60 protein-coding genes, 1 tRNA gene and 1 pseudogene are annotated in these 56,067 nt (G+C 66.5%); 24 read left to right on the top strand and 38 right to left on the bottom strand.

What is annotated here, in order from left to right:
* Positions 1-33: 33 nt before the first annotated feature.
* Entirely contained in the window at positions 34-336 is a 303-nt protein-coding gene (locus tag A5663_RS01525) for a 2Fe-2S iron-sulfur cluster-binding protein (protein ID WP_068143181.1), read from the top strand.
* On the opposite strand, the gene A5663_RS01520 is transcribed toward A5663_RS01525, so the two are convergent.
* The 4 genes from A5663_RS01520 to A5663_RS01505 all read right to left on the bottom strand — a co-directional run bounded on the left by A5663_RS01520 (position 324) and on the right by A5663_RS01505 (position 4,436).
* A complete protein-coding gene (locus A5663_RS01520) occupies positions 324-1,379 on the bottom strand; it encodes a CaiB/BaiF CoA-transferase family protein (RefSeq protein WP_068143179.1) in 1,056 nt (351 codons plus the stop codon). The two genes, A5663_RS01525 and A5663_RS01520, sit on opposite strands and share 13 nt — an antisense overlap.
* Before the next feature lie 28 nt (positions 1,380-1,407).
* Positions 1,408-2,364, bottom strand: coding sequence for an LLM class F420-dependent oxidoreductase (locus A5663_RS01515; RefSeq protein ID WP_068143178.1), 957 nt, complete (start codon positions 2,362-2,364; stop codon positions 1,408-1,410).
* A gap of 93 nt (positions 2,365-2,457) precedes the next feature.
* Complete coding sequence (locus tag A5663_RS01510; protein WP_068143176.1) at positions 2,458-2,859, bottom strand: cobalamin B12-binding domain-containing protein; 402 nt, start codon at positions 2,857-2,859, stop codon at positions 2,458-2,460.
* On the bottom strand, positions 2,859-4,436 hold the full coding sequence (locus A5663_RS01505) for a methylmalonyl-CoA mutase family protein (RefSeq protein ID WP_068143174.1): 1,578 nt from the start codon (positions 4,434-4,436) through the stop codon (positions 2,859-2,861). Before A5663_RS01505 ends, A5663_RS01510 begins: the two co-directional genes overlap by 1 nt.
* A gap of 211 nt (positions 4,437-4,647) precedes the next feature.
* Between A5663_RS01505 and A5663_RS01500 the strand changes: the two genes are divergently transcribed.
* The 4 genes from A5663_RS01500 to A5663_RS01485 are packed head-to-tail and all read left to right on the top strand — an operon-like array spanning position 4,648 to position 8,734.
* Positions 4,648-5,472 (top strand): NAD(P)-dependent oxidoreductase, encoded by an 825-nt coding sequence (locus A5663_RS01500; RefSeq protein ID WP_068143172.1) that lies wholly within the window; start codon positions 4,648-4,650, stop codon positions 5,470-5,472.
* Positions 5,469-6,959: a class I adenylate-forming enzyme family protein gene (locus A5663_RS01495; RefSeq protein WP_068143169.1), complete on the top strand. Its 1,491-nt coding sequence runs from the start codon at positions 5,469-5,471 to the stop codon at positions 6,957-6,959. Before A5663_RS01500 ends, A5663_RS01495 begins: the two co-directional genes overlap by 4 nt.
* Before the next feature lie 13 nt (positions 6,960-6,972).
* Entirely contained in the window at positions 6,973-7,275 is a 303-nt protein-coding gene (locus tag A5663_RS01490; RefSeq protein WP_068143167.1) for a hypothetical protein, read from the top strand.
* A gap of 13 nt (positions 7,276-7,288) precedes the next feature.
* A complete protein-coding gene (locus A5663_RS01485; RefSeq protein WP_068143163.1) occupies positions 7,289-8,734 on the top strand; it encodes an adenylate/guanylate cyclase domain-containing protein in 1,446 nt (481 codons plus the stop codon).
* Here the strand turns inward: A5663_RS01485 and A5663_RS01480 are convergent.
* From A5663_RS01480 to A5663_RS01440, 10 genes are all read right to left on the bottom strand, one after another.
* A complete protein-coding gene (locus A5663_RS01480; RefSeq protein WP_068143162.1) occupies positions 8,702-9,304 on the bottom strand; it encodes an isomerase in 603 nt (200 codons plus the stop codon). The genes A5663_RS01485 and A5663_RS01480 overlap by 33 nt on opposite strands.
* The gene (locus A5663_RS01475; protein ID WP_068143159.1) at positions 9,304-10,530 is read right to left on the bottom strand and encodes a cytochrome P450; all 1,227 of its coding nucleotides are present in this window, start codon (positions 10,528-10,530) and stop codon (positions 9,304-9,306) included. The genes A5663_RS01480 and A5663_RS01475 overlap by 1 nt, the downstream gene beginning before the upstream one ends.
* Before the next feature lie 63 nt (positions 10,531-10,593).
* Positions 10,594-11,010, bottom strand: a complete 417-nt coding sequence (locus tag A5663_RS01470; protein ID WP_068143157.1) for a hypothetical protein — start codon at positions 11,008-11,010, stop codon at positions 10,594-10,596.
* Positions 11,011-11,092: 82 nt separating this feature from the next.
* Positions 11,093-11,512 (bottom strand): hypothetical protein, encoded by a 420-nt coding sequence (locus A5663_RS01465; protein WP_068143155.1) that lies wholly within the window; start codon positions 11,510-11,512, stop codon positions 11,093-11,095.
* 21 nt (positions 11,513-11,533) lie between these two features.
* A complete protein-coding gene (locus tag A5663_RS01460; RefSeq protein ID WP_197503259.1) occupies positions 11,534-12,250 on the bottom strand; it encodes a hypothetical protein in 717 nt (238 codons plus the stop codon).
* Positions 12,247-12,375, bottom strand: coding sequence for a hypothetical protein (locus A5663_RS23715; RefSeq protein WP_255396107.1), 129 nt, complete (start codon positions 12,373-12,375; stop codon positions 12,247-12,249). The genes A5663_RS01460 and A5663_RS23715 overlap by 4 nt, the downstream gene beginning before the upstream one ends.
* A gap of 16 nt (positions 12,376-12,391) precedes the next feature.
* Complete coding sequence (locus A5663_RS01455) at positions 12,392-13,213, bottom strand: CbbQ/NirQ/NorQ/GpvN family protein (RefSeq protein ID WP_231976647.1); 822 nt, start codon at positions 13,211-13,213, stop codon at positions 12,392-12,394.
* Positions 13,210-14,712, bottom strand: a complete 1,503-nt coding sequence (locus A5663_RS01450) for a nitric oxide reductase activation protein NorD (RefSeq protein ID WP_369816574.1) — start codon at positions 14,710-14,712, stop codon at positions 13,210-13,212. Before A5663_RS01450 ends, A5663_RS01455 begins: the two co-directional genes overlap by 4 nt.
* Before the next feature lie 286 nt (positions 14,713-14,998).
* Positions 14,999-15,694: a hypothetical protein gene (locus A5663_RS01445; RefSeq protein ID WP_068143149.1), complete on the bottom strand. Its 696-nt coding sequence runs from the start codon at positions 15,692-15,694 to the stop codon at positions 14,999-15,001.
* Positions 15,695-15,742: 48 nt separating this feature from the next.
* A complete protein-coding gene (locus A5663_RS01440; RefSeq protein WP_068143147.1) occupies positions 15,743-16,342 on the bottom strand; it encodes a TetR/AcrR family transcriptional regulator in 600 nt (199 codons plus the stop codon).
* 110 nt (positions 16,343-16,452) lie between these two features.
* Between A5663_RS01440 and A5663_RS01435 the strand changes: the two genes are divergently transcribed.
* From A5663_RS01435 to A5663_RS01425, 3 genes are read left to right on the top strand one after another with little or no spacing between them, the layout of a single operon-like run.
* Positions 16,453-17,001: an emopamil-binding family protein gene (locus A5663_RS01435; RefSeq protein WP_068143144.1), complete on the top strand. Its 549-nt coding sequence runs from the start codon at positions 16,453-16,455 to the stop codon at positions 16,999-17,001.
* Between the two features lie 38 nt (positions 17,002-17,039).
* A complete protein-coding gene (locus A5663_RS01430; protein ID WP_197503258.1) occupies positions 17,040-17,825 on the top strand; it encodes an SDR family oxidoreductase in 786 nt (261 codons plus the stop codon).
* Positions 17,822-18,898, top strand: coding sequence for a dihydrodipicolinate reductase (locus A5663_RS01425; protein WP_068143140.1), 1,077 nt, complete (start codon positions 17,822-17,824; stop codon positions 18,896-18,898). The genes A5663_RS01430 and A5663_RS01425 overlap by 4 nt, the downstream gene beginning before the upstream one ends.
* Before the next feature lie 13 nt (positions 18,899-18,911).
* On the opposite strand, the gene A5663_RS01420 is transcribed toward A5663_RS01425, so the two are convergent.
* Complete coding sequence (locus tag A5663_RS01420; protein ID WP_068143137.1) at positions 18,912-20,174, bottom strand: amidohydrolase family protein; 1,263 nt, start codon at positions 20,172-20,174, stop codon at positions 18,912-18,914.
* A gap of 24 nt (positions 20,175-20,198) precedes the next feature.
* Between A5663_RS01420 and A5663_RS01415 the strand changes: the two genes are divergently transcribed.
* Positions 20,199-21,062 carry a helix-turn-helix transcriptional regulator gene (locus A5663_RS01415; protein ID WP_068143136.1) on the top strand — a complete coding sequence of 288 codons (864 nt, stop codon included), beginning with the start codon at positions 20,199-20,201 and terminating at the stop codon, positions 21,060-21,062.
* A 24-nt stretch (positions 21,063-21,086) separates the two neighbouring features.
* On the opposite strand, the gene A5663_RS01410 is transcribed toward A5663_RS01415, so the two are convergent.
* The gene (locus A5663_RS01410; RefSeq protein WP_369816573.1) at positions 21,087-21,707 is read right to left on the bottom strand and encodes a TetR/AcrR family transcriptional regulator; all 621 of its coding nucleotides are present in this window, start codon (positions 21,705-21,707) and stop codon (positions 21,087-21,089) included.
* A gap of 132 nt (positions 21,708-21,839) precedes the next feature.
* On the opposite strand from A5663_RS01410, the gene A5663_RS22435 reads away from it, so the two are divergent.
* The 3 genes from A5663_RS22435 (at position 21,840) to A5663_RS01400 (ending at position 22,933) form a co-directional block, all read left to right on the top strand.
* Complete coding sequence (locus tag A5663_RS22435) at positions 21,840-22,088, top strand: WhiB family transcriptional regulator (protein ID WP_231976649.1); 249 nt, start codon at positions 21,840-21,842, stop codon at positions 22,086-22,088.
* A gap of 88 nt (positions 22,089-22,176) precedes the next feature.
* Entirely contained in the window at positions 22,177-22,395 is a 219-nt protein-coding gene (locus A5663_RS01405; protein ID WP_068143131.1) for a hypothetical protein, read from the top strand.
* Between the two features lie 46 nt (positions 22,396-22,441).
* Positions 22,442-22,933, top strand: a complete 492-nt coding sequence (locus A5663_RS01400) for an SRPBCC family protein (protein ID WP_068143130.1) — start codon at positions 22,442-22,444, stop codon at positions 22,931-22,933.
* A 5-nt stretch (positions 22,934-22,938) separates the two neighbouring features.
* Here A5663_RS01400 and A5663_RS01395 read toward each other — a convergent pair.
* Positions 22,939-23,022, bottom strand: a tRNA-Leu gene (locus tag A5663_RS01395).
* A gap of 104 nt (positions 23,023-23,126) precedes the next feature.
* On the opposite strand from A5663_RS01395, the gene A5663_RS01390 reads away from it, so the two are divergent.
* Both A5663_RS01390 and A5663_RS01385 read left to right on the top strand, forming a co-directional pair.
* Entirely contained in the window at positions 23,127-23,507 is a 381-nt protein-coding gene (locus tag A5663_RS01390) for a hypothetical protein (RefSeq protein WP_068143128.1), read from the top strand.
* Entirely contained in the window at positions 23,504-23,836 is a 333-nt protein-coding gene (locus A5663_RS01385; RefSeq protein WP_068143126.1) for a DUF3817 domain-containing protein, read from the top strand. The genes A5663_RS01390 and A5663_RS01385 overlap by 4 nt, the downstream gene beginning before the upstream one ends.
* Here the strand turns inward: A5663_RS01385 and A5663_RS01380 are convergent.
* From A5663_RS01380 to clpS, 12 genes are all read right to left on the bottom strand, one after another.
* On the bottom strand, positions 23,814-25,265 hold the full coding sequence (locus A5663_RS01380) for an MFS transporter (protein WP_255396106.1): 1,452 nt from the start codon (positions 25,263-25,265) through the stop codon (positions 23,814-23,816). The two genes, A5663_RS01385 and A5663_RS01380, sit on opposite strands and share 23 nt — an antisense overlap.
* On the bottom strand, positions 25,262-25,870 hold the full coding sequence (gene rdgB, locus A5663_RS01375; RefSeq protein ID WP_068143194.1) for an RdgB/HAM1 family non-canonical purine NTP pyrophosphatase: 609 nt from the start codon (positions 25,868-25,870) through the stop codon (positions 25,262-25,264). The genes A5663_RS01380 and rdgB overlap by 4 nt, the downstream gene beginning before the upstream one ends.
* The gene (gene rph / locus A5663_RS01370) at positions 25,867-26,649 is read right to left on the bottom strand and encodes a ribonuclease PH (protein ID WP_068143124.1); all 783 of its coding nucleotides are present in this window, start codon (positions 26,647-26,649) and stop codon (positions 25,867-25,869) included. Before rph ends, rdgB begins: the two co-directional genes overlap by 4 nt.
* 44 nt (positions 26,650-26,693) lie before the next feature.
* Complete coding sequence (locus tag A5663_RS01365) at positions 26,694-27,470, bottom strand: cyclic nucleotide-degrading phosphodiesterase (protein WP_068143121.1); 777 nt, start codon at positions 27,468-27,470, stop codon at positions 26,694-26,696.
* Positions 27,471-27,538: 68 nt separating this feature from the next.
* Positions 27,539-28,363, bottom strand: coding sequence for a glutamate racemase (gene murI, locus A5663_RS01360; protein ID WP_068143119.1), 825 nt, complete (start codon positions 28,361-28,363; stop codon positions 27,539-27,541).
* Positions 28,360-29,043 (bottom strand): rhomboid family intramembrane serine protease, encoded by a 684-nt coding sequence (locus A5663_RS01355; protein ID WP_068143118.1) that lies wholly within the window; start codon positions 29,041-29,043, stop codon positions 28,360-28,362. Before A5663_RS01355 ends, murI begins: the two co-directional genes overlap by 4 nt.
* Positions 29,034-29,996: a cysteine synthase gene (locus tag A5663_RS01350; protein ID WP_068143116.1), complete on the bottom strand. Its 963-nt coding sequence runs from the start codon at positions 29,994-29,996 to the stop codon at positions 29,034-29,036. The genes A5663_RS01355 and A5663_RS01350 overlap by 10 nt, the downstream gene beginning before the upstream one ends.
* 2 nt (positions 29,997-29,998) lie before the next feature.
* The gene (locus tag A5663_RS01345; RefSeq protein WP_068143115.1) at positions 29,999-30,280 is read right to left on the bottom strand and encodes a MoaD/ThiS family protein; all 282 of its coding nucleotides are present in this window, start codon (positions 30,278-30,280) and stop codon (positions 29,999-30,001) included.
* Positions 30,281-30,294: 14 nt separating this feature from the next.
* On the bottom strand, positions 30,295-30,714 hold the full coding sequence (locus A5663_RS01340) for a Mov34/MPN/PAD-1 family protein (RefSeq protein ID WP_068143114.1): 420 nt from the start codon (positions 30,712-30,714) through the stop codon (positions 30,295-30,297).
* A gap of 53 nt (positions 30,715-30,767) precedes the next feature.
* Entirely contained in the window at positions 30,768-31,787 is a 1,020-nt protein-coding gene (locus A5663_RS01335; protein WP_068143112.1) for a P1 family peptidase, read from the bottom strand.
* On the bottom strand, positions 31,784-32,368 hold the full coding sequence (locus A5663_RS01330; protein ID WP_068143111.1) for a DUF2017 domain-containing protein: 585 nt from the start codon (positions 32,366-32,368) through the stop codon (positions 31,784-31,786). The genes A5663_RS01335 and A5663_RS01330 overlap by 4 nt, the downstream gene beginning before the upstream one ends.
* A gap of 7 nt (positions 32,369-32,375) precedes the next feature.
* The gene (gene clpS / locus A5663_RS01325; RefSeq protein ID WP_068143109.1) at positions 32,376-32,690 is read right to left on the bottom strand and encodes an ATP-dependent Clp protease adapter ClpS; all 315 of its coding nucleotides are present in this window, start codon (positions 32,688-32,690) and stop codon (positions 32,376-32,378) included.
* Between the two features lie 102 nt (positions 32,691-32,792).
* Between clpS and A5663_RS01320 the strand changes: the two genes are divergently transcribed.
* From A5663_RS01320 to A5663_RS01310, 3 genes are all read left to right on the top strand, one after another.
* Complete coding sequence (locus tag A5663_RS01320) at positions 32,793-34,046, top strand: nicotinate phosphoribosyltransferase (protein ID WP_231976648.1); 1,254 nt, start codon at positions 32,793-32,795, stop codon at positions 34,044-34,046.
* Between the two features lie 18 nt (positions 34,047-34,064).
* On the top strand, positions 34,065-36,053 hold the full coding sequence (locus tag A5663_RS01315; RefSeq protein ID WP_068143104.1) for an ATP-dependent DNA helicase: 1,989 nt from the start codon (positions 34,065-34,067) through the stop codon (positions 36,051-36,053).
* 70 nt (positions 36,054-36,123) lie between these two features.
* Positions 36,124-37,563: a neutral zinc metallopeptidase gene (locus tag A5663_RS01310; protein WP_068143102.1), complete on the top strand. Its 1,440-nt coding sequence runs from the start codon at positions 36,124-36,126 to the stop codon at positions 37,561-37,563.
* A 1-nt stretch (position 37,564) separates the two neighbouring features.
* Here A5663_RS01310 and A5663_RS01305 read toward each other — a convergent pair whose 3' ends face one another.
* Positions 37,565-38,254 carry an MspA family porin gene (locus A5663_RS01305; protein WP_068143191.1) on the bottom strand — a complete coding sequence of 230 codons (690 nt, stop codon included), beginning with the start codon at positions 38,252-38,254 and terminating at the stop codon, positions 37,565-37,567.
* Between the two features lie 125 nt (positions 38,255-38,379).
* Entirely contained in the window at positions 38,380-41,004 is a 2,625-nt protein-coding gene (gene glgP, locus A5663_RS01300) for an alpha-glucan family phosphorylase (RefSeq protein ID WP_068143100.1), read from the bottom strand.
* Between the two features lie 195 nt (positions 41,005-41,199).
* Here glgP and A5663_RS01295 point away from each other — a divergent pair, with 195 nt between their 5' ends.
* On the top strand, positions 41,200-43,287 hold the full coding sequence (locus A5663_RS01295; protein ID WP_068143099.1) for an alpha-1,4-glucan--maltose-1-phosphate maltosyltransferase: 2,088 nt from the start codon (positions 41,200-41,202) through the stop codon (positions 43,285-43,287).
* A gap of 4 nt (positions 43,288-43,291) precedes the next feature.
* Entirely contained in the window at positions 43,292-45,505 is a 2,214-nt protein-coding gene (gene glgB, locus A5663_RS01290; protein ID WP_068143098.1) for a 1,4-alpha-glucan branching protein GlgB, read from the top strand.
* A gap of 23 nt (positions 45,506-45,528) precedes the next feature.
* Here the strand turns inward: glgB and A5663_RS01285 are convergent, their stop codons facing one another.
* From A5663_RS01285 to A5663_RS01275, 3 genes are read right to left on the bottom strand one after another with little or no spacing between them, the layout of a single operon-like run.
* Complete coding sequence (locus tag A5663_RS01285; protein ID WP_197503257.1) at positions 45,529-46,419, bottom strand: tetratricopeptide repeat protein; 891 nt, start codon at positions 46,417-46,419, stop codon at positions 45,529-45,531.
* A gap of 13 nt (positions 46,420-46,432) precedes the next feature.
* Positions 46,433-46,816: a DUF3817 domain-containing protein gene (locus A5663_RS01280; RefSeq protein ID WP_068143096.1), complete on the bottom strand. Its 384-nt coding sequence runs from the start codon at positions 46,814-46,816 to the stop codon at positions 46,433-46,435.
* A 44-nt stretch (positions 46,817-46,860) separates the two neighbouring features.
* Positions 46,861-48,042: an acetyl-CoA C-acetyltransferase gene (locus tag A5663_RS01275; protein WP_068143095.1), complete on the bottom strand. Its 1,182-nt coding sequence runs from the start codon at positions 48,040-48,042 to the stop codon at positions 46,861-46,863.
* Positions 48,043-48,125: 83 nt separating this feature from the next.
* Between A5663_RS01275 and mce the strand changes: the two genes are divergently transcribed.
* The gene (gene mce / locus A5663_RS01270) at positions 48,126-48,599 is read left to right on the top strand and encodes a methylmalonyl-CoA epimerase (protein WP_068143094.1); all 474 of its coding nucleotides are present in this window, start codon (positions 48,126-48,128) and stop codon (positions 48,597-48,599) included.
* A 7-nt stretch (positions 48,600-48,606) separates the two neighbouring features.
* Here the strand turns inward: mce and A5663_RS01265 are convergent, their stop codons facing one another.
* Both A5663_RS01265 and nucS read right to left on the bottom strand, forming a co-directional pair.
* Positions 48,607-48,891 (bottom strand): hypothetical protein, encoded by a 285-nt coding sequence (locus A5663_RS01265; protein ID WP_068143093.1) that lies wholly within the window; start codon positions 48,889-48,891, stop codon positions 48,607-48,609.
* On the bottom strand, positions 48,891-49,562 hold the full coding sequence (gene nucS, locus A5663_RS01260; RefSeq protein WP_068143092.1) for an endonuclease NucS: 672 nt from the start codon (positions 49,560-49,562) through the stop codon (positions 48,891-48,893). Before nucS ends, A5663_RS01265 begins: the two co-directional genes overlap by 1 nt.
* Positions 49,563-49,607: 45 nt before the next feature.
* On the opposite strand from nucS, the gene A5663_RS01255 reads away from it, so the two are divergent.
* Positions 49,608-51,212: an adenylate/guanylate cyclase domain-containing protein gene (locus A5663_RS01255; RefSeq protein WP_068143091.1), complete on the top strand. Its 1,605-nt coding sequence runs from the start codon at positions 49,608-49,610 to the stop codon at positions 51,210-51,212.
* Here A5663_RS01255 and glsA read toward each other — a convergent pair.
* Positions 51,201-52,493 (bottom strand): glutaminase A, encoded by a 1,293-nt coding sequence (gene glsA, locus A5663_RS01250; RefSeq protein WP_068143090.1) that lies wholly within the window; start codon positions 52,491-52,493, stop codon positions 51,201-51,203. The genes A5663_RS01255 and glsA overlap by 12 nt on opposite strands.
* Positions 52,494-52,684: 191 nt before the next feature.
* On the opposite strand from glsA, the pseudogene wrbA reads away from it, so the two are divergent.
* A pseudogene (gene wrbA / locus A5663_RS01245) lies at positions 52,685-53,285 on the top strand (NAD(P)H:quinone oxidoreductase).
* Here the strand turns inward: wrbA and A5663_RS01240 are convergent.
* Positions 53,282-53,788, bottom strand: coding sequence for a hypothetical protein (locus tag A5663_RS01240; protein WP_068143089.1), 507 nt, complete (start codon positions 53,786-53,788; stop codon positions 53,282-53,284). The pseudogene wrbA and the gene A5663_RS01240 overlap by 4 nt on opposite strands.
* A gap of 157 nt (positions 53,789-53,945) precedes the next feature.
* Between A5663_RS01240 and A5663_RS01235 the strand changes: the two genes are divergently transcribed.
* Complete coding sequence (locus tag A5663_RS01235; RefSeq protein ID WP_197503256.1) at positions 53,946-55,430, top strand: DNA-3-methyladenine glycosylase 2 family protein; 1,485 nt, start codon at positions 53,946-53,948, stop codon at positions 55,428-55,430.
* Positions 55,430-55,933 carry a methylated-DNA--[protein]-cysteine S-methyltransferase gene (locus tag A5663_RS01230; protein ID WP_068143087.1) on the top strand — a complete coding sequence of 168 codons (504 nt, stop codon included), beginning with the start codon at positions 55,430-55,432 and terminating at the stop codon, positions 55,931-55,933. Before A5663_RS01235 ends, A5663_RS01230 begins: the two co-directional genes overlap by 1 nt.
* Positions 55,934-56,067 lie beyond the last annotated feature (134 nt).

The raw sequence follows: 56,067 nt of genomic DNA, 5'->3' as shown, positions 1-56,067 counted from the left end.
CCAGCTAGAATCGACGGTTCAGGAGAGGTTTTGATGACGGCTGATCCGATACCTGACCAGGCTGGACAGGTGACGATCGTGCTCGACCGCAAGAAGGTCTCGGTGCGGCAGGTCGCCAACGAGACGCTGCTGGAGAGCGCCCGCCGCGCGGGGTTGTCGCCGCCCTTCTCCTGCGAAGCGGGCAACTGCGGCACGTGCATGGGCAAGCTCATCGAGGGCCGGGCGACGATGCGCGTCAACGACGCTCTCGACGCCGACGAGGTCGACGAGGGATACATCCTCACCTGCCAGGCGGTTCCGGAAACCGACAATGTCAGCGTGACCTACGACGACTGAGTCGCGGTGTCGCCGTGCTCGTCGACCCGCGGCGCCGGCCGGTACTCGGGTTCGTAGCCGACGATCTGAATCGGGCTGCGCACCAACCGAAACCCGCCGGAGCTGACGATCGCTTCAGGCGTCTGCTCTAACGCCTCCGGCAGCGTGCGCACCGCAGCGACCGGGATCCCGAGCGGCCGCAGTCGCGACTCCCAACCGGCCGCGGTGTCGGTGGCCAACGCGGCCGCCACGACCGCCAGCACCTCGTCGCGCTTGCTCGCTCGTTCGGCCATCGTCGGAAAGCCGTCGATGCCCGCTTCAGCCGAGAACGCCTGCCAGAACGCGTCATGTGTGATGAACAGCGCCAGATACCCGTCGGACGTTGCAAACAGTTGCGCCGGAACGTAATACGAATGCGCCCCGAACGGGTACCGCAGCGGCGCCGCACCGTCGTTCAGATAAGCCGATGCGCGGTAGTTCAATTGCGAGAGCATCACGTCGCGCAGACACACGTCGACCTGACCACCCCGGCCGGACACGATCTGGGCCAGCAGCCCGAGCGCCGCGGCCAGGCCCGTCGAGTTGTCGGCAGACGAGTACCCCGGCAGGGTCGGTGGTTCGTCGGGATGCCCCGTCATCGCCGCGACGCCGGTGGCGGCCTGGATGACGTAGTCGAAGGCAGGGTCGTCGCCGCCTTCGAGCCCGAAGCCGGTCATGGCGACGCAGACGATCCGCTCGTTGAACTGTCGAAGCGATTCGTAGGTCAGGCCGAGCTTCTTGATCGCCGACGGCTTCATGTTCACCAGCAGCGCATGCGAATCGGCGACGAGTTCGCCCAGCCGCTGCCTCCCGGCGTCCGAGCGCAGGTCGAGCACGACGCTCTTCTTGTTCCGGTTCAAACTGGCGAAGTAACTGTCGCTGACCTGTCGCGAGATCTCACCGCCCGGCGGCTCGACCTTGATGACTTCCGCCCCGAGGTCGGCCAGCAACATGGTCGCGTACGGACCGGCCAGCATGACGCCGACCTCGACAATCCGGATGCCGGCCAACGGGCCTTCGGTCACCGGTGCCCTCGGCTCTTCGCGCAAGCGCTCATCGCACGGCCTTGGCCAACTCCGCGATCACCTCGCGCGTCCGGTATTTGGAGGCGATGAGCTCGTCGCGGTTGTCCCCGATCGGCAACAGCCGAACCGACAGGTCGGTGACGCCCGCATCGGCGAACTGCTTGAAGCGCGCCAGTATTGACTCCTCGTCGCCGGCGGCGCACAGGTCGCCGACGTCGCGGGCATCACCACGGTCGAGCAACCGCTGGTAGTTCGGCGACGTCTCGGCCTCTGCGAGGATTCGGTTTGCCCGCTCCTTGGCCGTCTCGATCTCCGAGTTCGCACACAGGCAAACGGGAATCCCGGCGACGATGCGCGGAGCGGGCCGGCCGGCTTCCGCAGCGGCCTTGTTGATCTTGGGCGCGATGTGCTCGCCGATCGCCTTCTCGTCGGCCATCCACAGGACTGTGCCGTCGGCGCGCTCACCGGCGATCTGCAGCATGACCGGCCCGAGCGCTGCGACCAGCACCGGTAACGGTGAATTCGCGCCCAGCACAGTCGGATTGTGCACGGTGAAGGTGCCGTTCTCGACGTCGACGTCCCCCGGCCCCGCGAGCGCGGCATTGAGCACCTCCAGGTAGTCGCGCGTGTACGCGGCCGGCTTCTCGTACGGGATGCCGAGCATGTCGCGCACGATCCAGTGGTGTGACGGGCCCACGCCCAGGGCCAGCCGCCCACCGGCCATCGCGTGCACCGAGAGCGCCTGGCGCGCGAGCGCGATCGGGTGCTGGGCCTGCAGCGGGACCACCGCCGTGCCCAACTCGATCCGGGAGGTGTGCGCCGCCATCAGCGCAACCATCGTCAGGCAGTCGAAGTCGTTGGGCACCTGGGGCATCCACGCTGTGTCCATGCCCGCGGACTCGGCCCATTCGATATCGGAGACCAGCTTGTCGACCTTGCGGGCCATATCGCCACGCTCGGCGCCGATCATCACGCCAAGCCGCATGTCAGTCCGCCCTTCGAATGATCAGCGCCGAACGTGCGGTGACGGCGAGGAATGAGCCGCAATCTCGCAATGAGCGCACGCTCGACGAGCAGGTCACTGTTCACCCACCGTCAGCTTGCGCACCTCGTCGACGAGCGTCTCGAGCGGGGTGCCGGTCGGGAACACGGCGGCCGCTCCCGCCGACAGCAGCTTGGGCACGTCACCCTGCGGAATGGTGCCGCCCACGACGACCGCGATGTCGCCGGCGTCGGCGGCACGCAGGGCTTCCACGGTGCGGGTGGTGAGCGCCACGTGTGCGCCCGACAATATCGAGAGCCCCACCAGGGCAACATCTTCCTGCAGTGCGATCGACACGATGTCCTCGATGCGTTGCCGGATACCGGTGTAGATCACCTCGAAGCCGGCGTCACGAAGCGTACGAGCGACGATCTTCGCGCCGCGGTCGTGGCCGTCGAGGCCGGGTTTGGCGACGAGAACTCGCACCGGACCCGCCATCAGAACACCACCGGCTGCTGGAACTCGCCCCAGACGGCCTTGAGCGTCGAAACCATCTCGCCCACCGTGCAATACGCTCCCGCGCAGTCGATCAGCTTGTGCATCAGGTTGTCGTCACCTTCCGCAGCGCGCGCGAGCGCCGCCAACGACTCCTTGACGGCGAGGGCATCGCGTTCCGCCTTGACCTTCGAGAGCCGCTTGAGTTGCAGGTCGCGGCCTTCGGCGTCGAGTTCGTATGTCGCGATCTCGGGCGCGGGCTCGTCGGAGACGAACTTGTTGACGCCAACCACCGGTCGTTCACCCGACTCGATCTCCTGATGGATCTTGAACGCCTCGTCGGCGATGAGGCCCTGCAGATAGCCGTCCTCGATCGCGCGCACCATCCCGCCATGCTGCTCCAAGTCATGCATGATCTCGATGATCTTCTGCTCGGTGGCATCGGTGAGCGCCTCGACGAAGTACGAGCCGCCGAGCGGATCGGCGACCTTGGTCACCCCCGTCTCATAGGCGAGGATCTGCTGGGTCCGCAGCGCCAGCGTCGCGGACTCCTCGCTGGGCAGCGCGAACGGCTCGTCCCACGCGGCGGTGAACATCGACTGCACGCCGCCGAGGACCGCCGCCATCGCCTCGTAGGCCACCCGCACGAGATTGTTCTGCGCCTGTGGCGCATACAGCGACGCACCGCCGGCCACGCAGCCGAACCGGAACATCGACGCCTTGTCCGACGATGCGCCATAGCGTTCGCGCACGATCGTCGCCCACCGCCGCCGCCCGGCGCGGTACTTGGCGATCTCTTCGAAGAAGTCGCCGTGGGTGTAGAAGAAGAACGAGATCTGCGGCGCGAACTGGTCGATGGTCATGCGTCCGCGCTCGACGACGGTGTCGCAATAGGTGACGCCGTCGGCCAAGGTGAACGCCATCTCCTGGACCGCGTTCGCGCCGGCATCGCGAAAGTGCGCGCCCGCCACGGAGATCGCGTTGAACTTGGGCACCTCGGCCGCGCAGAACTCGATCGTGTCGGCGATCAGGCGCAGCGACGGTTCCGGCGGCCAAATCCACGTGCCGCGCGACGCGTACTCCTTGAGGATGTCGTTCTGGATGGTGCCGGTCAGCTTCTCGCGCGGCACGCCCTTCTTCTCGGCGGCCGCGACATAGAACGCGAGCAGAATCGCCGCGGTGCCGTTGATGGTGAAACTCGTGCTGATCTTGTCCAGCGGGATGCCGTCGAAGAGAATCTCCGCGTCGGCCAGGGTGTCGACCGCGACGCCGACACGGCCCACCTCTTCGCCGTATTCGGGATCGTCGGAGTCATAGCCGCACTGCGTGGGCAGATCCAGGGCCACCGACAGGCCGGTGCCGCCCTGGTCGAGCAGGTAGCGGTAGCGGCGGTTCGACTCCTCGGCCGTGCCGAAGCCCGAATACTGACGAAACGTCCAGGTCTTACCGCGATAGCCGGTTGCGAAGTTCCCGCGGGTGAACGGGTAGGTGCCCGGCGCAGGCGGATCTGTCGCCCGTTCCGCCGGTCCGTAGACCGGCTCGAGCGGTATCCCCGACGGGGTCTGTACTGGCTCGCTCATCACTCGATAACGTACTTGCAAAAAATGAGAATGCCAATACCGCCCGCCGGAAACGCGCACCGAGGAAGGCTCACAACCTGCGGCTCAGCGCCTACGAACACGCGGTACACAGCGATTATGGCACTTCCGTAAAATGAGAATGGCAATACCGCCGCTCGAGATCGTCGGCTAGCATCAGGGGACGACGCAGGTCGTCTGGCTAAGGAGGTCCATGTCCGCCCTCAGTGACCGCACGCTCGTCGTGTCCGGCGGCAGTCGCGGCATCGGTCTGGCGATCGCGCTCGCAGCGGCCCGCGATGGCGCCAACGTCGTCCTGCTGGCCAAGACAGCCGAACCACACCCGAAGCTGCCGGGCACCGTGCACACCGCCGTCGCGGAAGTCGAGGCCGCCGGCGGAAAGGGCGTGGCGGTGGTGGGCGACGTCCGCAAGGAAGAGGACGTGCAGCGCGCGATCGAGGCCGCCGTCGAGCACTTCGGCGGCGTCGACATCGTCGTCAACAACGCCAGCGCCATCGCCACCGAGCCGACCGAGCAACTGGCCGCCAAGAAATTTGACCTGATGATGGACATCAACGTCCGCGGCACCTTCCTGCTCACCAAGGCCGCGCTGCCGTTCCTGCGCAAGAGTCCCGCCGCACACGTGATCACGCTGGCGCCGCCGCTGAACATGAACCCGCACTGGCTCGGCGCCCATCCGTCCTACACCCTGTCCAAGTACGGGATGACACTGCTTTCGGTGGGGTGGGCCGCCGAATATGGCGACTCAGGGATCGGGTTCAGCTGCTTGTGGCCACAGACCTACATCGCCACCTCCGCGGTCGCCAACGCCCCCGGTTTCCAGGAGAACCTGGAGCGCTCGCGCGATCCGCGGATCATGGGCGACGCGGCCGCCGTGATCCTCTCGCGGCCGACGGCCGACGTGAACGGCAGATGTTTCATCGACGCCGAGCTGCTCGCCGAGTCGGGGGTCACCGACCTCTCCCGCTACGGCGGTGGAGACGACCCCATCCTTGATATCTTCGTCGACAGATCATGAGCATCTCCCTGCTGCTCGAGATGGCCTCGTCGAGCAATCCGGACCGGACCGCAGTGGTCTCCGGCGAAATGCGCTTGACCACACAGGATCTGAGCGCGCTCGCGGACGGCGGGGCCGGTGTCATCGCGGCATCCGGTGCGTCACATGTGGCCTATGTGGGCACCGGCGGCGTGATGTTGCCGCTGCTGCTGTTCTCATCGGCCAGGGCGGGCGTGCCGGTCACCCCGCTGAACTACCGGCTCAGCGCGGAGGGTCTACGTGAGCTGATCGACCGCCTGCCGGCCCCGCTGATCGTGGCCGACGCCGAGTACTGCGGCGTCGTCGCCGGCGCAGGCAAGCAAGTCATCGAGTCCGACGAGTTCGTGGCGAGCGCACGCACCGCCGAACCGGCAGCGGAGTTTCCCGACCCCGAGGACGTCGGTGTCGTGCTCTTCACTTCGGGAACCACGTCGCGGCCCAAAGCCGTTGAGTTGACTCACAACAACCTGACGAGCTATATCACCGGAACCGTCGAGTTCGACTCCGCGGGCCCCGACGACGCCGCGCTGATCTGCGTACCGCCGTATCACATCGCCGGGGTGAGTGCCGCGTTGTCCAATCTCTACGCGGGCCGCAAGATGGTGTACCTGCGCCAGTTCGACCCGCAGGAGTGGGTGCGGCTGGCACGCGCCGAGGGTGTCACCACGGCGACCGTGGTGCCCACCATGCTGGACCGGATCGTCTCGGTCCTCGAAAGGGATGCAGTCGAGTTGCCCACCCTGCGCAACCTCGCCTACGGCGGATCGAAGGTCGCACTGCCCTTGGTGCGCAAAGCGCTTGGACTGCTGCCCGATGTCGGTTTCGTCAACGCATACGGACTCACCGAGACCAGTTCGACGATTGCCGTCCTCACCCCCGATGACCATCGGGTCGCCCTCGCGGCGGCTGACGACGCGGTCGCCAAGCGTCTCGGCTCGGTGGGCCAGCCCGTTCCTGGGATCGAGGTGCAGATCCGCAACGCCGACGGCGACGTGCTCGGCCCGGGTGAAGCCGGTGAGCTGTTCGTTCGCGGCGACCAGGTCTCGGGCCGCTACGCCGAGATCGGCTCTGTGCTCGAGGCCGGCGGGTGGTTTCCCACCAAGGACATCGCGATGCTCGACGCTGACGGATATCTGTTCATCGGCGGCCGCTCCGACGACACGATCATCCGCGGTGGCGAGAACATCGCGCCGGCCGAGATCGAGGATGTCCTGGTCGAGCACCCGTCGGTGCGCGACTGCGCGGTGGTCGGACCCGAGGATCCGGAATGGGGACAGATCATCGTCGCGGTGGTGGTCCCCGCCGACAGCACCACACCGGACGCCGACGAGTTGCGCGAGCACGTACGACGTCAGCTGCGTGGGTCGCGCACCCCTGACCGAGTGGTTTTTCGCACCGAACTGCCGACGAACGCGACCGGAAAGGTGCTCCGCCGAGAACTGATCGCCGAGTTGACAGCCACCAGATAGCAAGGAGCACAGCATGATCAAGAACGGCACCAGACTGCAAAGCCAGGTCTGCGACACGCAGGTGATCGTCGTGCGCAGTGCAGACAGTCTCGATGACCTGCGAGCAGGTGGCGCCCCGATGGTGCCTCTGGACAGCGAGAAGGCAGCCGACCTCACGATCGACCCGGCCCTGTCCGACGGCAACGCGATGGGCAAACGCTACGTCGACGAGAACGGCGCGGAGGTTCTGGTCACCAAGGCCGGCGCGGGCACGTTGAGCGTCGGCGACACTCCCCTCTCGCTCAAAGAAGCCAAGCCGCTGCCGGCGAGCGACTGATACTTTCGGCTGTGTGAGGCAACGCGGCCTGCTCTTTCGATACGCGGCCGGCCTCGCGTCCGCCTACGTCCTGACTGTCGCCGAGGTCATCGCGATCGTCGTGTCGATGACCGGCTGGTCGGGGTTGACCATCGAGACCATTCTGGTCTCGGCAGTCCTGATCGTGGTCGGGACCGCGATCGTCGGCCTCGGGGCCGTTGCCATCGTCCGGCCGTCGCTGCGGTGGCTCGGTTCCCGCGAGCCGACCGACGCCGAGCGCCAGGAAACACTGAAGATCCTGCGGCGCCAGGCAGCGATCACGGTCGCTCCCTGGTTGCTCACCGGGGCCGTGTTGATCTTCTGGGATTTCCATGCCGGACGCGAAGCTCAGGCGGTCATCGGATCAGCCATGCTCTTCGGCACCATCGCCACGGTGTGCACCGGATTCCTGTTCACCTTGCGCACTCTGCGGCCCGTCATGGCCGGGGTGACAACGGATTTCACCCGCCTCACCGCACCAGGGGTACGCGCTCGCCTGCTGCTCATGTGGACGACATGCACCGGCTTGCCCGGACTGGCGATCGCGGTGCTTCTCATCATGCGCGCACGGGGTTGGATCATCGACAGGACCGCCCCGATCGAGTTGGCTCTGTTCGTGCTCGCCCTCGTGGCCGTGGTGCTCGGCTTGCGAGCCATGATCCTCGTGTCGATGTCGATTTCCGACCCCGTCCACGAGGTGATCGACGGTATGGCGAAGGTCGAGCGAGGACAGATCGACGCTCGAGTGGAGGTCTACGAGTGGTCGGAGATCGGGCTACTGCAAAAGGGTTTCAACAGCATGGTCACCGGTTTGCGGGAGCGCGACCGGCTGCGTGACTTGTTCGGCCGCCATGTCGGAGAAGAGGTGGTGCGTCGAGCGGTCGAGGAGAACGAGTCGCTCTCGGGTGACGAACGCGACGTCGCGGTGCTGTTCATCGATCTGGTCGGGTCGACGAGCCTCGCCGCATCCCACGAACCCCATGAGGTGGCAGACCTGCTCAACGACTTCTTCCGCATCGTCGTCGCGGCCGTGGACGCACGGCACGGCCTGATCAACAAGTTCCAGGGCGACGCGGCGCTCGCCGTGTTCGGCGCGCCACTGAGCGTTGAAGATCCGGCGACCGCGGCGCTGGTCACTGGCCGGAAACTGGTCGCCGACTTACAGCGCCTGCGACTCGATTTCGGCATCGGAGTCTCGGCCGGACCGGTGTTCGCGGGCAACATCGGCGCAGAGAACCGATACGAGTACACCGTCGTCGGAGACGCCGTCAACGAGGCCGCGCGGTTGGCCGATCGCGCCAAAGAATTCGAACCACGGGTGCTGTGCTCGGGAGCCGCACTCGAGCGGGCCGGCGAGGCAGAACGACGCTGTTGGGAGGCCACGGGTTCGGAGGTTCTGCGGGGCCGCTCAGTACCGACGGAGCTCTGGGCGCCGTGCTGAACCGGGGGTGCGCGACCGCCGACGGATCAGCCGGGCGAACTCGACTGCCGAGCGGCGGACCGACTCGAACTCCAGCGACACCAGCAGCGTGTCGACCATGGCGAACGGCAGGGTCGTCACGACGGCACCACGCCCGTACTCGATGTGCCAGGACCCGGGGTGGATCGTCATTCCCCTCGCCTGCCCTTTGTCGGTGCACGTCTGCTCGCCGGGAAGCAGCGTCGTCGCCGTGATGTCGTCGGACTCGAGGTCATAGAAGTCGATCCGTCCCGCCATCAGGAACTTGTGGATCTGCACACGTTTGTAACGACCCGAAAAGCCCTGTGTGCCAGTGGGGCTGCCAAAGATGACGATGTACTCGCGGGGGCTGAAGTAGAGGAACCGGACTTTGCCGAGTATTCCGCCCGCCCTGCTGCCGACCCAGCGACCCGGTTGCGGGTCGATCAGGTCGGGGTACTCGTCGGCGAGTAGTTCGATGGCGCGCGCGACGAGTTCGCCGCCGTCGAGCGGCAAGCCGACCACCTGCTTGGCGACCCTGTGCAGGCTCTCGGGATCGATCTTGTACGCCATCAGCCGAACTCAATCGGCAGGCTGGTGGGACCGCTCATCCCCAGCAGTGGTCGCCACGGAGTCGGACCGGTAACCCGCGGATTGGACATCCGTACCGCGAGGATCTTCAGCGCCTCGGCCAGTTCCCGCCTGGCCAGGTTCGCGCCCAGGCAGTAGTGGGCGCCGCCACCGAAGGTGAGGATCGGCGGCGGATCACCGCGGGTGATGTCAAACCGGGTGGGATCTCCGTAGATGACCGGATCGCGGTTGGCGGCGTACGTGTTGACAATGATGAACGTCCCTGCGGGAACGGTGTATTCACCGATCGTGGCGTCGTCGATGGCGCACCGAACCGTGCTGCACATCGACGGAGAATGCCGCATGGTTTCCTCGACGGCACGCATCGCGAGTTCGGGTCGGTCCCGCAGCAGCGCCCACTGGTCGGGGTGCTCGCACAACACCTGCATGGAGGCGGCGAGCTGACTCCTCGTTGTGTCGGTGCCGGCGATCAGGATGCTGAAGGCGAGCATGCGCAGCTCGCCGGCGTTCAACCGGTCACCGTCGTGCTCGGCGCGGATGAGTTCGGAGAGAAGGTCTTCGGTGAGGTCATGGCGTCGACGGGTGATCATTTCGTCGATGTAGTCGTCGAATTCATCCCACGCCTTCAGCACGACTGGTTCTTCCTCGGCGAGATTGCAGTCGAAACTGACGATCTTGAAGATGTCCTCCGCCCACTGCGAGAACTGTTGCCAGTCTTCGCGTGGAGCACCGAGCAGCGCACAGATGACGGGAATGGGATAGGGCCGTGCAATGTCGTCGACGAACTCGCACCGCTCTTGGCCGGCTACGCGATCGATGAGTTCGTTGACCACCGTGTGGATGGTGGGATCCATGCGCGCTGTTCCTCGGGGCGTGAACGCCTTTGACACCAGGCCGCGCAGTCGACGGTGCTCCTCGCCCTCCATGTTCAAGATGCTGCGCGTCACCCTGTCCCACAGTCGACCCGACGTGATGCCGTGCGCGGACAGATGGATCCCCGGTGGGATGCCGAATCGCGCGTCGCGAAGGACAGTCCGCGCCAGGTTGTAGGACAGCACCTCCGGTCCGATCGGTCCGAGCGCGATAGGCGCCTCCTGTTGTGCTGCCCGAAACTCGGGATAGATCTCTTGAGGTGCCGCCGTGACGTCATAGGACAGCGTCGGAAGCCCCGCGTCGAAAACGCTCGGCTTGGCCGTTTCAAGCGTCATGATGGCGCTTTCGCCGGCATTCGCAGCGGGAGAACGTGATTGGCAGGGTAGTCACTTCGGTCATCAGACGTTTGTCGACAGGAAGGTCAGTGGAAGGCCGAAGACCGACAACTCGACCTCGTCGAGGTAGGAGCCCTCACCGGAGAAGCTCTGCCGGAATCGGGTTGTCGATCCGTACCGCTCGGTCATTGCCTCGGCCGCCGACGCCTGCGGAACCCGCAGCACGACCGTGTACACGCCGTCACCGTTGCGGGCGAGGAAGTCGGCCACCGAGGTCGCCACCTCGGCGGTCGAACCTGGAATGGGGCTGATCAACTCCAGTCCGCCGTCCCAGTCGAGATGCACGGTCACGCCGAGTTCGCTCAGATCAGTGGTGTCGAAGCGAAACCCGAGTTCGCCGAACATCTTTGCGGCCGTCGCCTGGCGGTCGCGCGCCACCGCGAAAACGACGTGATGCAACCGCGAACGTTCCTCCGTCATGCGCGCACCAGACCGCGGGGCTGCACGAGACCGAGGTCGTGGCGCAGGTCCCAGTTCTGTGCATGCTCCTCGAGCGACTCGGTCACGGAGACAGTGCACTTTGTTGCTCGACGGCCTGACGCGCTTCCCGCTCCTGATGGATGCGGACCAACTCGCGGAAGCCGATCCGGTGATACTTCGGTACCGGTTGAACGCCCCATTCGTCTTGAGCGGTGTCCTTGCCCTCCGCGCCCTCGGGAGCACCCAATGCGGGGTACGGCACCTTGCATTCCAGCGTGTCGTCGGAGTAGCGGACCTTGAGCAGTTCACTGCAGATCTCGGTGAGGCTCAACGTCGGGTAGCCGTAGTACACCGCCATGAACGGCAGCGTGAACGCCCCCTCGATCACCAGCGCGACCAGACACACCAACACGGCACGTTTGATCCACTTGTGCATGTTGGCGTAATACGGCGTGGTGCCTGGGGGAAGGTCGTCGGTCGTCTTCTCTTCGGTGGTGGTCATCGTCAGGCTCCTTAACGGCGTTCAGTCGGAGAAGATTTCGCGGTTGACCGTATGTATATACGGGATGGCCAGGAACGGTGTGATGTAGAAGATGTCGTAGAGCCACCATCCGATGACCGGGAAGACGACCCCTGCGAAGCGCACATCGGCGTACATCGTCATGTTGAACACGTACAGGCACCAGATCAGCACACCCATCCAGCAGGTGACGATCATCCACTGATGACCCCAACGCTTCATCTGCAAAAAACCGATCGCCGCGGCACAACGCATCGCGAAGACGGTCAGGATCATCCCGAACACCATCGACTTCTCGCCCGGGCCGGCCGCGCCGCCCACCCAGAATTCGTTGTAGTGCCAGAAGTAGCCGGCGTCGAACATCGCGCCCCAGCCGACCATCAGCACGCGGTTGATCAAGGTGTGGTTGGCGACGAGGTCCAGTGCCCAACCGAGGCTGTTGAGCATTCCGTCGATCAGCACGAGATATCCGATCAGCGTGACGATCATCGGCCGCATCGACAAACCGGCGCGCGCCGCCTGCCGCTGCAGCCATACTCCGCGTAGGAAGAGCGGTAGGCCGATGATGCCCGGGGCCCACATCCCCATCAGCGCAGCGCCCGCGATCATCCACTTGTCCGCCCGGCGCTGCGCGAGACGCGACTCCTCGTGGTGCTCCTCGAGGCCCACGGTGTGGCCGAGGGGCTCCTTGCCCTGGCGGTTCAGCAGAGGCAGATTCACAATTCCCACCAGCCGCGGGCGAAGGACATGTAGAGCTGGATCCCGAACATCGCGAGCAGATACCCGTAGATGACGATCTGCAGAATGATGAGCGCCTTCTTGCGATTTCGCTCTTTCTGATCCATGGTTTCGGACTCCTTCCTAACCGGAGGTGCTCGGGCTCTCGGCGACCAGGGTGGCCGCGGCGACTTCACGCAAACCGTCGGTGATCGCACCGTCGGTGGACAGTGGCGCGAGGATGCAGGCCTCGGCTGCCTCCAATTCGGTTGCGCCCGCGACGATCAGTTGCGCTGCGCTCACCAGCACACGCGTGGACGGCGGTTCGAAGTGGAAGGCCTCGTCGGCGGCCCGAATCGCGTTGGCACACTGCACAAGCCGGATCGCGGTCGCGCTCGCGACACCCGCTTCGGCGACGATCACCTCGGCCTCCCGGTCGGGCGGCAGATACCTCATCGGAAGTGTCACGAAACGCTGGCGGAAGGACGGTTTGAGTTCCTTCAACGAGCTGCGGTAGGCGGGGTTGTACGAGCAGACCAGCATGAAGGTTTTCGGCGCCCGGACCACCTCGCCGGCCCGGTCCAGAAACAACGCGCGACGGTGGTCGGTCAGCGAATGGAGGATGGCCAGCGAGTCGTGACGCGCCTCCACCACCTCGTCGAGATAGCAGATGGCACCTGTCTTCACGGCACGGGTGAGCGGTCCGTCCGTCCACACGACGTCGCCACCGGTGACCATGAACCGGCCGACCAGATCGGAACTCGTGAGGTCGTCGTGGCAACTGATCGTCACGACGGGCCGTTGCAGAAGGACGCCCATGTGCTCGACGAGGCGGGTCTTTCCACAACCCGTGGGTCCGGTCAGCATCACGGGGAGGCGCTGCTGATATGCCTGTTCGAACAACCGGACCTCATTGGCGTTCGAATAGTAATCAGTGCCGACCATTCGCTCGCGAGCGTCGCTCATGCGGCCACCAACTCTCGGTGCACGTGGGCAAGCACTCGCGGAAGCTCCTCTACTCGTCGGATGCGTTGTGAGCGGCGGGGACCGAAGACCTCGGGCAAGGGGTCGACGCGGGTCGGTCCGACGCCGACGTAATAGATGCTCACGCCGGCGTCGTTGGCCTCCTCGACGGCGTGCGCTGCGTCGGCCCAGGCATAGCGGCCTTCGTAACCCTCGTCGGAGATCAGCCCGTCGCCGATCACGATGAGCAGCCGGCGCTCGGAAGGCTGCGCGAGCAGCCGACTTGTCAGATGGCGCAACGGCGCCCCCAGCCGGGTGTATCCCCCGGTCGACAGGCCGAGGCGCCCTGGTGGGACGAACCGCCGGTCCTCGAAATCCTTGATGCAGCTGACCTCGACACGGTGGCGGGTGTTCCCGGTGAACACGAAGATGCCGTGACGTTCGCGCGCCAGCGTCATCGCCCGCGAAAGTGCGTCGGCACAGGCCAATTCAAGTTTGAAGATCCGGCCACCGTGCACACCCAGCGACGAGCTGCCGTCGAGTAGCAGAGCGGTGGTGACGTCGCGGTTGCTCGGCAGGAGCTCGCGGAAGATGCGCGGCTCGATCGCTTCGCCGGTGGTCAGGTCGATGTAATGGTTGACGTACTGTTCGACGTCCAGATCGGAGCCGTCTTCCAGCCGGCTTTTCATCGCACGGTGGGTGTGTTCCTCGAACCACCTCCGCAACTCGCCGGAAGCCGACACCGGGTCACCGGTATGGGAGGCGTGCGCCTTCTCGAGCACCGCGACGTGATCGCGCATGAAACTCTTCGTCCACGCGTTCCATTCCGGATACGGGATGCCGGGCCGGTGGTCCGGTGTGACGTCGAGATCATTGTCCTGCGGCCGGCTCGGCGGCGGCAGATTGGGATTGCGGATACCGCCGTCGCCCCCGACAGGGATGGAATAGGGCCGCGGTAGCCGCTTCTGCGTAGACGTCCATGGCATCCTGCCGAGGGTGCGTCGCAACTTGTCGGACAAGCCTTGCGGCACCGTATAGGCCAGCGGAAGCCGGCCGAACAGCGGATGGAGGTCCAGCGGCTGTCCGGTGCGTGCCAACGCGATCGCCTGGTCGAGCATCGCCGTTGCGTCGAGTCTGCCGTCGAGAATATCGACGTTCCCAAGCACACGCCGGACTTCCGGCAACAGGCCGGGCCAGCGATCGGAAAGCCAGCCCAAGGCCACGCGCGCCTCGACTGCCGTCAGCGCACACAGTTCACGGGCCGACAATTCGTTGAGCCGGTACGCGAGGATCCTGTCCTTCGATGGCGAGCATTGCAGCGCCACCCCGCAGGTGAGCGTTCTGCGCGTCCAGTCGCTGCCCGTCGGGTACGGCACATGGACGAAGTCCAGTCCCGCGTTCAGGCTGAAAGCGCGGTGCTGACCGGTCACGAGGCGAACGCCTTGGCGCCGTTGTCCGCTCAGCGCGACGGCCGTCACCGCGCAACTGCGCTCTACCGCCATCGCGTGCTCATCGGACAACTCGGCCACGACCTGAATCCAAGCCGCTCAGAAGGTTCCGATGTTGGAGAACATCCAGTACCAGAACCAGATGATCAGGGCAGTGCCGCCCCACGCGGCGACGTACCGGAGAATCTCCCAAACCCAGTCCACTACTGCAGCCCCTCTGTCGATCGGCGATCCGTTCGGATTGCGAGTCCGCCCACGGCCGACGCGACGGGTTCGGCACTCTGCCCCGTCATGGTCTGCCCTTTGTAACGCAAACACTGACTCAAGTCAACGACTTCAGTCAGTCAGAGAAGATCTCCCGGTTCACCGTGTGCAGATACGGGATCGCCAGGAACGGGGTGATGTAGAAGATGTCGTACAGCCACCAGCCGACGACGGGGAAGATGGTGCCCGCATAGCGCACATCGGCGTACATCGTCATGTTGAACACATAGAGGCACCAGATCAGCACACCCATCCAGCAGGTGACGATCATCCACTGGTGACCCCACCGCTTCATCTGCAGGAAACCGATCCCGGCGGCGATGCGCATGGTGAAGACGGTCAGAATCATCCCGACTTCCATCGCCTTTTCCCCCGGGCCGGCAGCGCCACCGATCCAAAGCTCGTTGTAGTGCCAGAAGTACCCCGCGTCGAACATTGCGCCCCAGCCGTTCAACAGGATTCGCGCCAGGATGGTGTGGCTTGCGACGAGGTCGAGGGCCCATCCCACGGTGTTGATCGCCGCATCGATGATGACGAGGTAACCGATCAGGGTGACGATCATCGGACGTACCGAGAGTCCTTCGCGGTGCGCCTTGCGCAGCAGCCAGACGCCGCGCAGGAACAACGGAAGGCCGAATATGCCGAGTGCCGCTGTGCCGATGAGCAGGCTGCCGGAGATCAACCACTTGTCGGCCTGACGCTGTGCCAGCCGTGAGCGCTCCAGGTGATCATCCAGACCGCTGCCGGCGGTGGGGATAGCGGACAGAGTCAAGGCACCCTCCCAGGAGTCAGCCCCCTGAGCATTGCAAGATTACTGACCTTAGTCAATCATGATCGAGCGCAGGGTCCGCACGACGTAATCGTCGAGCATCAACTGCTGTGTCGGCCAATTGTGTGTCGTGGTCAGCAGCGCGTAGAGACCGAGCAGGAAGAACACGGCGCTGTTCATCGGGTTGACGTCCGCGGCGACCTCACCGCGCTCCTGGGCGCGTTCGATCTCGTGGGCGACGCGGACAATGACCGGATGTTGTGTGCTCTCGTCCACGGGCCGGGTCTGCGAGAAATGCAACGCGAGGAAGTCCTTGAACAACATCGACCCGAGCCGGCGCTCGAGGCCCAGCACGAGCCGAACCGCCTCGTTGAGAACGGCTTCGAGATCGCGAGCAGTGGCAGCGTAACGTCCGAGCTGTTTGGCGATGCGGTCCTCTTCGCGGTGCTCCAACTCGAGCAACACGTGTTCTTTGGTCGGGAAGTGAAAGAAGAACGTGCCGTGGGCGACGCCCGCTGCGGCGACGATGGCTCCCACGTCGGCCGCTGCGATCCCCGATCGTTTGAACTCGGCGATCGCCGCTCCCATCAATCGCTCGCGCGTCTGAAGACGCTTGGTCTCGCGCGCCGAGGGCCTGTCCACCACTGCCATGTGGTTACGATAGCTGGATCGCCGCCGACGAGTGTGGTTGACTGCAGTCAGTTTTGTCGAGGAGGCAGAATGACGCTCGCGCGGCTCAACGCGAACCCGGTCCGGATTCGATGACTGACGCACCACCCGTTGTCGCGACCCGGGAGGTCATCCCCTTCCGCGAGCGCAAGGGTGACATCGTCCTGTGGATCTTCTTTCTGGTCAACGTCATCTTCGTGACCTACCAGGCCGACATCGAGCAACTCGTCATCCGCGACCCGGACAACTTCTCCTACCCGATCTGGCCGCCGGCCTACATGATCGACTTCCTGCACTGGTACTTCGAGCGTTTCGACCCGCTGCTCTACGAACGCCCTGTCTGGTACACCACGATCGTCATCATCGACCAGGTGGTTTACGGCCCCTTCTACATCGCTGCGCTCTACGCGTTCTGGAAGGGCAAGGAATGGATCCGCAACTGGTCGTTCATCTGGGCATCAGTGATGCTCGCCACGGTCACCATCATTCTCGGTGAAGAAGTGGCGGGCCCGTACGCCAGCGATCACCTGGCGCTCGTCTTCGCCACCAACGCGGGTTGGCTGATCGTCCCCATCTGGGTGCTTGTCCGGATGTGGGGCGAGCACCCGTTCACCCGCCCGGTCGCCACGAAAGTTCCCTGACGATGCCGACTTTCGCCGATCGCTACGGCTCCTGGGCGGTGGTGGCCGGGGCCTCTGAAGGGCTCGGTGAGGCGTTCGCACGAGGCTGCGCCGCGCGGGGCCTCAACGTCGTGCTGATTGCGCGGCGCGTCGAGCTCGCCGAGCAGATCGCCGAGGACATCACCGCATCGACCGGCGTCCAGACCCGCGCCATGCGCGCGGACCTCGCCAGCCGCCAAGACCTGGACAGTATCCTCACCGACCTCGCCGATCTGGACGTCGGCCTGCTCGTCTACAACGCCGCGTTCTCCGCCGTCGGGCCGTTCTGGAATTTCGACGTCGACACTCATCTCAAGGAGATCGACGTCAACGTGCGGGGGCCGCTCGTACTCGCGCACGGCTTCGGCGCGCGGTTCCGCGCACGTGGCCGTGGCGGCATCATTCTCATGTCGTCGATGGGGGCGTTGCAGGGCATGGTCCGAGTTGCGAACTACTCGGCCACCAAGGCGTACAACCTCGTGCTCGCAGAAGGGCTTTGGGCCGAGCTCCGGGACGACCGCGTGGACGTGTTGGTCAGCTGTGCCGGCGCGACACGGACACCGAACTACCTCGCGTCCGAACCGGACGACGCCAACGTACCGGTTCAGGAGCCCGAAGAGGTCGCCGCCGAAACTCTGGACGCGCTGGGCAGAAAGCCGACGGTCTTCCCCGCCCGTGTTCTGCGTTTCACACACTTTGCGTTCCGCCATCTGGTCGGGCGCCGAACGGCCGTGCGGCTCATGGCGTTTGCGAGCGAACGCACCTATCGAGAGCAGCCCGGCTACAGCACAGGAGAGCGGAAATGACACGCAGAGTCGTCCAATTCTCCACCGGTAACGTCGGACAACATTCGCTGCGGGCACTCATCGGCCGACCCGATCTGGAACTCGTGGGCGTGCATGCCGCCAACTCCGACAAGATCGGCAGGGACGCAGCCGAACTGTGCGGCTCGAGCGAGCCCACCGGAGTCACCGCGACGGCCGATATCGATGCGCTCATCGCGCTGCAGCCGGATTGCGTCGTCTACACCGCCCTCGGTGAGACTCGGCCGATGGAGGCGATCGAACAGATGTCGAAGTTTCTGGCCGCGGGGATCAACGTCGTCGGCACGTCGATGGTGTGGCTGGTGACGCCCAACCAGACGGACGACTGGCTGCGCACACCGCTGCAGGAAGCCTGCGCCGCAGGTGGTTCCACGCTCTACGTCAACGGCATCGACCCGGGCTACTCGGGCGATACCGCGGTGCTCGCCGCTTTGAGCCTGGTCACCCGCGCCGAGTCGGTCACCGTGCAGGAGGTGTTCGACTACGGAAACTATGACGACTACGAATACACGGGTACCGCAATGGGATTCGGGAGCACCCCCAAAGACGAGCTACCGATGGCGTTCCAGCCAGGCGTCATCACGGCAATGTTCGGCGGCTTGGTGCGGAACCTCGCCGACCATCTCGACATCGAGCTCGACGAGGTCCGCCAGCGTTACGAGCCCTGGTACACCGACCGGCGCATCGAGTGCAAGATGATGACCGTTGAACCCGGAGGGCTCGCCGGCGTCCGATTCGCCGTCGAAGGCGTGCGCGGCGGGTCTCCCGTCATCATCGTCGAACACACCACCCGGCTCACGCCCGCGGCCGCCCCGGACTGGGAGTACCCACCCGATGGCCACTCGGGTGTGCACAAGGTGATCGTGGAAGGCGAACCTCGCGTAGAGGTGAACACGCTGCTGTCGCACCCGGTCCTCGACGTCACCGAGGCCGGATGTGTCTCCACCGCGGCGCGAGTCGTCAACGCGATCGACTGGGTGTGTCGCGCGCCGGCGGGGATCATCGGCGTGGAGGACATCCCGCCGGCCGAGATGGTCCGCGGGTTGATGTGGTGACGGCCGCTCAGCGTCACGCCTTGGTGAGCTGCTTTTCTTCGTAGAGGCGCGCCCATTCCTTGCGGGGCCGGATCGACACGTCGACGTCAGATGCCTTGGCGCGCAATGCACCTACCGTCGCGTCCGCCCGCGCAGTCCGCGCGAACGGGTCCCAGCTGAAGAAGTTGCACGCGTTCTGCCAGGTGATCTTGTTGACATCGGAGTCATCGGCGCCCGCGGCGGTCAACTCAGCGAGCACCTGCTCGGGCGCGTCCGGCCAGAAGCAGTCCGAGTGCGGATAGTCGCACTCCCAGGCGATGATGTCGATGCCTATCTCGTGACGCAGCTTCAACGAGGTCTTGTCGGTGACGTAGCAGGCCAGTGAGTGCTCACGGAAAACGTCGCTCGGCAGCTTGTCGCCGAAGTCGCGCCGCAGCCACTTCTGGTTCGTGTAGTGGCGGTCGCTGCGGTCGAGGTAAAACGGGATCCAGCCGATACCGCCTTCGGAGAACGCGAACTTAAGGTCCGGATAGTTGCGCATCGCGGGTCCCCACAACAGGTCCTGCGCGCACATCGCCGAAACCTGGGTGGCCAGGATGATGAGATTGTCGATGGGTGCGTTGGGCGCCATGCTGATCGCACCGAAGCCCGTACCGATGTGCAGACACATCACCACGTTCTCCTCGGACAGCGTGGTGAACACCGGCCCCCAGTAGTCGTCGTCGTGGTAGCTCGGCAGCCCCTCCAAGTGGGGCAGTTCCGGCATGGTGACCGCGCGGCAACCCTTCGCGGCGACGCGGCGGATTTCGGCGCACATCGCCTCGGGGTTCCAGGTCGGCAGGATCGCGATCGGAATGAAGCGGTCGGGATACGAGCCTGCCCACTCATCGATGTGCCAGTCGTTGTAGGCCGACACCATCACAAGAGTGGCATCCTCGCGGTGCATGTTGAGGTGGCGCGCGGAGAAGCCCGTGAACGTCGGGAAGCACATCGAGGCGAGGATGCCGTTCCGGTTCATGTCGCGGACCCGCTCATGGACGTCGTACACGCCCGGTCGCATCTCGGCGAACCCGGCCGGGTCGCGACCCCACTCCTCGGCCGGCCAGGACACCACGGCGTTGAGGCCGCTGACACCCTGCGGCCGGCCTTGGTACATCCACTGGTCGACACCCTTGTCGTCGGTGACCACGATCGGCGCCTCCTCCTTGTACTTGGCCGGAACATGCCGCAGGAACATGTCGGGCGGTTCCACGACGTGGTCGTCGATGCTCACCAGGATCAGGTCGTCGATGTCCATACCCCAGTAGTACCGTCTAGCGGTGTGACCGTCTCTGCGCTATCGGACAGAGGTTTAGCCGAAACGGCCAGAACCGAACCCGGCCTGTCGCGCCGCGTGATCGACCTGCGGCGCGGCGGACGGGCACTGGGCGGCAGCTACCTCTACCACGGTGACGCGCTGATCACCGGTTGGCACTCACACGACGTCCACCAGATCGAGTACGCGATCGGCGGTGTGGTCGAGGTCGAGACGGATTCGGCGCACTACCTCGTACCGCCGCAGCAGGCCGCCTGGATTCCCGTCGGTCTCGAGCATCAGGCCACGATGAACCCCGACGTTCGGACCGTCGCGGTGATGTTCGATCCGGAGTTGATCCCGCAGGCCGGCGACAGGGCGCGGATACTCGGGGTCTCGCCGTTGATCCGCGAGATGATGATCTACGCGTTGCGCTGGCCGATCGACCGCAGGCCCGGCGGCATCGACGACGAGGAAGTGTCCGCCGCGTTCTTTCGCACCCTGGCGAACCTGGTGTCCGAGGCACTCGACCACGAGGCACCGCTGAGCCTGCCGAGTTCTGAGCACCCGATCGTCGCCGCCGCGATGTCGTACACGAAGGCACATCTGGACGACGTCAGCGCAGAGGAAGTCAGCCGTGCGGTCTCGGTGTCGGAGCGGACCCTGCGCCGGCTGTTCCGGGATTCGATCGGATTACCTTGGCGCACATACCTTTTGCATGCCAGGATGCTGAAGGCGATGGCGCTGCTGGCCGCACCGGGGCAGACCGTACAGGAGACCTCGTCGGCGGTCGGCTTCGACAGCCTCAGCTCGTTCACCCGGGCGTTCACGCAGTTCTGCGGAGAGACGCCGACGAGCTACCGAAAGCGGGTCGGCGGCACACCGCTTTGATCGGCGCTTGAGCCGGCCGATGGGCTAAGAGTCGTGACGCATCTGCCCGTTGCGAAGCAGCGCGTTTACGGCATCCTGCCATCGCTGGAGCTGTGCGGGGCTGTCGAACGGCTCCTCGAGATGGCGCTCGACATGGCCGCGCAGAATCCAGGTGCCCAGGGCCAGCAGCAGCGGGTTCAGTGCGCCCCATGTCGGGTCGAGATCCGGCCGCGTCAGCCCGAGTTCCTGTCTCGCTTGCCACCGCTCGGCGCCGATGGCCGCCAACGAGTCGAACAACTGCTCGCCGAGCGCGCTGCCGTCAGTCAGCGCGCGTCCGACGTACGCCATCACTTCGGGTTCGTCGGACACGAGAGAGGTCGCCCGGTTGCCGACGTCGCTGATCGTGTCTACCGGCGGGTCCGGGATGGGCTTCGCGAGCACCGTCTCGATCACCGCGAGCACGTGAGCATCGACGGCCTTGATCAGGTTCGCCTTCGTCGCGAAGTGGTGCTGCACGAGACCGAGCGAGACGCCGGCCTCTGCGGCGACTGACCGTAGCGAGGTGGCCGCAGCTCCCCGAGCGGCGAAGCACCTCAGCGCCGCCTCACGAATGCGCTCGATGCTGGGACGCCGGTCGTCGCGAAACTCCGTGCGGGGGTCTGTCACCACAACCTGCAAACCACGATGTGCACGCTCCAACGATATCCAATACGTCTGTATCGTAAAAATCCGATACATGTGTATTGTCTGCGTTCGGCGACCCCGCGCAGACGAAGGGAGAGGCCGTTGGCAGGCGACATGCCGCTCGGCGCGTGTACCAGCGATCCGGACCGATGGATCACCGGCGTGGACGAAGGAGCCAGGGAACTGTGCCGGACATGCCCTCGCCGCTGGCTGTGCGCGCAGGAGGCTTGCCGAACCCCTGGAGCAGTCGGAATGTGGGCCGGAATCTTCATCCCGGAAAGCGGCCGTGCACGTCAGTTCGCGCTGCGGCAACTTCGGTCGCTGGCCGCACGCAATGGACACCCGATCCTAAATGTGGGCTGAACCGCATCTTCACCACTGAGAGTTTCGCCGTCTCCGGCAGTGGGCAACCTCTGCCCAACACGGAACTGTCAGCCCACAGGAGACTCAGATGCGCGAGCGCGCCATCGCCCCCACCAACGACCCCGCCGCTGAAGCGATCGCGACCACGGGCCTTTTCCTCATCTTCACCGCGATCATCGCCGTTGCGGTGTGCCTGGCCAGCTGGGGCTCCGCCGAAACGATGTTGGCTGCTGTGGCCGGAGTGACCGCGATGCTCAGCTTCGCCGCCAGCCTGGTCTGCTTCGGCATCCAGAGCAGGGACAGCTGATCGCTTCTGCTTCGCCGGATCGCACTCGCTGCGATGATGGCGAGCTATGACGCGCTGGTATTCGCTCGCCTCCGCTGACGCCGACTTCCTTACGTCGGCCCCGCACGTTTTCCGCTACGAGAAGCGATATGCGGCACCGCCGGAAAGAGTGTGGGATTCATTGACGTCGGACGACTCCTTGGCGGCTTGGGGACCGTCGATCAAGAGCGTCACCTGGACGTCGCCGCGGCCGTTCGGCGTCGGCACCACCCGAGACGTCGTCGCGCCGGGTGGCGCGACGATGCGTGAGCGGCACTTCGGCTGGGACGAGAGCCGCCAGAAATCCTTCTATGTCTATGAGTCGACGTTGCCACTGTTCAACCGCTTCGCCGAGGATTACATCGTCGAAGCCGACGGCGATCAGACCCGGTTCACCTGGGTGGTGGCGATCGAACCGAAGAAGGCGCTCGCGGTTCCCGTCAGGGTGCTGGCTCCACTGCTGAAGGCCGGTTTCGGGCGCATTCCCAGCGAGGGGCAGAAGTACTTCGCCGCGAAGTGAATCTGTGCGGGCGGTGGGACTCGAACCCACAAACTCTCTCGAGCACCGGCACCTAAAGCCGGCATGTTTGCCAGTTTCATCACGCCCGCAGCGAGTGTCGATGCTACCGCTACGAGCGACGTGCCAGACCTGGCGTCTGACGTGGGGTCAGGATCGCGATGGGCGCCCAAGGACGTCGCGGTACCGTTGGAGGGTGTCCACTACACGGCGTAGGAGGCCGGCGCTCATCGCCTTGGTGATCGTCGGCGCGGCCGGTTGCCTGGCGTTGGCCTGGTGGCAGTGGACGCGTTTCGAATCGTCCACGGGCAGCTTCCAGAACCTCGGCTACGCGTTGCAATGGCCGCTGTTCGCCGGTTTCGTCATCTACGCGTACTACAAGTTCGTGCGTTACGAGGAAGCCCCGCCTGAACCCGCCAAGCGCGGCGTGATAACCGAGATACCCGCGGGTCTGCTACCCCAAAAACCCTCAGCGACAACCCAACTCGACGACGCCGTCGATGACCCCGCACTACGCGAGTACAACGCCTACCTTGCCGAGCTCGCGAAGAAAGACAAGGAACACCCGGCCCCATGACCGAATCACCGATCACCTCCGCCGAGAACATCCGCAAGGCGCTGTTGGGCTATCGAGTGCTTGCCTGGACGACGGGCACCTGGCTCATCGCGCTCTGCTACGAGATGGTGATGAAGTACGTCTACCACGTCGAAGGCCTGAACTGGATCGCGGTCGTCCACGGCTGGGTGTACTTCATCTACCTGCTTTTCACTGCCAACCTCGCGGTCAAGGTGCGGTGGCCGATCGGCAAGACCATCGGCGTCCTGCTCGCCGGCACCATTCCGCTCGTCGGCATCATCGTCGAGCAGGTCCAAACCAGGGAAATCAAGGACCGTTACGGTCTGTAGCCAGCGCCAGGTCGTGCGCCGGCTCGTCGGCTTCGACCGCCTTCGGGATGGCCAGTGCGACGAGCGCGGCGACGACGGCCGCGACAACCGCGATCAGCAGGGCGACCCGCAGGCCGCCCAGTGACGGCACTTGCTGCCCCGCCGCCGTCGTCGTCATCACGGCCAGCACGGCACCGATCACCGCACTGGATATCGACGTGCCGAGCGACCGCGCCAGCGCGTTGATGCCGTTGGCCGCCGCGGTTTCCGACACCGGCACCGCCGCGTTGATCAGTGCGGGCAACGAGGAGAACGCGAAGCCGACGCCGACACTCACCAGCACGTTGAACACACACAGCTGCCAGGCGCTGTTCATCAGCACCAGTCCCGACAGGTAGCCGGCGGCCACGACCACCGAGCCCGCGAACAACGTGAACCGCGGCCCGTGCACAGCGGCCACCCGCGCGGCCACCGGCGACGACAACATCATCGCCAGCCCGCCGGGCGCCATCCATAGCCCGGTCTGCAGCATCGACTGCCCGAGCCCGTAACCCGTCTCAGTGGGAAGTTCGAGGATCTGCGGCGCGATCAACGACATCGCGAACAGCGAGAAACCCACAGCGATCGACGCCAGGTTCGTCGTCAACACCGGCCGCTTCAGCGTGGTGCGCAGGTCCACGATCGGGGCGGCAGTCCGAAACTGCCACAGCGCGAACAATGCGAAGATCACCACCGACGCCACGAACATGCCCAGGGTTGTGGCGCTCGTCCACCCCCAGCTTCCACCCTTGGAGATCCCGAGCAGCAGCGTCACCAAGCCGCCCGCAAGACCGACTGCGCCAAGCGCATCGAAGCGGTCGGCCGAGGCGGCGGCGATGCGTGGCACCAGCGTCGCGAACGACAGGCCGGAGATCGCCCCGAGTGCCGCGGCGAACCAGAACAGCGCATGCCAGTCGAACCTGTCGGCGATGATTGCCGACAGCGGAAGGCCAAGTGCGCCACCGACACCCAGCGATGCGCTCATCAGACCCATCGCGGTGCCGACGCGGTGAGCCGGAACAGAAGCCCGCAGCACGCTGATACCCAACGGGATGATCGGCATCCCGAAGCCCTGCAGAGCGCGGCCCACGATCACCGGGACCAGCGCGGTCGTGGTCGCCGCGAGCACCGAGCCAGCAGTGAGCATGACGGCGCAGATGATCAGGATCGGCTTGGGCCCGTACATGTCACCGAACCTGCCGAACATCGGCGTCGCGACGGCCGCCGTGAGCAGGGTCGCGGTGATCACCCACGAGGCGTTCGACGCGCTGGTGTGCAAGAGCGAAGGCAGTTCAGGGATGAGCGGGATGACGAGCGTCTGCATCAGTGACACGCTGATCCCCGCCGCCGCCAGCACCGCCACGATCACCGCGGGATGCCGCGTCGCGCCGAATCTCGCGCGCAAGCTCACGTTCGAGCGGCCAACTCACGCAAAGCGGGCACCAGCAACGCGAGCGCCCGCCCGCGATGCGATGCCGCGTCCTTCTCCGCCGGGCTGAGTTCGGCAGCGGTGCGCGCCGATCCCTCCGGCAGAAACACCGGGTCGTATCCGAACCCGCCGTCTCCGCGCGGCTCGCGGATGATCCGGCCCGGCCATTCGCCGCGCACCACGGTTTCGCCGGACGCTGAAACCAGTGCACACGCCGATACGAAGGCCGCGCCCCGTCGCGCGTCGGGTACGTCGGCGAGTTGAGCGAGAAGCAGTGACGTGTTCGCCGAGTCCTGCCCGTGTCGCCCCGACCACCGCGCCGACAACACGCCCGGCATGCCGTTGAGCGCGTCGACTTCGAGACCGGAGTCGTCGGCGACGGTCGCCAGGCCGCTGGCCCGGTATCCGTCACGCGCCTTGGCCAGTGCGTTGTCCTCGAACGTTGCGCCGGTTTCGGGTACCTCGTCGAACGCGGGCACGTCCGAGAGCGACATCAGCGTCAACCCGGAAACTCCCGCTGCGTCGAGCACCCGGTGCAACTCGGCGAGCTTCTTGGGGTTGCGGCTCGCCACCAACAACTCGGTCAGCTTCCGAACGCTTTCTTCGGCGGCTCTTTGGGCTCCGGCAAGACTCCGGGATAAGGCAGCTCCAACGCCTCGCGCTGGATTTCGAAGAGCTGCTCGCACGCGGTCATCGCCGCGTCGAGCATCTTGTCCAGCGTCGAGCGCGGGAAGGTGGCGCCCTCCCCCGTGCCCTGGATTTCGACCAGGGTGCCGGTGTCGGTGGCGACGACGTTCATGTCGACCTCGGCGCGCGAGTCCTCGGTGTAGGGCAGGTCGACGCGGATCCGGCCGTCGACCACGCCGACGCTCACCGCGGCGATCGCGCACGACAACGGCCGCGGGTCAGAGAGCTTGCCCGCCGCCGACAGGTAGGTGACCGCATCGGCGAGCGCGACGTAGGCGCCGGTGATCGCCGCTGTCCGCGTCCCGCCGTCGGCCTGCAAGACGTCGCAGTCGATGGCGATGGTGTTCTCCCCCAGCGCGCCGAGGTCGATGCACGCCCGCAGTGAGCGCCCGACCAGCCGGCTGATCTCCTGGGTGCGGCCGCCGACGCGGCCCTTGACCGACTCCCGGTCGGAGCGGTCGTGAGTGGCGGCGGGCAGCATCGCGTATTCCGCTGTCAGCCAACCCTGCCCGGAGCCCTTGCGCCAGCGCGGCACTCCCTCGGTGACGCTGGCGGTGCACATGACCCGCGTCTGACCGAACTCGACCAGCACCGAGCCGGCGGGATGCGTGGTGAATCCGCGGGTGATGCGAACCGGCCTCAGCTCGTCGTCGAGCCGGCCGTCTTCTCTTCGGGACACGGGCCAACCCTATCGGCTCGGTATGACCTCACCGGCCCGGACCGTCAGGCCGCACGCAGGACGTCGAACGTCTCGTTGCACACCACCGCGTGCACCGGTCCGTCGAACTCTCCCTTGGCCTCGCTGATGACGTCCTCGCGCGACGTCCACGGCGGAATATGGGTCAGCAACAGTTCGCCGACACCGGCTTCGGCCGCCGCACGGCCCGCTTCGGTGCCCGAAAGGTGCAGCCGCGGCGGCCGGTCCGGCGAGTGGGTCCACGATGCCTCGCACAGGAACACGTCGGCGCCCCTGGCGAGGTCGATCAACGCGTCGCAGTAACCGGTGTCGCCGCTGTAGACCAACGTGGCGCCGTCCGGATCGGTGATGCGCATGCCGTAGGACTCGGTCGGATGGCAGACGAGCTTCGGCGTCACTGTCAGTGCGCCGATCGTGACTGCCTCGTTGTCGACCCAGTGGCGGATTTCGAAGACGTCGGAGAAGTCGTCGACCTCGCCGCCTTCGGGCGACGATGCGGCGCCCAACCGGGCCCAGGTGTTGGCCGGGCCGTACATGATTCCGCGTTCTTGTGCCGGCGACGGGTGATAACGCCGCCACACGAACAGCCCGGGCAGGTCGAGGCAGTGGTCGGCATGCAGGTGCGACAGCAGCACGTGCACGTCGTTCGGATCGGCATGTCGCTGCAGCGCCCCCAGCACTCCGCCGCCGAAATCGAGTACCAACGGCGGCGTATCGGGAGCGGTGACAAGGTATCCGGACGCTGGCGAATCGGGCCCGACAACGCTGCCGGAGCAACCGAGCACGGTGATTCGCACGTTCACTAGCTTGCCATGCCCGGTAGCCCTGTGACGAAAACATCGCCGGTTTGAGACCTCTTAATTGCCGAGAATCACTTCTGCGCGCCGACGTGACGCTGAACAGGTCGAACGCCGTCGAGCGTCGGACCCAGGAAGCGTGCCGCAAGTGTGGTGAACGCCTCAGGATCGCCTGTCGCCTCGAATATCCGCCGCGCGGGGCCGGCCTCGTGGGGCCGCAGCAGATCCAGTTCGGTGAGCACCCTCAGCAAGTCCTTGCCGGTCTCCTCGGCGCTGGACACCAGGGTGACGTTCTCGCCCATCGCCAACTGGATCAAACCCGACAGCATCGGATAGTGGGTGCAGCCGAGGACGAGCGTGTCGACCTCCGCGCGCTGCAACGGTTCGAGGTAGCCCTCGGCCAGTCCGAGCACCTGCCGTCCGCTGGTCACGCCGCGCTCGACGAAGTCGACGAACCGGGGGCAGGCCACGCCGAAGACTTCGGTGTCGCGCGCCGCCGCGAACGCGTCCTGGTACGCGCCGGACGCGATCGTCGCCTCGGTGCCGATGACCCCGATGCGGCCGGTGCGGGTCGCGGCCACGGCCCGGCGCACCGCAGGCAGGATCACCTCGATGACGGGCACGGGAGCGTAGCGTTCGCGGGCGTCGCGCAGGCATGCCGACGACGCCGTGTTGCAAGCGATGACGAGCGCCTTGACGCCGCGCGCGACGAGGTCGTCGCCGATCGCCAACGCGTGCGCGCGAATCTGCGGGACGGACAGCGGACCGTACGGTCCGTTCGCGGTGTCACCGACGTAGACGACGTTCTCGTCGGGCAACTGGTCGATGATCGCGCGGGCCACCGTCAGTCCGCCGACGCCGGAATCGAATATGCCGACGGGCGCGGTCGGATCGCTCACGACGTCAGGTAAGGGTTCGGCACCGCGCTGTTACGTCGTTCGCGCGCTTTGCGTTCCGGCCCGGACAACACGTAGGCCGCGATGACACCAGCGACCGCACCGCTCAGGTGGCCCTGCCACGACACTCCCGCAGTGCCGGGCAGCACGCCGAGCAGAACGCTGCCGTAGATGAGCAGGACGACCACGCCGACGACGATCTCCCACGCCTTGCGGGTGAAGAAGCCGAACACGATCAGGAACGCGAGCCAGCCGAAGATCAGCCCCGATGCTCCGATGTGGTTGACCTCGCAGCGCACCCCGACATAGGGACAGTGCGCGCCGACGTTGCCGATCAGCCACGTGCCGAGACCTCCGAGGATCCATACGATCGCCGTGGCGAAGATGAACCGCGACAGGCCCGCCAGCGTCATCAAGAAGCCGAGCACCAGCGCCGGAACCGTGTTGGCGATCAGGTGGTCCCAGTTCGAATGCAACAGGGGCGCAAAGAGGATGCCCCACAAGCCATCGGTTTCGAGCGGCCGGATCCCGTTGTCGTCGAGCCGGTGGTTCGACAGCGAGTCGAACAACTCGATGATCCAGAGCAGCGCGACGAAGCTGAGCACCGTGACGCCGCCGACCACCCACGCGGGCCGCTTCTTGGGCTGCGGCGGTGTGGTTCCGGGATAGCCGGTCATGCCCATAGCTGACCTTCCAACGCGTCTTCGGCGTCGTCCAGGCTACCGGCGTAGGCGCCGGTCGACAGATACTTCCACCCCGCGTCCGCCACGACGAACGCGATGTCGGCCTGCTCACCCGCCTTCGCGGCCTTGGCCGCGATGCCCAGTGCGGCGTGCAGCACCGCGCCGGTCGAGATGCCCGCGAAGATGCCTTCCACCTGAACCAGGTCCCGCGTGCGCCTGACCGCGTCGTACGAACCGACGGAGTACCGCGTGGTCAGCACATCCGGGTCGTACAGCTCGGGGATGAACCCCTCGTCGATGTTGCGTAGCGCGTAGACGCCCTCGCCGTACCGCGGTTCGGCGGCCACGATCTTCACGTCCGGCTTGTGCTCACGCAGATAGCGCCCGGTGCCCATCAGGGTTCCGGTGGTGCCGAGGCCCGCGACGAAGTGGGTGATCTCGGGCAGGTCGGCGAGCAGCTCCGGCCCGGTGCCCTCGTAGTGCGACAGCGAATTGGCCTCGTTGCCGTACTGGTAGAGCATCACCCACGAAGGATTCTGCAGTGCAAGCTCTTTCGCGTGTGCGACCGCGGTGTTGGAGCCGCCCTCGGCGGGCGAGTAGATGATCCGCGCGCCGTACAGCTCGAGGAGCTGGCGGCGTTCGATCGACGTGTTCTCCGGCATCACGCAGATCATCTGATAGCCCTTGAGCAACGCCGCCATCGCGAGCGAGATGCCGGTGTTGCCGCTCGTCGGCTCCAGGATCGTCGCGCCCGGCTGCAGCAGGCCGTTGCGTTCGGCCTCCTCGATCATCCGCAGCGCCGGGCGGTCCTTGATCGAGCCGGTGGGGTTGCGGTCCTCGAGTTTGGCCCACAGCCGCACATGGGGCTCCTCATCCCACCGCGGCGACAGCCGGCGCAGACCCACCAGCGGCGTGCCGCCCAGCGCTTCGAGGAGCGACTCGTAGCGCGCCAAGGTCAGCCACCTGCGACCGCGGGCAGGATGGTCACCGAGTCGCCGTCGGCGACCGCGGTGTCCAGCCCGCCGGAGAAGCGCACGTCCTCGTCGTTGACGTAGACGTTGACGAACCGGTTCAGCTTGCCGGGGTTGGCCTTGTCCATCAGGCGCTCGGAGATGCCGGAGTAGTTGGACTCCAGGTCGCTGATGACCGCGGCGAGCGTGTCGCCGGTCGCGGTGACACGCTTCTCACCGCCGGTGTGGGTGCGCAGGATGGTCGGGATGGACACCGAAACGGGCATGCGATTGTTTCCTTCTAGGTCTGGTAATGCTCGACGATTTTGACGGGTTCCTCGGTGACGACGCCGTCGACGATGCGGTAGCTGCGCAGTTCATGCTCGTCGGGGTCGCGCGTCGACACCAGCACGTAGTGGGCGTCAGGCTCTTGGGCCAGCGAGATGTCGGTGCGGCTGGGATACGCCTCGGTCCCGGTGTGCGAGTGGTAGATGACGATCGGCGCCTCGTCGGCCTCGTCCATCGCCCGCCACACCTTCAACTGCTCGCCGGAATCGAAGCGGTAGAACGTCGGCGACCGTTCGGCGTTGACCATCGCGATGAAACGTTCCGGACGATCCGAGCCCTCCGGGCCCGCGATCACCCCGCACGCCTCGTCGGGGTGGTCTGCCCGGGCGTGGGCGACCATGGCGTCGACCAGATCGCCGCGGATGACCAACAAGCCACACCCCTCTCTCTTTCCGCGGAACTGTATGCCACCAGCGAAATGTCGAGCTACTCGAACGCTCCCGGCAACAGGTCGCGGTACGTCGGTATTCCAGCGACAGACTGGGCGGCCAGCACTCCGACCATCACCGCGCGGGCCAAGCAGTCCGCGGCGGCGGCGCCGACCTCGGTGATCAGCGGTACCTCGGCCGACATCGACGCCGGAGTCGTCGGGTCTGGCGGCACCTCGACGGCGCCGGTGGCCAAGGCGAACACCGTATCGCCGTCGAGCGGCGTGTGGCACGGCCGGATAGTGCGCGCCAGGCCGTCATGTGCGGCGACGGCGACCCGTCGACAACCCGCCGCGCTCATTGCCGCGTCCGTGGCGACGACAGCGATGGTGGTGTTGAGCGGGCTGTATTCGACGTGCCGTTCGGCGAATGCGGCGATCTGGTCGGCAGGCGGCGGAGTTAGGCCGAACTCCTCGATCTGAGCGGCGAGCCACGGCAGACCCGTCGCGGTGTCGGCCACTTCGCCCGCGGAGTTGACGATCACCAGAGCGCCGACCGTCACACCGGAATCGAGCCGTGTCGAGGCGGTGCCGACGCCACCCTTGAGCACGCCGGCGCGCGCGCCGGTGCCCGCGCCTACGCTGCCGACGGCAACCTCGGTGCCGGCACTCTCGGCCGCCGCGTAACCGAAATCCGCGGTCGGTCTGCATTGCCACCCGCCCACCGGCAGGTCGAAGACCACCGCGGCGGGCACGATCGGCACCACACCGCCCTCCAACGCGACGCCTCGACCGTGCTCCTCGAGCCAGCGCATAACCCCGTCGGCGGCGGCGAGGCCGTAGGCGCTGCCGCCGGTCAGCACCACGGCGTCGACGTGCTGAACCGAGTTGCTCGGATCGAGCAGGTCGGTCTCCCGCGTACCGGGCGCCCCGCCCCTGCCGTCGACCGCGCCAACGGTCCCGGGCGGGGTGAGCACCACGGTGGTGCCGCTGGCCCAACCCGATCCCGGCGTCACGTCCGCGTCGAGCCGGTGGTGCTGTCCGACGGTGATACCGGAAACGTCGGTGATCGAGCTCATCTCGACTTGCCCATCAGACCCAGCACGAGGTACTCCTGCAGCACGGTGAGCCACTGGTAGACGTCGAGGTGTCCGGCCATCGGATGGCCCGACGGCAGATCTTCGGGCCCGTCCGGGGCGATGTCGAGCATCGTGCCCAGCGCCAGGCGCATGTCGTTGACCGCCGCGGCCCACGCGTGCGCGGCCTCTTCGGTCAACTCGAACTTGCCGCCCTCACTGGGTAGCGTGTCCAGAAGTGTCTGTGCTGCTTGACGTTTCGCGTCGATGATGGCCGGCTCGTGCAGGCTGCGCAACGCGCCGTTGAGGCTCTCCGCCGCGCTGGAACCGGCCGGGTGCTCGGTCTGCGGCCGATAGAAGTCCGGCAGCAACCGCTTCATCGTGTCGTCGTCGGGCGGTGTCGAATTGCCCGCGCGCATACCGGTGATCGCTTCGAGTTCGTCTGCGGGAGCAGACGATTCGCGGTCATCCAACATACCGACGAGCGATGTGGCCAGACTGCGCAACAGCGCGGCCTCGTGTGGCGCCACGGCCGAGCGGAAGCGCGTGCCGTCCTCGGTCTCCACCCGTTTCCACTTACGCACGTCGTTGTCAGCGGTCCTGCTGCATGGTCGCCCACAGTCCGGCGGCGTGAAGTTTGGACACGTCGACCTCCATCGACTCGCGGCTGCCCGCCGAGACCACCGCCTTGCCTTCGTTGTGCACTTGGAGCATCAGCTTGGTGGCATGCGGCTCTGGATATCCGAACAGCTTCTGGAAGACGTAGGTCACGTATGTCATCAGGTTCACCGGGTCGTCCCAGACGATGGTCACCCACGGAGTGTCAGCGGCCGTGTCCTCGTCCGCGACGGACGTGACGTCGCGCTCTTGGCGAGTTCCCGGTCGAGTCTTCGCCGGCGTAACCATGTGGTTCAGGATAGCCAACGCTGAACGCGCGCTTCGAGCTACTACGGTGGCGGTGTGACCGCCGCGTCCCCGGCCCTGCTCACCGACAAGTACGAGCTGACGATGCTCGCGGCCGCGTTGCGCGACGGCAGCGTTCACCGCCGGACCACCTTCGAGCTCTTCGCGCGCAGACTGCCCGAAGGTCGTCGCTACGGCGTGGTGGCAGGCACGGCGCGATTCGTGGAAGCGTTGGCGCAGTTCGTATTCGACGAACCCGCACTCGCGGCACTCGATTTTCTCGACCCCGCGACGCTCGCCTACCTCGCCGACTACCGATTCGGCGGCGATGTCGACGGATACGCCGAGGGCGAGCTGTATTTCCCCGGCTCACCGGTGCTTTCCGCGCACGGCACGTTCGGTGAGTGCGTCGTGCTCGAGACGTTGGCCTTGTCGATCTTCAACCACGACACCGCGATCGCCTCGGCCGCTGCGCGCATGGTGAGCGCGGCCGAGGGCAGGCCGCTGATCGAGATGGGGTCACGACGCACGCACGAACAGGCCGCCGTCGCAGCGGCGCGCGCCGCATATCTGGCGGGCTTCGCCGGCTCGTCCAATCTGCAGGCGCAGCGCGACTACGGGGTTCCGGCGCTGGGCACCAGCGCGCACGCGTTCACACTGCTCTACACCACGCGCGACGGTCCCGACGAACGGGCGGCGTTCCACGCCCAGGTCGACGCGCTCGGCGCGGACACCACGCTGCTCGTCGACACCTACGACATCACCGCAGGGGTGGCGACGGCCGTCGAGGTCGCCGGACCCGACCTCGGCGCGGTACGGATCGATTCCGGGGACCTCGGCGTACTGGCCCGCCAGGTCCGCGTACAACTGGACAGCCTCGGCGCGACCGCGACCCGGATCGTGGTGTCGGGCGATCTCGACGAGTTCTCGATCGCCTCGCTGCGCGTCGATCCAGTCGACGTTTTCGGGGTGGGCACTTCGCTGGTCACCGGCTCCGGCGCCCCGACGGCGGGCATGGTCTACAAGCTGACCGAGGTGGACGGAATCCCCGTCGAGAAGCGCAGTAGCCACAAGCACTCGCACGGCGGCCGCAAGCAAGCGCTGCGGCTCGCCAAACCGACCGGCACGATCGTCGAGGAGGTCGTGCATCCCTACGGCCGCCCGCCGGCGGACCACGACGGTCTCACCGCGCGCCCGTTGACGGTTCAGCTGGTTCGCGATGGCGAGCCGGTCGCCGAGCCGACTCTCGATGCGGCCCGCCGGCGGGTCACCGACGGCCTGACCAGCCTGCCCTGGGACGGGCTGAAGCTGTCGCGCGGCGAGCCGGCGATCCCGACCCGGCTGATCCCTCCCGGATAGGGGCGCACCACGTCCGACATCACCGAACTTCTCGCCACGGCGGTCGCCGGGCTGGGCGGCCTCGAGCGCTCGGGCCAGATCGAGATGGCGCAGGCCGTCGCGCACGCCTTCGAGACCGGGGAGCACCTCGCGGTACAGGCCGGCACGGGCACCGGCAAGTCGTTGGCGTATCTGGTACCGGCGATAGCGCGCGCCGTCGAAACCGACGATCCCGTGGTGGTGTCCACGGCCACGATCGCGCTGCAGCGCCAACTCGTCGACCGTGACCTGCCCCGACTGGCCGAGTCGCTCGCCGGCGCGTTGCCCCGCACACCCACCTTCGCACTGTTGAAGGGCCGCGGAAACTACCTGTGCCTGAACAAGATTCACAACGGGTCTTCAGGTGGCGCCGCCGACGAACCGCCCGACCGTCCCCAGGAAGAGTTGTTCGAGCCGATCGCGTCCAGCGCGTTGGGTCGCGACGTGCAGCGGCTCGTCGCCTGGTCTTCGGACACCGAGACCGGTGACCGCGACGAACTCAGTCCCGGCGTCCCGGACCGGTCGTGGTCGCAGGTGAGCGTGTCGGCGCGCGAGTGCATCGGCGTCGCCCGCTGCCCATATGGTGCCGACTGTTTCGCCGAGAAGGCCCGCGAGAAGGCCGGCCGCGCCGACGTGATCGTCACCAACCACGCGCTTCTGGCGATCGACGCGATCTCCGATGCCGCTGTGCTGCCCGAACACGAGTTGCTGGTGGTCGACGAGGCGCATGAGCTGGTCGACCGCGTGACATCCGTTGCTACAGGCGAACTTTCGGCGACATCCCTCGGGGTGGCTCACCGGCGGTCCGCTCGGCTGGTCGAGCCGGAACTCGCGCAGCGGCTGGAAGCCGCGACGGCGACCCTGTCGTCGGCGGTGCACGACACCGAACCGGGCCGCGTCGACGTGCTCGACGACGAGTTGGCGACGTACCTGACCGCCGTGCGCGACGCCGCCCACCGGGTCCGGTCGGCGATCGACACCGCCCCCAGCGATCCGAAAGCAGCTTCCGCGCGCACCGAGGCCGTCACCGCGCTGACCGACGTCGGGGACACTGCCGCTCGGGTGCTCGACTCTTTCGTGCCGCCGATCCCCAACCGCACGGAGGTGGTGTGGATCGAGCGCGAGGAGACCCGCTCGGGCGTTCGGACACTGCTGCGAGTCGCACCGCTATCTGTCTCAGGTCTGTTGCGCGCCAGGTTGTTTCAGCATTCGACGACCGTGCTGACGTCGGCCACGCTGACCATCGGCGGCACGTTCGACGCCATGGCCACGGCGTGGGGCCTGGACACAACGGACTTGACGTCGCCGGCCGAGCGGCTCCGATGGCGCGGTCTCGACGTCGGCTCGCCCTTCGAGCACGCGAAGTCCGGCATCCTCTACGTCGCCGCGCACCTGCCCCCGCCGGGGCGCGATGGCACCGGATCGGCCGAGCAACTCGACGAGATCGCCGGGCTGATCACCGCCGCCGGTGGCCGCACCCTGGGGTTGTTCTCCTCGATGCGTGCGGCCAGAGCCGCTGCCGAGGTCATGCGCGAGCGACTGGAGACCCCGGTGCTGTGCCAGGGCGAAGACACCACGTCGGCGCTGGTGCAGAGGTTCGCCGACGACCCCGAGAGTTCGTTGTTCGGCACATTGTCGCTGTGGCAGGGCGTCGATGTCCCGGGCCCGTCGCTGTCACTTGTGCTGATCGACCGGATTCCCTTCCCGCGCCCCGATGACCCCCTGCTCGCGGCCCGGCAGCGGGCGGTCGCCGCTCGCGGTGGCAACGGCTTCATGACCGTGGCCGCCAGCCACGCGGCGCTGCTGCTGGCGCAGGGCTCGGGCAGGCTGCTGCGCACGGTCGACGACCGCGGTGTCGTGGCCGTCCTCGACTCGCGGATGGCCACCGCCCGTTACAGCGGCTACCTGCGGGCGTCGCTGCCGCCCTTCTGGGCCACCACCGATTCCACCAGGGTGCGCCAGGCGCTCGAACGTCTACGCCGCACCTGATTGTTTTCTATCCTGGCAACGGTTCAATGCGCGCCGCCGTGGCCGCAGGTCGACCCGAAAGGCGGCGTCAATGAGTCGACGGCACCTCCTCGGCGCTCTGATCGCGCTGTCGTCGGCGCTGCTGATGACCGCGTGCACCACACTGCTGCACGGTCGCCCCGTCTCTGTGTTCGCCGACCCATTCCGCGTCGCGGGTATGCCTGCGACCGACGGCCCCACCGGGCTGCGGTCTGACGCCGAAGGTCCCACGCGCAGCGTGAAGGGCTCTGACGGAAGCCAGACCGACCAGCTGGCCCGCCAGGCGATCAGCGACATCGAGCAGTTCTGGCAGAGCGCCCACCCAGACGCCTTCAACGGCGAGTTCAAACCGGTCGACGAGGTGTTCTCCTGGGACGCAAACGGTTTCGAGGGCACCGGCTTCTGCGACACCGACACCTACGGGCTGGTCAATGCCGGGTTCTGCGAGACCGACAACACGATCGGCTGGGACCGCGGTGAGCTGTTGCCCAGTCTGCAGCAGGGGCACGGCGACATGGGCGTCACCATGGTGCTTGCCCACGAGTACGGGCACTCGGTGCAACGGCAGGCCGGGTTGGTCGACGACGACACGCCGACGCTGGTATCCGAGCAGCAAGCCGACTGCCTCGCGGGCGCTTACATGCGCTGGGTCGCCGAAGGCGATTCGCCGCGGTTCACGCTCTCGACCGGTGAAGGGCTCAACAACGTACTGGCGGCCGTCATCGCGTTCCGTGATCCGCTGTTGAGCGAGGAGGACCCCGAAGCCGGTGTCGACGAGCACGGTTCGGCGTTCGAGCGTCTTTCGGCCTTCCAGTTCGGTTTCACCGACGGCCCGGGCGCCTGCTCAGCGATCGACATGCGCGAGATCGAACAGCGCCGAGGCAATCTGCCAGTCCTATTGGAGGAGAACGAGACCGGCGAGTGGCCCGTCTCCGAAGAGTCGGTGCGCGCCGTCATCGACGCGATGAACATCGTGTTCGAACCCGCCGATCCTCCCCGTCTGAGCTTCGATGCCTCCGACTGCCCGGACGCGCGGCCGAGCCCACCGGTGTCCTACTGCCCGGCCACCAACACGATCGCAGTGGATCTCGGAAAGCTGGCGCAGTTGGGCGCACCGCCTGACGTCGAGGACCCGGTCGGGCTGGCCACCGGCGACAACACCGCCTACTCGGTGTTGATGTCGCGGTACATGCAGGCCATCCAGAACGAGTACGGCGGCGTGAAACTCGACAATGCCGAGGCCGCGTTGCGCACCGCGTGCCTGACAGGCGTGGCCACCACCAAGCTGTCGAAGAGCGTGCAGACGCCGGACGGCAACACGGTCGCGTTGACCGCGGGAGATGTCGACGAAGCCGTGTCGGGCATCCTCACCAACGGCCTGGTGGCCAGCGACGTCAACGGCGAATCGGTGCCGTCGGGATTCTCGCGGATCGACGCGTTCCGGGCCGGAGTGCTCGGCGACACGGAGCGCTGCTTCAAGCGATTCGACTGAGTCAGATCTTCTTGGTCACGCCGTACCAGGCCACGATCGCCTCCGAGGCGTCAGTCGACCGGGTCAGGAACGCGTACGAGCGGATGAACGACTCGCCGACACAGCCGTCGATCTTGACCCGGAACTTGCTCACCATCACCCACGGCTTGGCGCCGGTGAACTCCTTCTTCGTCACCGGAATCACGTTGACGAGACCAGGTTTGAGTCCAACGGTGATACCGCCGCCGATGTTGCCGCCGAGGCTGGGCAGCACTCCGAGGTCCAGCGGTCCGGCGGCGTCGATCCCCAGCAACCCGATGGACGGGTTGATGCCCGCCGTGCCCGCGAGCGTCACACCGTTCGAGGTGCTCATGTCGATCCCGCAGCCGATCTCGTAGCCCACCTCCAGAGTGCCGTGCGGAGGTTCGCCGTCGTCGGGTCCGACCAGCGATCCCTTGTACGTACCGCCGACGACGTATTCGCGTGACGACAACGCCGTCGTCAGCGGAGGTATCGGCGCCTGCGTCTCGTCCTCGGCGGACAGGGTCATCTGCCACCCGTCGGGGGTATCGGTGACGGCGGGGGGCGTCGACTCGACGGCCCCCTCCGGGGGAGGCGGCTGCTGCGTCGGCAACCCTTCGGGAGGCGCCTCGGCGCCCACCGGCTCAACGTCTGGCTGTGCCGATGCCCGATCGGCGAGCAGTCCGCTCATCAATGCCCCGACGGCCAGCACCGTGAAACCACGCCGCAGCCCAACTCCAACTGTCACTGCCCGTCCTCCCGATCGTCCGCGATGCCTCGGAACCTACCGCGACCCGCATCGGCGAGTACGGGCGGTCACGCGAGCGTGACGAGGCCCAGCTCGTTGTCGCCGGCGAGCAACGGGTGGTGCGGCAGCACCCGCACGGTGTAGCCGACCGGACCGGCAATCGGCAGCGGCGCCGTCGCGGAGAACACCTCGGTCCCGCCGTCGGCGCTGCCGGTGTGGGCCATCGGCACTGTCACCGGGTCGACGAGCTGGTCACCGGCGTCGACGCGGCCGAGCACGGCCTGCACGACGACCTCGTCAGGCCGCAGACCAGCCAGCTGCACCGTCGCCGTCAGCGTGAGCTCGGACCCCAGCAGTGGGGTGTCCGGCAGCCCGTAGCTGTCGACGTCGGTGATCTGGATCTTGGGCCACGACTCCTGGGCTCGCAGTCGGTAGCCGGCCAATTCCCGTGCGGCGCCGAACGGTTCACCGTCAGCGCCGGGTTCGACGGTCCTGCGCAGCGACTGTGCCGCGGGCGCGTAGTACTTCTCGGTGTACTCGCGCACCATGCGCGATGCCAGCAGCTTCGGCCCGAGCACGATCAGCGTGTGCCGCACCATCTCCACCCACCGGGTCGGGACACCGCGCTCGTCGCGGTCGTAGAACTTCGGCGCGACCGACGTCTCGAGCAGGTCGTAGAGGGCGGCCGCCTCGAGATCATCGCGGCGGTTCTCGTCTGCCAGGCCGTCGGCGGTCGGGATCTCCCACCCGTTGTCGCCGTCGTACCACTCGTCCCACCACCCGTCGCGGATCGACAGGTTCAGCCCCCCGTTCAGCGCGCTTTTCATCCCGGACGTCCCGCACGCCTCCAGCGGTCGCAGCGGGTTGTTCAGCCACACATCGCAGCCCCAGTACAGCTGGCGGGCCATCGACATATCGTAGTCGGGAAGGAAGGCGATCCGGTGCCGCACCTCGGGGCGGTCGGCGAACCGCACCACCTGCTGGATCAGCGCCTTGCCGCCGTCGTCGGCGGGATGAGACTTGCCGGCGACGATCAGCTGGACGGGACGCTCGTCGTCGAGGAGCAGCCGCTCCAGCCGCTCCGGATCGCTCAACATCAGCGTCAGCCGCTTGTACGTCGGGACTCGTCGCGCGAAGCCGATCGTCAACACGCCGGGATCGAAAGCCGTTGCGATCCAGCCCAGTTCGGCTTCAGCCGCGCCACGCTCCAGAAAGGAGCGGCGCAGCCGCGCGCGCACGTCGGCGACGAGTTGCTCGCGCAGCAGTGACCGGATCCACCACAGATGGCCCGGGTCGACCTGTTGCAGCCGCTCCCACACCGCCGGTTCCCGCGCACCGCTGAGATCCTGGCTCTCGAGCAGCTCATTGGCGAGCTGAAGCCACTGCGGCGCCGCCCACGTCGGCGCGTGCACACCGTTGGTGATGGAACCGATCGGCACTTCGGCGGCGTCGAACCCCGGCCACAGCTCATTGAACATGTGGCGGCTGACCCTGCCGTGCAGAAGCGAGACACCGTTGGCCCGCTGGGCCAGCCGCAGGCCCATGTGAGCCATGTTGAACTTGCTCGGGTCGTCCTCGTCGCCGAACGCGACGATCCGGTCGAGCGGCAGGCCGGGCAGCAGTCGCGACATCTCCCCCACCGGTCCGTCGGTGCGGCCGCCGAAGTAGCGCCGGACCATCTCCACCGGGAACCGGTCGATGCCCGCGGGAACCGGGGTGTGGGTGGTGAACACCGTCGACGACCGCACCACCGTCAGCGCGGTGTCGAAATCGAGGCCGGCGTCGATGAGTTCGCGGATGCGCTCGACACCGAGGAAGCCCGCGTGCCCCTCGTTCATGTGGAACACCTCCGGCGCGGGCCTGCCCTCCAGCTCGATGAAGGACCGGATCGCCCGGACTCCGCCGATGCCGGCCAGGATCTCCTGCTTGATCCGGTGCTCCTGGTCGCCGCCGTAGAGCCGGTCGGTGACGCCGCGCAGATCGTGGTCGTTCTCGGGAACGTCGGAATCCAAGAGCAGCAACGGGATCCGGCCGACCTGGGCGATCCAGATCCGGGCCCGCAGCTGATTGTCGTATTGGTTCTCGCCGGGCATCGCCACGGCGACCAGCACCGCCCGCCCGTCGGAGTCGGTCAACAGCCGCAGCGGCAGCCCCTGCGGGTCGACGGCCGGGTAGCTCTCGTGCTGCCATCCGTCGGCGGTCAGTGACTGCCGGAAGTAACCCGAGCGGTACAGCAGTCCGACGGCGATCAGCGGCAGGCCCAGATCGGACGCCGCTTTGAGGTGGTCGCCGGCCAGGATGCCCAGGCCGCCGGAGTAGTTCGGCAACGCCTCGGCGACACCGAACTCCATCGAGAAGTAGGCGATGCCGTTAGGTAGCTGGGCGCCTTGTTCCAGTTGCTCCTGGTACCACAGCGGACGGTTCAGATAGTCGTCGAGATCGGCGGCCAGCCCGTCGAGGCGCGTCAGGAACGCCTCATCGGTTGCCAGCTCGTCCAGGCGCCGGGGACTGATCTGGCCCAGCAGGCTCACCGGGTCGCAGCCGACCTGCCGCCACAGATCGGGATCCATCAACTCGAACAGATCCTGGGTCGGCCGGTCCCATGACCAGCGCAGGTTGATCGACAGCTGTTCCAGCGCGCCCAGTCGGTCGGGCAGGTGCGCACGGACGGTGAACCTTCTCAGCGCTTTCATCGGGCCATCACGCGACTCAACCTTACTGACAATCCGGCGGTTCGCAGGCTCCGTTGCCGGACTGCTTGCCTGCATTGGGTTGGGCTGCGCAATACGGTGGGTATAGGGCGCGGGGGACACGCGAGAGGCACGGCGTGACGAGAAACCAGACGACACAGCGGCCCCATCGGCCGCGTCAACGTGAGGAGTGGTCAGGTGGCGGGCCGTATCGAAATCGATGACGTGGAGCCTGTCGTCTCCAACGGGCGATACCCCGCCAAGGCCGTCATCGGAGAGATCGTGCCGATTGCCGCCTCTGTCTGGCGGGAGGGCCACGACGCCGTCGCGGCGACGCTGGTGGTGCGCTTCCACGGCCGCGCCTATCCCCAGCTCGCCAACGACCCCCCGGGGTTGGTGAAATCCGCCGAGGCCGTGCCCATCGAAACGGTCCTCGGCGCCACGCCCCGCAAGCGTCCCCAGCACCTGCCGATGTCGATGGGCCGGACGCCCGACCTGTTCCACGGCGCGTTCACCCCGGACTGCCAGGGGCTGTGGACCTTCCGGGTGGACGGGTGGGGCGACCCCGTGGCCACCTGGCGAAAGAACGTGACCGCCAAGCTCGACGCGGGGCAGAGTGAGTCGGAACTGTCCAACGATCTGCTGATCGGCGCCGGCCTGCTCGAACGCGCCGCGGCCGGGGTGCCGCGCCAACACCGTCATCCGCTCATCGAGGCGGCGGCGCGATTACGCCAGCCCGGGGATCCGTTCGGCCGGGCCGGCGCGGCGCTTGCACCGGAGGTCACTCGCCTGCTCGACGATTATCCGCTGCGCGAGCTGCTCACCCGAGGCAAGCAATTTGGCATCTGGGTGGACCGTCCCGAGGCGCGGTTCAGTGCGTGGTACGAGTTCTTCCCGCGGTCCACCGGCGGTTGGGACAGCAAGGGCAACCCGATGCACGGCACCTTCGCGACCGCAACGAAGGCACTGTCCCGCATCGCGCGGATGGGCTTCGACGTCGTCTACCTGCCGCCGGTCCATCCGATCGGCAAGGTGCATCGCAAGGGCCGCAACAACAGTGTCACCGCCGCACCCGACGATGTCGGCTCACCATGGGCCATCGGAAGTGACGAGGGCGGCCACGACGCGATCCATCCGGAGCTGGGCACCATCGCCGACTTCGACGACTTCGTCGCCGCGGCTCGCGACGAGGGCATGGAGGTGGCGCTCGACCTTGCCCTGCAGTGCGCGCCGGACCACCCGTGGGCGAAAGCCCATCCGGAGTGGTTCACCGTGCTACCCGACGGCACCATCGCCTACGCGGAGAACCCGCCGAAGAAGTACCAAGACATCTACCCGCTGAACTTCGACAACGACCCGGCGGGCCTCTACGAAGAGGTGCTCCGCGTCGTTCGGCACTGGATCTCGCACGGCGTCAAGATCTTTCGTGTCGACAATCCGCACACCAAGCCGCCGAACTTCTGGGCCTGGCTGATCGGCCAGGTGAAGAACGAGCACCCCGACGTGTTGTTCCTGTCCGAGGCGTTCACCCGGCCCGCGCGGCTCTACGGCCTGGCCAAACTCGGCTTCACCCAGTCGTATTCGTACTTCACCTGGCGCACCGCCAAGTGGGAGATCACCGAGTTCGGTGAACAGATCGCCGAACACGCCGACTACGCCTGCCCGAACCTGTTCGTCAACACCCCCGACATCCTGCACGAGAGCCTTCAGCACGGCGGCCCGGGCATGTTCGCGATCCGCGCGGTGCTGGCGTCGACGATGAGTTCGTCGTGGGGCGTGTACTCGGGCTACGAACTCTACGAACACCGCCCGGTCCGAGAAGGCAGCGAGGAGTACCTCAACTCCGAGAAGTACGAGTTGCGCCCCCGCGACTTCGACGCCGCGCTGGCCGACGGCGAGTCGCTGGAACCGTTCATCACGCGGCTCAACGAGATCCGCCGGTTGCACCCGGCGCTGCACCAGTTGCGCACGATCAAGTTCCACCACGCCGACAACGACGCGCTGCTGGCCTACAGCAAGTTCGATCCGGCCACCGGTGATCAGGTGCTGGTGGTGGTCACCCTGAACCCATTCGGGCCCGAAGAGGCCACGCTGTGGTTGGACATGCCGGCGCTCGGGATGGAGCCATACGACCGGTTCTGGGTGCGTGACGAAGTAACCGGTGACGAATACCAATGGGGGCAGGCCAATTACGTTCGCCTCGACCCGGGGCGGGCGGTGGCGCACATCTTGAACATGCCGCAGGTGCCGGCCGACCAACGACTCAATCTGCTGCGTAGGGAGTGACGACATGACGCGGACCAAACAATCCAGCAGCCCGAATCTGCGACCGCACACCGCCGATCTCAACCGATTGCTCGCCGGTGAGCACCACGACCCGCACTCGGTGCTCGGCGCGCACGAGTACGAGGACCACACCGTCATCCGCGCCTACCGGCCGCACGCGGTCGAAGTGGTGGCGCTCGTCGGCGGTGAGCGATATCCGTTCCAGCACATCGAATCCGGCTTGTTCGCGGTCGCGCTGCCGTTCACCGGCCTGGCTGATTACCGGCTCGAGGTCCACTATCCCGGCGACAACGGCTCGACCCACGAACACGTGGTCGCTGATGCGTACCGCTTCCTGCCGACCCTCGGTGAGATGGACCTGCACCTGTTCGCCGAGGGCCGCCATGAGCGGCTCTGGGAGATCCTCGGCGCACACCCGCGCCGCTACACCACGCCCGACGGCGTGGTCGAAGGCGTCTCGTTCGCGGTGTGGGCGCCGAATGCCAAGGGGGTCAGCCTCATCGGCGAGTTCAACCACTGGGACGGTAACCAGGCCCAGTTGCGGGTGCTCGGCTCGACGGGCGTGTGGGAGGTGTTCTGGCCGGGCTTCGAGATCGGCGGGCTGTACAAGTTCCGGATCCACGGCGCCGACGGGTCGGTCAGCGACCGTGCCGATCCGATGGCCTTCGCCACCGAGGTGCCACCGAAGACAGCCTCGAAAGTGACTGTCAGCGAGTACATCTGGGAAGACGAGGAGTGGATGGCGCGCCGGGCCGCCCAGAACCCGGTGTTCGAGCCGATGAGCACCCTCGAGGTACATCTGATGTCGTGGCGGCCCGGGCTGAGCTACCGCGAGCTGGCCACGGAACTGACCGAGTACGTCGCCGAGAACGGGTTCACGCACGTCGAGTTGATGCCGGTGGCCGAGCATCCCTTCGGCGGTTCCTGGGGATACCAGGTGACCTCGTACTACGCGCCGACGTCGCGGCTGGGCACACCCGACGAGTTCCGGCACCTGGTCGACGCCCTGCACCAGGCCGGCATCGGCGTGATCATGGACTGGGTGCCCGCCCACTTCCCCAAGGACGCCTGGGCCCTCGGCCGCTTCGACGGCACCGCCCTCTACGAACACTCCGACCCCCGCCGTGGCGAGCAACTGGACTGGGGCACATATGTGTTCGACTTCGGCCGCGCCGAGGTGCGCAACTTCCTGGTTGCCAACGCGCTGTACTGGTTGCAGGAGTTCCACATCGACGGCCTGCGGGTTGATGCGGTCGCCTCGATGCTGTACCTGGACTACTCGCGACCCGAGGGTGGCTGGACACCGAACATCTACGGCGGTCGCGAGAACCTCGAAGCGGTGCAGTTTCTGCAGGAGATGAACGCGACGGTGCACAAGATCGCACCCGGCATCGTGACCGTCGCCGAGGAGTCCACATCGTGGCCCGGTGTCACCCGGCCGACAAACCTTGGCGGCCTTGGCTTCTCGATGAAGTGGAACATGGGCTGGATGAACGACACGCTGGAGTTCATCAAACGTGACCCGATCCATCGCAGTTATCACCACCACGAGATCACGTTCTCGATGCTCTACGCGTTCAGCGAGAACTACGTGCTGCCGATCAGCCACGACGAGGTCGTGCACGGCAAGGGCACGCTGTGGGGCCGGATGCCGGGCAGCGACCACACCAAGGCAGCCGGGCTGCGCGGTCTGCTGGCCTACCAGTGGGCGCACCCGGGCAAGCAGCTGTTGTTCATGGGCCAGGAGTTCGGCCAGCGCGCCGAATGGTCGGAGGAACGCGGCGTCGACTGGTACCAGCTCGACGAGAACAGTTTCTCCACCGGGATCCAGCGCATGGTTCGTGACATCAACACCATCTACCGCAGTAACCGGGCGCTGTGGTCGCAAGACACCCGCCCGGAGGGCTACTCCTGGATCGATGCCAACGACTCGGCCAACAACGTGCTGAGCTTTCTGCGCTATGGCGACGACGGGTCCGTGCTCGCGTGTGTGTTCAACTTCTCCGGCGCCGAGCACGGTCGCTACCGGCTCGGCCTGCCCCATGCCGGCACTTGGCGCGAGGTACTCAACACCGATGCCGACATCTACAACGGGTCGGGCATCGGCAACTACGGGGCCGTGGAGGCGACTGACGAACCGTGGCACGGCCGTCCGGCGTCCGCGGTGATGGTGCTGCCTCCGCTTGCGGCGCTGTGGTTCGAGTACCAACGCGAGTGAGCGCGGCCCACTAGCGCCGGCGACTAGTAGAGCGCGTTGGCCAGCTTGCGCCGACCGGCGATCACCTCGGGGTCGGCGGGGTCGAACAGGTCGAACAGCTCGACGAGCCGGGTGCGGACTTGCGCGCGATCATCCCCCGACGTGCGCTTGACGAGGTTGATGAGCCGGTCGAAGGCGGCTGCGACGTTCTTCTGCAGCAGCTCGACGTCGGCCGCCGCGAACGCCGCCTCGATGTCGTCGGGTGCCGCATCTGCGGCGACAATCGCCTCGGGAGTCCGGGCGCTCGCCCGCTGCAGGAACTCGATCTGGCGTACGGCGCCCTTGGCTTCGGCGTGAGTCGGGTTGGCGTCCAGGATCGCCTGGTACGCGGTGCGGGCGGCGTCGAAATCGCCGGCATCCAGATGCGCGCGGGCCTGCGCCAGCGCGGGATCGACCTGCTCGGGCTCTTCGCCGCCCTCGCTGCCGCTCAACTTGCCGGCGACCGCGTTCAACAGCGAATCGATCCACTGCCGCAACTGGTCGGGTGGTTGCATGCCCTGGAAGCTGGACAGCGGTTGACCGGCCGCCAATGCCACCACGGTCGGGACCGCCTGCACGCCGAACATCTGCGCCACCCGCGGCACGACGTCGACGTTGACCGTCGCCAGCGACCACTTACCGCCGTCGGCCGTCGCCAGTTCCGACAGCGCATCGCCCAACTGGACGCTGGCTTCGCTGCGCGGTGTCCACAGCAGCACCACGACGGGGACCTGGCTGGACCGGACCAGCACCTCGTTCTCGAGATTGGCCTCGGTGATCTCCACTCCGCCGGTCGGCGCCGACGTGCCACCGTCAGCCGTTGGCCGCTGCTTGAGGGCGGACAGGTCAACCGCACCGGCCATGGAGGCCGCGATAGGAGGGCGTGGACGACTCACGCGAACAAGTTTGTCACGTCGTTTCCGGCGCCGGCCGCCCCGGTTGCGTCACGACCACCGCAGCTCTCGCAGCCCCCATGCGCCCGGTTCGATCAGCCCAGATGACGAAGATCACACTCGCCAGCGGCACGACGCTCGCCAACAGCCCGAGCAACCAGGTGCCCGGCGCCCACTTGAAGAGGACGGCGGCCAGCACCCCCACCACGACGAAGCCGACGAAGACCAGTCCGTGCGCCATCCCGAAGATCTTGACGCCGATCTCGGTTCTCGGAGTGCCGATGTACTTGAAGTACATGCCGGTCAATAGTCCGACCCAGCTGACGGCCTCCATCAACGCGACGAGGCGAAACCAGCCGGCGACGGACCGCAGATCGAAAGGGCCAGTCATGGCCGCCATTGTGCCCGAAACGCAGCCGGATTACTACATGACGTAGTAGATGGCTATGCCCTGCGCAGGATCAGCGCGTCGCCCTGACCGCCCGCGCCGCACAGTGCGGCCACGGCGTAACCGGACCCGCGGCGGGCCAGTTCCAAAGCAGCGTGCAACGTGATGCGCGCCCCCGACATGCCGATCGGGTGGCCGATGGCGATCGCGCCGCCGTTGACGTTGACTTTCTCCGGGTCAACGCCAAGCTCTTTGGTCGAGGCCAAGGCGACCGCGGAAAACGCCTCGTTGATCTCGATAACATCAAGTTGCTCGAGCGAGATGCCTTCGCGCGCAACGGCTTTCTTGATGGCATTGGCGGGCTGCGACTGCAGGGTGGAGTCCGGCCCGGCGACGACTCCGTGTGCGCCGATCTCGGCCAGCCAGCTCAGACCCAACTCCTCGGCCTTGGCCTTGTTCATCACGACGACCGCGCATGCGCCGTCGGAGATCTGCGACGCCGAACCGGCGGTGATGGTGCCGTCTTTACGGAAAGCGGGCTTGAGGCCGGCCAGCGACTCGGCGGTGGTGTTGGCGCGTATGCCCTCGTCCTCGGTGAACTCCAGCGGGTCGCCCTTGCGCTGAGGAATCTGCACCGGAACCACCTCGTCGGCGTAGATGCCGTCTTTCCATGCCGCGGCGGCCTTTTGGTGTGACCCGGCCGCGAACTCGTCCTGCTCGGCGCGGGTGAACTGGTCGACGTCGTTGCGCTGTTCGGTCAGCGCGCCCATCGGCTGGTCGGTGAACACATCGTGCAGGCCGTCGTAGGCCATGTGGTCGAGCACGGTGACGTCGCCGTACTTGTAGCCCGAGCGGCTGTTCATCAGCAGGTGCGGCGCCTGGGTCATCGATTCCTGACCGCCGGCGACGACGACGTCGAACTCACCGGCGCGGATCAGCTGATCGGCCAGCGCGATCGCGTCGATGCCCGACAGGCACATCTTGTTGATCGTCAGGGCGGGCACGTCCCAGCCGATGCCCGCGGCCACCGCGGCCTGCCTCGCGGGCATCTGACCGGCGCCGGCCGTGAGGACCTGGCCCATGATCACGTACTCGACGGCCGACGGAGCCACGTTGGCTTTCTCGAGCGCCGCTTTGATCGCGACGCCACCCAGGTCGCTGCCCGAGAAATCCTTGAGCGAGCCCATCAGCTTCCCGACGGGGGTACGGGCCCCAGCAACGATTACCGACGTCGTCATTTAGCACCTCCGGAAACTGGGTATATCCGTATGTGTTCCATGACACATACCGCAAACATCTGTCTCAAGGTTACCGTTACGCTATGACCACTGAACACGTAGGCGCACGTCGGGCGCTCGCCAGCGCCCTAGTGACGGCGATCGACCACGTGGGAATCGCGGTGCCGGACCTGGACGCCGCGATCAAGTGGTATCACGACCACCTCGGCATGATCGTGCTGCACGAGGAGGTCAACGAGGATCAGGGCGTGCGCGAGGCCATGCTCTCGGTGCGCGGCGCCCCGGTCGGCAGCGCGCAGGTGCAGTTGATGGCGCCGCTGGACGAGACGTCGACGATCGCGAAGTTCCTCGACAAGCGCGGGCCGGGACTGCAACAGTTGGCCTACCGGACCAGCGATCTGGACGCGCTCAGCGAGCGCCTGCGCGCCGACGGCGTGCGGCTGCTCTACGACGCCCCGCGCCGCGGCACCGCGGATTCCCGGATCAACTTCATCCATCCGAAGGATGCCGGCGGCGTACTCGTCGAACTCGTCGAGCCGGCCGGCAGCGAGCACTGACGCTCACTCACGACCATCTGCGGGTGGGGCCGCGGGTGCCCCGATGCGTCCAGCACGCGGTATGCCAGTGCCGACGGTCGTCGAGGCCGCGTTCGCCCGCCTCAGCCGGGATCACCACCAGATGCGCTGTGCCCGGACGGATTTCGTGGTCACATCCGGGGCAGCGGTAGGTCTTGACAGCGCGCACCCCTGCGATCGCGCGCACCTCGTACTCGTAACCGTCCGGCCCCGTTTCCACGCGTCGTGGGGCGGGCAGCGGCGGCGGACGCTGCGAGCGGCGCTTGCGAGCCATCAGAACAACCGGAACTCGTCGCTGTCCATGCCGCGCATCCGGTCGTAGTCCAAGGTCAGGCAGCGGATGCCCCGGTCGGTGGCCAGCGTGCGGGCCTGCGGTTTGATCTGCTGGGCGGCGAAGACCCCGGCCACCGGCGCGAGCAGGCTGTCACGGTTGAGCAGCTCGAGATAGCGGGTGAGCTGTTCGACGCCGTCGATCTCGCCGCGGCGCTTGATCTCGACGGCGACCGTCCCGCCGTTCTCGTCGCGGCACAGCAGGTCCACGGGACCGATCGCGGTCATGTACTCGCGCCGCACCAGCGTGTAGCCCGCGCCCAACAGCTCCACGTGCTCGGCCAGCAACTCCTGAAGATGCGCTTCGACACCGTCCTTGACCAGACCGGGATCGACGCCGAGTTCGTGGGTGGAGTCGTGCTCGATGTCTTCGACGGTGATCCGCAACTGCTCGCCCGCCTTGTTCTCGACCACCCAAACCGGCGTCGGCCCGCTGTTGTCCTCGGTGAGACGGCAGGGTGGGGTCATCCAATTCAACGGTTTGTAGGCCCGGTCATCGGCGTGCACGCTGACCGAACCGTCCGCCTTGACGAGCAGCAGTCGCCGCGCCGAGGGCAGATGTGCGGTCAGGCGTCCGACATAGTCCACGGTGCACTGGGCGATCACGAGACGCACCCGACCACCTTAGGTGGCGACCCGGGAAATTAGGCTGAGGGCACGATGACCGCTAACAAGAGCGTCGCGCATCGGCTGGGCCGCGTCCTCGAGGCGGTGACCCGCCAGAGCGGGCGGCTGCCCACCACCCCCGAATACGGGTCGTGGGTGCTCGGCAAAGTCAACGAGAGTCAGGTGCGCCGGCGGGTCCGCATCCAGGTGATGTTGACGACGCTCATCCTGTTCACCAACCTGCTCGGGATCGTCGTCGCCACCGTACTGGTGGCGTTCGTGTTTCCGACGCCGAGCATCTTCTCCGACGTTCCGGCATGGCTGACGTGGGGTCTGAGCCCGGCCTACATCGTGCTGGCGCTGAGCACCGGCATCTTCTGGGTGACCCGCAAGATCGTCAACTCGCTGCGGTGGGCGATCGAGGAGCGCAAACCGGATCGCACCAACCAGCGCGACACGTTCGTCGCGCCGTGGCGGGTGGCTCGCATGGTGCTCGTGCTGTGGGGTGTGGGGGCGGCACTGCTCACCACGCTGTACGGCCTACGCGACACGGACTTCATCCCGCGATTCCTTTTCGGGGTGAGCTTTTCGGGAATAGTGGTGGCCACCGCCTGCTACCTGATCACCGAGTTCGCACTGCGTCCCGTGGCGGCCCAGGCGCTCGAAGCGGGGCATCCGCCGCGCCGGCTGGCCGACGGCATCATGGGCCGGACCATGCTGGTATGGCTGTTGGGCTCGGGCGTGCCGGTGATGGGAATCGCGGTGACGGCGATCTTCGCGCTGGCGCTGCAGAATCTGACGCCGTCGCAGTTCGCGTTTGCGGTGCTGAGCATCGCGGCGGTCGCGTTTTTGTTCGGCTCCGTTCTGATGTGGTTGCTGTCGTGGCTGACCACCACCCCGGTACGGGTGGTGCAGTCAGCGCTCAAGCACGTCGAGGAAGGCAACTTCGACTGCAATGTCGTCGTCTTCGACGGCACCGAGCTGGGCGAGTTGCAGCGCGGATTCAACTCGATGGTCCAGGGCCTCAAGGAACGCGAACGCGTGCGCGATCTGTTCGGCCGCCACGTCGGCCGCGAGGTCGCCGCGGCCGCGGAAAAGGAACGTCTGGAACTCGGCGGCGAGGAACGCCACGTTGCGGTTCTCTTTGTCGACATCATCGGCTCGACGCAGCTGGTGACGGCCAAGCGCGCGACCGAGGTCGTCGACCTGCTGAACCGGTTCTTCACGGTGGTGGTCGAGGAGGTCGACCGCCACCATGGCTTCGTCAACAAATTCGAGGGCGACGGCGCGTTGGCTGTCTTCGGCGCGCCTCTGCCATTGGGTAACCCGGAGGACTCTGCGCTGGCCGCCGCCAGGGCCATCGCACAGCGCGTGCGCGACGAGGTGCCTGAGTGTGAGGCGGGCATCGGCGTGGCGGCGGGTGAGGCGGTCGCAGGCAACGTCGGCGCCAGGGAACGCTTCGAGTACACGGTGATCGGTGAGCCGGTCAACGAGGCGGCACGGCTGTGCGAACTGGCAAAAGAGAGTCCGGGCCACCTGCTCGCCTCCTCAGACGCGGTGTCGGGCGCGAGCGACACCGAAAGCGCCCACTGGACATTCGGCGACGAGGTGACGTTGCGCGGGCACGACGAGTCGACCAGGCTGGCGTTACCCGTCTGATCCGGTGCCGACGAAGCTCTCAGCTGCGCTCAACGCGTCATCGAGCGTGCGGAACACCTTCGTCACCGAGCCCTGCTCAGGGGTCGCCCGCAGAGCACCGTCGGGGTCGACCGCGTAGCCCTCCTTTCCTGCTGCAACGAGTGACTCACGCATGCCTGCGAGCATGCGCCGAGCGGCATCGTCGATGTCGTCCACGCGTGACATGTTCAGGATCGCGACGTCGAAGTCGCCGCACTCCTCGTCCACGGTTCGCAGCACCTGCTCGGCTCCGGTGAACAACAGGTCGCCGTGCAGTTCGTAGATCCGGACGCCGGGGCCCGCATCGTAGGCGGCACGGATCGTCGAGCGGGATTCCCGGGTCACCGAGAGGAAGTGCAGCCCGAGGTTTTCCGACAAGCTGCGACACACTTCGACCCCGCGCACGCTGTTGCCCTTGTCGTCCAGCAGTGGCGAGTAGACGCCGATGCCGAGTTGTCCGGGCAGCACGGCGGCAATGCCGCCGCCGACACCACTTTTGGCAGGGAGCCCGACTGCGCTGACCCAGTCCCCCGCCGCGTCGTACATCCCGCAGGTGACCATGACACTGAGCGTCCGTTGCACCACCGCCGCGGACATCACGCGTCGGCCCGATGTCGGCACGACCCCACCGCGGGCGAGCGTGGCGGCCATCCGAGCCAGATCGGTGCTCGTCACTTTGATCGAGCACTGCTGGATGTAGACGTCGAGGGTCTCGTCGGGATCACCGTCGAGCGCGCCGAAACTCTGCAACATGTACGCGATTGCGCGGTTACGGCTGCCGGTCTCCTTCTCGGAGGTGTAGAGGTCCTCATCGAGTGCTAGTTCGCGGCCGGCACACGCGGAATAGAACTCGTGGATATAGCCGAACCGCTCATCGGCGGATGCGCCGGGGATGAGCGAGACCGCAGTGATCGCGCCGGCATTGATCATCGGGTTCTTCGGCATGTTGGTGGCTTCGTCGACACTAATCTCGTTGAAGGCCTCACCAGAGGGTTCGACGCCGATCCTCGCGTCCACGGCGTCGCGGCCGATTCGCTCCAACGCCAGCGCGTAGGTGAACGGTTTGGAGACCGACTGGATCGTCAATTCGACTGCAGTGTCGCCGGATTCGTAGACATAGTCATCGGCGAGCGACAACGACAGCCCGAATCTGCTGGGATCGACCCGGGCCAGCTCAGGTATGTAGTCGGCCAGTGCCCCGTCGCTGTTGGCGGCGTGTTGTGCGCGAATCTGGTCCAGATACCGTTGCACCAGTTCGGCCATTGGACCAACCCTAGTGCCGCGGGCGCGTGTGGAGCCTCACCCACGGCGCGGTACGACTCGAGATGGCCGGGCATGAGAGCTCTTCGGCGCCTGACCCGGCCAGCAGTGCCCCCCGTCATGGGTCGAACCCGCGGTGTCGGACGCGGCTTACCGGGTACTCACCCGGGCAACCATTCAGGCAGGGGCGCGCGATGACGAAATTGGCAGTTATCTACTACTCGGCGACCGGACACAGCACGAAGATGGCCGAGCACCTCGCGAGGGCGGGTGAAGGCGCGGGCGCGGAGGTCAGGGTGCGTCACATCGCCGAGACCAGGGATCCGCAGACGTTCGCCAACAATCCGGCATGGTCGGCGAATTACGAAGCGACGAAAGATCTTCCAGCGGCAACCGGCGACGACATCGTATGGGGGGATGCCCGCGATCTTCGGATCGCCGACCCGCTTCGCGAGCACCGCATCGCCGTTCCAGACGTTCATGGACTCGCTTGGCGGCCTGTGGGCGCAGGGGAAGCTGGCCGACAAAGTGTATGCCTGCTACACCTCCAGCCAGACGACGCACGGCGGCCAGGAGACCACCCTCATCGGGATGTACACGTCGTTGATGCACTTCGGCGGAATACTCGTGCCGCCGGGCTACACCGACGGACTGAAGTTCGCCGACGGCAATCCCTATGGCGTCAGCCATGTCACCGGCCCGGACAACCAGAATGACCTCGACGACGCCACGCTGGCCGCGCTCGAACACATGGCCGCGCGCGTTGTGGCGGTCGCCGGGAAACTGCTTTCCTAGCTTTCCTCGTGGCCCACTTCGGCGGGCAGCGGCGGAGGCAACGGCTTGGTGGACGTCGGTGTCGCCGCGCGCGCCGGCGTAGATTGCCCGCCATTCTGCTGTCGCTCGTGGAAGTCGACCATCGGCTCGTCTCGGATCACACGGTTGCCTGCACTGATGGTCAAGGATTGCTTCGAGACGAAATAGGTGATTCCGTCGTTTTCGGCGGTGAACTCGTCGCCAGTCTGCGAGGCAGGTACGACCAACTCTGCGCCGTCGCGAATCCGTACGCCCCGGTACTCGTAGTCACCGTCAGAGGACTTGCAGATCGCGACGCGCGAAGCAGCGGTGCTGCCGAAGACCACCGCTTCGCTGCGTGCCGCACACCGCGCGGTCGAGTCAACATAGCCCTGGGTGTCCGTGGCCGGCGCGGCAAGAGCCGACGGCGGACCGAGCGCGGCTATGGCGCAGCACCCCGCGATCGTGGAGCTCACCTCGAGGAGGTGGCGAATCCGTTTGGGCATCGATTACCACGACAGCACGACATTGGCCGCCGCGCAGCCTCACATGGTGTTTCACCGCCGAATCGTTAGCACGCCGAAACCGGCGTGTTGCGCACCGGCCGACGACGATGTCGGTTTTCCGCCAGTGCTGTCGGTGCTCACGTGTAATCGTAAAGGCGTGCACGACGATTTCGACCGCTGCTACCGGGCTGTGCAGTCCAAGGACGCCCGCTTCGACGGCTGGTTCGTCACTGCCGTGCTGACCACGAAGATCTACTGCCGGCCGAGCTGTCCGGTCCGGCCGCCGTACGCCCGCAACATGCGGTTCTACCCGACCGCGGCGGCCGCACAGAGGGCCGGCTTCCGGGCCTGCAAGCGGTGCCGGCCCGACGCCTCGCCCGGGTCACCGGAGTGGAACGTGCGCGGCGACGTCGTCGCGAGAGCCATGCGCCTGATCGCCGACGGCACTGTGGACCGCGAAGGTGTCACCGGCTTGGCCGCGCGGCTGGGTTACACCACTCGCCAGCTCGAGCGCCTGCTGCAAGCAGAAGTGGGAGCCAATCCGCTGGCGCTGGCGCGAGCTCAGCGTTCGCAGACGGCCCGGGTGCTCATCGAGACGACCGAATTGCCGTTCAGCGACGTGGCTTTCGCGTCCGGGTTCAGCAGCATCCGGCAGTTCAACGACACGGTGCGCGCGGTGTGCGACCTCACTCCGACGGCGCTGCGCCAGCGTGCGCGTACCCGATTCGGCCGCAGCGAGAGTGGCGCCGGAGCGCTGGCGCTGCGCTTACCGGTCCGCACTCCCTTCGCCTACGAGGGGCTGTTCGGGCACTTGGCCGCCAGCGCCGTGCCGGGACTCGAGGAAGTCCGCGACGGCGCGTACCGTCGCACGCTACGTCTGCCGAACGGCAGCGGAATCGTGTCTCTCACACCGCAGCCCGACCATGTTCGATGCCGGATTGTACTCGACGACTTCCGTGATTTGGCGACGTCAATCGCCCGGTGCCGTCGCCTGCTGGATCTCGACGCCGACCCCGAAGCCGTAGTCGACGTGCTCAGCGCCGATCCTGACCTGCAGGCACTCGTCGCCAAAGCGCCGGGGCAGCGGATTCCCCGCACCGTCGACGAATCGGAACTTGCGATCCGGGTGGTGCTGGGCCAGCAGGTGTCGGTGAAAGCGGCCCGCACGCATGCCGGACGCATCGTCAAGGCGTACGGTCAGCCCGTAGCTGACACGTATGGTGGTCTGACGCATGCCTTTCCGTCTGTGGCGCAGCTCGCCGACGTCGATCCGGTGCACCTCGCCTTCCCCGGATCCCGGCAGCGCTCGCTGACGACGTTGATCCGGGCGTTGGCCGACGGCGATGTCGTGCTCGATGCCGGTTGCGATTGGGACCGTGCGCGCACTCAATTGCGCTCGCTGCCGGGCATCGGCCCGTGGACCGCCGAAGTCATCGCCATGCGTGGGCTCGGCGATCCGGACGCATTTCCGGTCACCGACCTCGGGGTGCGACTGGCTGCCGAACAACTGAATCTCCCGACCGATCCTCGTCGGCTCACCGAACACAGCGCCCGATGGAGACCGTGGCGTTCATACGCGACGCAGCACCTTTGGACCGCGCTCGACCACGCGGTCAACAACTGGCCACCGAAGGAGAAGTGATGGCAGACATGATATTTCGCACGATGGACAGTCCGGTCGGCCTTCTGACTCTGGCGGGCAGGGACAACCGGCTGATGCATCTGCGAATGGTCGATCAGACATACGAACCCAGCCGCGACGGTTGGATCGCCGACGACGCGGCGTTTCCTGACGCCGTCGACCAGCTCGAGGAGTACTTCGCCGGCGAACGTACGGAGTTCGACCTCGAACTGGACTTGATCGGTACCGAGTTCCAGCGGCGGGTCTGGGCGGCGCTGCTGACCATTCCCTATGGCCAAACGAGGTCTTACGGTGAGATCGCCCGTCAGATCGCAGCACCCGGCGCGTTCCGTGCTGTGGGACTGGCCAATGGTCATAACCCGATTGGAATCATCGTGCCGTGCCACCGTGTGATCGGCGCGAACGGCAGCCTCACCGGCTACGGCGGCGGACTCGACAGAAAAAAGACCCTGCTCGAGATGGAGAAGAGCCGCGTTTCGCCGGCACTGTCATTGTTCGACTGAAGCCGCATAACCGTACGAATGCCTGTGGCCCCCAATGAGATTGGGGGCCACAGGACTTAATTTGTGTTCGGCGGTGTCCTACTTTTCCGCCCGGGTTGGGCAGTATCATTGGCGCTGGCAGGCTTAGCTTCCGG

It is taken from the genome of Mycobacterium sp. E740 (genome assembly GCF_001672895.1).
Lineage (GTDB): Bacteria > Actinomycetota > Actinomycetes > Mycobacteriales > Mycobacteriaceae > Mycobacterium.
The sequence above is the reverse complement of the archived record's forward strand: the minus strand, read 5'-3'. Positions and strand labels throughout refer to the sequence as shown.

Coding starts and splice junctions, on each gene's coding strand:
- A5663_RS01525 (WP_068143181.1), top strand. CDS start 34: ATGACGGCTGATCCGATACCTGACCAGGCTGGACAGGTGACGATCGTG.
- A5663_RS01515 (WP_068143178.1), bottom strand. CDS start 2,364: ATGCGGCTTGGCGTGATGATCGGCGCCGAGCGTGGCGATATGGCCCGC.
- A5663_RS01510 (WP_068143176.1), bottom strand. CDS start 2,859: ATGGCGGGTCCGGTGCGAGTTCTCGTCGCCAAACCCGGCCTCGACGGC.
- A5663_RS01505 (WP_068143174.1), bottom strand. CDS start 4,436: ATGAGCGAGCCAGTACAGACCCCGTCGGGGATACCGCTCGAGCCGGTC.
- A5663_RS01500 (WP_068143172.1), top strand. CDS start 4,648: ATGTCCGCCCTCAGTGACCGCACGCTCGTCGTGTCCGGCGGCAGTCGC.
- A5663_RS01495 (WP_068143169.1), top strand. CDS start 5,469: ATGAGCATCTCCCTGCTGCTCGAGATGGCCTCGTCGAGCAATCCGGAC.
- A5663_RS01490 (WP_068143167.1), top strand. CDS start 6,973: ATGATCAAGAACGGCACCAGACTGCAAAGCCAGGTCTGCGACACGCAG.
- A5663_RS01480 (WP_068143162.1), bottom strand. CDS start 9,304: ATGGCGTACAAGATCGATCCCGAGAGCCTGCACAGGGTCGCCAAGCAG.
- A5663_RS01475 (WP_068143159.1), bottom strand. CDS start 10,530: ATGACGCTTGAAACGGCCAAGCCGAGCGTTTTCGACGCGGGGCTTCCG.
- A5663_RS01470 (WP_068143157.1), bottom strand. CDS start 11,010: ATGACGGAGGAACGTTCGCGGTTGCATCACGTCGTTTTCGCGGTGGCG.
- A5663_RS01465 (WP_068143155.1), bottom strand. CDS start 11,512: ATGACCACCACCGAAGAGAAGACGACCGACGACCTTCCCCCAGGCACC.
- A5663_RS23715 (WP_255396107.1), bottom strand. CDS start 12,375: ATGGATCAGAAAGAGCGAAATCGCAAGAAGGCGCTCATCATTCTGCAG.
- A5663_RS01455 (WP_231976647.1), bottom strand. CDS start 13,213: ATGAGCGACGCTCGCGAGCGAATGGTCGGCACTGATTACTATTCGAAC.
- A5663_RS01450 (WP_369816574.1), bottom strand. CDS start 14,712: ATGGCGGTAGAGCGCAGTTGCGCGGTGACGGCCGTCGCGCTGAGCGGA.
- A5663_RS01440 (WP_068143147.1), bottom strand. CDS start 16,342: ATGGCAGTGGTGGACAGGCCCTCGGCGCGCGAGACCAAGCGTCTTCAG.
- A5663_RS01435 (WP_068143144.1), top strand. CDS start 16,453: ATGACTGACGCACCACCCGTTGTCGCGACCCGGGAGGTCATCCCCTTC.
- A5663_RS01425 (WP_068143140.1), top strand. CDS start 17,822: ATGACACGCAGAGTCGTCCAATTCTCCACCGGTAACGTCGGACAACAT.
- A5663_RS01420 (WP_068143137.1), bottom strand. CDS start 20,174: ATGGACATCGACGACCTGATCCTGGTGAGCATCGACGACCACGTCGTG.
- A5663_RS22435 (WP_231976649.1), top strand. CDS start 21,840: ATGCCGCTCGGCGCGTGTACCAGCGATCCGGACCGATGGATCACCGGC.
- A5663_RS01405 (WP_068143131.1), top strand. CDS start 22,177: ATGCGCGAGCGCGCCATCGCCCCCACCAACGACCCCGCCGCTGAAGCG.
- A5663_RS01400 (WP_068143130.1), top strand. CDS start 22,442: ATGACGCGCTGGTATTCGCTCGCCTCCGCTGACGCCGACTTCCTTACG.
- A5663_RS01385 (WP_068143126.1), top strand. CDS start 23,504: ATGACCGAATCACCGATCACCTCCGCCGAGAACATCCGCAAGGCGCTG.
- A5663_RS01355 (WP_068143118.1), bottom strand. CDS start 29,043: ATGGGCATGACCGGCTATCCCGGAACCACACCGCCGCAGCCCAAGAAG.
- A5663_RS01345 (WP_068143115.1), bottom strand. CDS start 30,280: ATGCCCGTTTCGGTGTCCATCCCGACCATCCTGCGCACCCACACCGGC.
- A5663_RS01335 (WP_068143112.1), bottom strand. CDS start 31,787: ATGAGCTCGATCACCGACGTTTCCGGTATCACCGTCGGACAGCACCAC.
- clpS (WP_068143109.1), bottom strand. CDS start 32,690: ATGGTTACGCCGGCGAAGACTCGACCGGGAACTCGCCAAGAGCGCGAC.
- A5663_RS01320 (WP_231976648.1), top strand. CDS start 32,793: ATGCTCGCGGCCGCGTTGCGCGACGGCAGCGTTCACCGCCGGACCACC.
- A5663_RS01310 (WP_068143102.1), top strand. CDS start 36,124: ATGAGTCGACGGCACCTCCTCGGCGCTCTGATCGCGCTGTCGTCGGCG.
- A5663_RS01305 (WP_068143191.1), bottom strand. CDS start 38,254: ATGAGCGGACTGCTCGCCGATCGGGCATCGGCACAGCCAGACGTTGAG.
- glgP (WP_068143100.1), bottom strand. CDS start 41,004: ATGAAAGCGCTGAGAAGGTTCACCGTCCGTGCGCACCTGCCCGACCGA.
- glgB (WP_068143098.1), top strand. CDS start 43,292: ATGACGCGGACCAAACAATCCAGCAGCCCGAATCTGCGACCGCACACC.
- A5663_RS01280 (WP_068143096.1), bottom strand. CDS start 46,816: ATGGCGGCCATGACTGGCCCTTTCGATCTGCGGTCCGTCGCCGGCTGG.
- A5663_RS01275 (WP_068143095.1), bottom strand. CDS start 48,042: ATGACGACGTCGGTAATCGTTGCTGGGGCCCGTACCCCCGTCGGGAAG.
- mce (WP_068143094.1), top strand. CDS start 48,126: ATGACCACTGAACACGTAGGCGCACGTCGGGCGCTCGCCAGCGCCCTA.
- A5663_RS01265 (WP_068143093.1), bottom strand. CDS start 48,891: ATGGCTCGCAAGCGCCGCTCGCAGCGTCCGCCGCCGCTGCCCGCCCCA.
- A5663_RS01255 (WP_068143091.1), top strand. CDS start 49,608: ATGACCGCTAACAAGAGCGTCGCGCATCGGCTGGGCCGCGTCCTCGAG.
- glsA (WP_068143090.1), bottom strand. CDS start 52,493: ATGGCCGAACTGGTGCAACGGTATCTGGACCAGATTCGCGCACAACAC.
- A5663_RS01240 (WP_068143089.1), bottom strand. CDS start 53,788: ATGCCCAAACGGATTCGCCACCTCCTCGAGGTGAGCTCCACGATCGCG.
- A5663_RS01230 (WP_068143087.1), top strand. CDS start 55,430: ATGGCAGACATGATATTTCGCACGATGGACAGTCCGGTCGGCCTTCTG.